47 protein-coding genes (1 of these 47 running past the window's edge) are annotated in these 57,671 nt (G+C 45.3%); 24 read left to right on the top strand and 23 right to left on the bottom strand.

Annotated features, from left to right (window positions below; translation table 11 throughout):
- Positions 1-16: 16 nt before the first annotated feature.
- Positions 17-490 (bottom strand): hypothetical protein, encoded by a 474-nt coding sequence (locus tag ACVBIL_RS10200; RefSeq protein WP_447166876.1) that lies wholly within the window; start codon positions 488-490, stop codon positions 17-19.
- A gap of 784 nt (positions 491-1,274) precedes the next feature.
- Here ACVBIL_RS10200 and norR point away from each other — a divergent pair.
- The 5 genes from norR to ACVBIL_RS10225 all read left to right on the top strand — a co-directional run bounded on the left by norR (position 1,275) and on the right by ACVBIL_RS10225 (position 8,018).
- Positions 1,275-2,855 carry a nitric oxide reductase transcriptional regulator NorR gene (gene norR / locus ACVBIL_RS10205; protein WP_447166877.1) on the top strand — a complete coding sequence of 527 codons (1,581 nt, stop codon included), beginning with the start codon at positions 1,275-1,277 and terminating at the stop codon, positions 2,853-2,855.
- 51 nt (positions 2,856-2,906) lie between these two features.
- Positions 2,907-4,385: a M16 family metallopeptidase gene (locus ACVBIL_RS10210; RefSeq protein WP_447166878.1), complete on the top strand. Its 1,479-nt coding sequence runs from the start codon at positions 2,907-2,909 to the stop codon at positions 4,383-4,385.
- Positions 4,385-6,016, top strand: a complete 1,632-nt coding sequence (locus tag ACVBIL_RS10215) for a M16 family metallopeptidase (protein ID WP_447166935.1) — start codon at positions 4,385-4,387, stop codon at positions 6,014-6,016. Before ACVBIL_RS10210 ends, ACVBIL_RS10215 begins: the two co-directional genes overlap by 1 nt.
- Before the next feature lie 297 nt (positions 6,017-6,313).
- On the top strand, positions 6,314-7,327 hold the full coding sequence (gene parM / locus ACVBIL_RS10220) for a plasmid segregation protein ParM domain-containing protein (RefSeq protein ID WP_447166879.1): 1,014 nt from the start codon (positions 6,314-6,316) through the stop codon (positions 7,325-7,327).
- 10 nt (positions 7,328-7,337) lie between these two features.
- Positions 7,338-8,018 carry a hypothetical protein gene (locus ACVBIL_RS10225; RefSeq protein ID WP_447166880.1) on the top strand — a complete coding sequence of 227 codons (681 nt, stop codon included), beginning with the start codon at positions 7,338-7,340 and terminating at the stop codon, positions 8,016-8,018.
- 320 nt (positions 8,019-8,338) lie between these two features.
- On the opposite strand, the gene ACVBIL_RS10230 is transcribed toward ACVBIL_RS10225, so the two are convergent.
- Together ACVBIL_RS10230 and dsdX are read right to left on the bottom strand one after the other, a co-directional pair.
- On the bottom strand, positions 8,339-9,658 hold the full coding sequence (locus ACVBIL_RS10230; RefSeq protein ID WP_447166881.1) for a D-serine ammonia-lyase: 1,320 nt from the start codon (positions 9,656-9,658) through the stop codon (positions 8,339-8,341).
- Between the two features lie 21 nt (positions 9,659-9,679).
- Positions 9,680-11,017 carry a D-serine transporter DsdX gene (gene dsdX, locus ACVBIL_RS10235; RefSeq protein ID WP_447166882.1) on the bottom strand — a complete coding sequence of 446 codons (1,338 nt, stop codon included), beginning with the start codon at positions 11,015-11,017 and terminating at the stop codon, positions 9,680-9,682.
- A gap of 212 nt (positions 11,018-11,229) precedes the next feature.
- On the opposite strand from dsdX, the gene dsdC reads away from it, so the two are divergent.
- From dsdC to ACVBIL_RS10255, 4 genes are all read left to right on the top strand, one after another.
- On the top strand, positions 11,230-12,201 hold the full coding sequence (dsdC, locus tag ACVBIL_RS10240) for a DNA-binding transcriptional regulator DsdC (protein WP_447166883.1): 972 nt from the start codon (positions 11,230-11,232) through the stop codon (positions 12,199-12,201).
- A gap of 154 nt (positions 12,202-12,355) precedes the next feature.
- Entirely contained in the window at positions 12,356-13,759 is a 1,404-nt protein-coding gene (gene zapE / locus ACVBIL_RS10245; protein WP_447166884.1) for a cell division protein ZapE, read from the top strand.
- A 317-nt stretch (positions 13,760-14,076) separates the two neighbouring features.
- A complete protein-coding gene (locus ACVBIL_RS10250; RefSeq protein WP_447159409.1) occupies positions 14,077-14,346 on the top strand; it encodes a hypothetical protein in 270 nt (89 codons plus the stop codon).
- A gap of 61 nt (positions 14,347-14,407) precedes the next feature.
- Entirely contained in the window at positions 14,408-15,307 is a 900-nt protein-coding gene (locus ACVBIL_RS10255; protein WP_447166885.1) for a leucine-rich repeat domain-containing protein, read from the top strand.
- A 255-nt stretch (positions 15,308-15,562) separates the two neighbouring features.
- On the opposite strand, the gene rsgA is transcribed toward ACVBIL_RS10255, so the two are convergent.
- From rsgA to glnE, 13 genes are all read right to left on the bottom strand, one after another.
- Positions 15,563-16,609 carry a ribosome small subunit-dependent GTPase A gene (gene rsgA / locus ACVBIL_RS10260; RefSeq protein ID WP_447166886.1) on the bottom strand — a complete coding sequence of 349 codons (1,047 nt, stop codon included), beginning with the start codon at positions 16,607-16,609 and terminating at the stop codon, positions 15,563-15,565.
- 106 nt (positions 16,610-16,715) lie between these two features.
- Complete coding sequence (locus ACVBIL_RS10265; RefSeq protein WP_447166887.1) at positions 16,716-17,117, bottom strand: helix-turn-helix domain-containing protein; 402 nt, start codon at positions 17,115-17,117, stop codon at positions 16,716-16,718.
- A gap of 157 nt (positions 17,118-17,274) precedes the next feature.
- Positions 17,275-18,252, bottom strand: a complete 978-nt coding sequence (locus tag ACVBIL_RS10270) for a transposase (protein WP_447166888.1) — start codon at positions 18,250-18,252, stop codon at positions 17,275-17,277.
- 329 nt (positions 18,253-18,581) lie between these two features.
- Positions 18,582-18,947 (bottom strand): helix-turn-helix domain-containing protein, encoded by a 366-nt coding sequence (locus ACVBIL_RS10275; RefSeq protein ID WP_447166936.1) that lies wholly within the window; start codon positions 18,945-18,947, stop codon positions 18,582-18,584.
- A 220-nt stretch (positions 18,948-19,167) separates the two neighbouring features.
- Positions 19,168-19,680, bottom strand: a complete 513-nt coding sequence (locus ACVBIL_RS10280) for a DUF3592 domain-containing protein (RefSeq protein ID WP_447166889.1) — start codon at positions 19,678-19,680, stop codon at positions 19,168-19,170.
- Complete coding sequence (locus ACVBIL_RS10285; protein ID WP_447166890.1) at positions 19,667-20,122, bottom strand: hypothetical protein; 456 nt, start codon at positions 20,120-20,122, stop codon at positions 19,667-19,669. Before ACVBIL_RS10285 ends, ACVBIL_RS10280 begins: the two co-directional genes overlap by 14 nt.
- 278 nt (positions 20,123-20,400) lie before the next feature.
- Positions 20,401-21,099 carry a hypothetical protein gene (locus ACVBIL_RS10290; RefSeq protein ID WP_447166891.1) on the bottom strand — a complete coding sequence of 233 codons (699 nt, stop codon included), beginning with the start codon at positions 21,097-21,099 and terminating at the stop codon, positions 20,401-20,403.
- 240 nt (positions 21,100-21,339) lie between these two features.
- Entirely contained in the window at positions 21,340-21,585 is a 246-nt protein-coding gene (locus ACVBIL_RS10295) for a hypothetical protein (RefSeq protein WP_447166892.1), read from the bottom strand.
- A 143-nt stretch (positions 21,586-21,728) separates the two neighbouring features.
- A complete protein-coding gene (locus ACVBIL_RS10300) occupies positions 21,729-22,112 on the bottom strand; it encodes a hypothetical protein (RefSeq protein ID WP_447166893.1) in 384 nt (127 codons plus the stop codon).
- A gap of 107 nt (positions 22,113-22,219) precedes the next feature.
- Positions 22,220-23,116 (bottom strand): hypothetical protein, encoded by an 897-nt coding sequence (locus ACVBIL_RS10305; protein ID WP_447166894.1) that lies wholly within the window; start codon positions 23,114-23,116, stop codon positions 22,220-22,222.
- A gap of 408 nt (positions 23,117-23,524) precedes the next feature.
- Positions 23,525-23,965, bottom strand: a complete 441-nt coding sequence (locus ACVBIL_RS10310; RefSeq protein ID WP_447166895.1) for a hypothetical protein — start codon at positions 23,963-23,965, stop codon at positions 23,525-23,527.
- A gap of 197 nt (positions 23,966-24,162) precedes the next feature.
- Positions 24,163-24,855 (bottom strand): DUF4347 domain-containing protein, encoded by a 693-nt coding sequence (locus ACVBIL_RS10315; RefSeq protein WP_447166896.1) that lies wholly within the window; start codon positions 24,853-24,855, stop codon positions 24,163-24,165.
- A gap of 179 nt (positions 24,856-25,034) precedes the next feature.
- A complete protein-coding gene (gene glnE / locus ACVBIL_RS10320; protein WP_447166897.1) occupies positions 25,035-27,899 on the bottom strand; it encodes a bifunctional [glutamate--ammonia ligase]-adenylyl-L-tyrosine phosphorylase/[glutamate--ammonia-ligase] adenylyltransferase in 2,865 nt (954 codons plus the stop codon).
- A gap of 365 nt (positions 27,900-28,264) precedes the next feature.
- Here glnE and ACVBIL_RS10325 point away from each other — a divergent pair, with 365 nt between their 5' ends.
- The 8 genes from ACVBIL_RS10325 to ACVBIL_RS10360 all read left to right on the top strand — a co-directional run bounded on the left by ACVBIL_RS10325 (position 28,265) and on the right by ACVBIL_RS10360 (position 35,193).
- On the top strand, positions 28,265-29,224 hold the full coding sequence (locus ACVBIL_RS10325) for a hypothetical protein (RefSeq protein ID WP_447166898.1): 960 nt from the start codon (positions 28,265-28,267) through the stop codon (positions 29,222-29,224).
- A gap of 13 nt (positions 29,225-29,237) precedes the next feature.
- Positions 29,238-30,137: a DUF350 domain-containing protein gene (locus ACVBIL_RS10330; RefSeq protein WP_447166899.1), complete on the top strand. Its 900-nt coding sequence runs from the start codon at positions 29,238-29,240 to the stop codon at positions 30,135-30,137.
- A 157-nt stretch (positions 30,138-30,294) separates the two neighbouring features.
- Positions 30,295-32,022, top strand: a complete 1,728-nt coding sequence (locus ACVBIL_RS10335) for a polyamine aminopropyltransferase (RefSeq protein WP_447166900.1) — start codon at positions 30,295-30,297, stop codon at positions 32,020-32,022.
- 91 nt (positions 32,023-32,113) lie between these two features.
- A complete protein-coding gene (locus ACVBIL_RS10340; protein ID WP_447159392.1) occupies positions 32,114-32,527 on the top strand; it encodes a YjfI family protein in 414 nt (137 codons plus the stop codon).
- A 12-nt stretch (positions 32,528-32,539) separates the two neighbouring features.
- Positions 32,540-33,229 carry a PspA/IM30 family protein gene (locus tag ACVBIL_RS10345; RefSeq protein ID WP_447166901.1) on the top strand — a complete coding sequence of 230 codons (690 nt, stop codon included), beginning with the start codon at positions 32,540-32,542 and terminating at the stop codon, positions 33,227-33,229.
- A gap of 11 nt (positions 33,230-33,240) precedes the next feature.
- Positions 33,241-33,891: a hypothetical protein gene (locus tag ACVBIL_RS10350; protein ID WP_447166902.1), complete on the top strand. Its 651-nt coding sequence runs from the start codon at positions 33,241-33,243 to the stop codon at positions 33,889-33,891.
- Between the two features lie 116 nt (positions 33,892-34,007).
- The gene (locus tag ACVBIL_RS10355) at positions 34,008-34,337 is read left to right on the top strand and encodes a hypothetical protein (RefSeq protein WP_447166903.1); all 330 of its coding nucleotides are present in this window, start codon (positions 34,008-34,010) and stop codon (positions 34,335-34,337) included.
- Between the two features lie 58 nt (positions 34,338-34,395).
- Positions 34,396-35,193, top strand: coding sequence for a potassium channel family protein (locus ACVBIL_RS10360; RefSeq protein ID WP_447166904.1), 798 nt, complete (start codon positions 34,396-34,398; stop codon positions 35,191-35,193).
- A gap of 109 nt (positions 35,194-35,302) precedes the next feature.
- Here the strand turns inward: ACVBIL_RS10360 and ACVBIL_RS10365 are convergent, their stop codons facing one another.
- Complete coding sequence (locus tag ACVBIL_RS10365) at positions 35,303-36,790, bottom strand: CYTH domain-containing protein (protein WP_447166905.1); 1,488 nt, start codon at positions 36,788-36,790, stop codon at positions 35,303-35,305.
- Positions 36,791-37,022: 232 nt separating this feature from the next.
- Between ACVBIL_RS10365 and ACVBIL_RS10370 the strand changes: the two genes are divergently transcribed.
- The 6 genes from ACVBIL_RS10370 (at position 37,023) to ACVBIL_RS10395 (ending at position 48,577) form a co-directional block, all read left to right on the top strand.
- Positions 37,023-37,703 carry a TIGR00153 family protein gene (locus tag ACVBIL_RS10370; protein ID WP_447166906.1) on the top strand — a complete coding sequence of 227 codons (681 nt, stop codon included), beginning with the start codon at positions 37,023-37,025 and terminating at the stop codon, positions 37,701-37,703.
- A 24-nt stretch (positions 37,704-37,727) separates the two neighbouring features.
- Complete coding sequence (locus ACVBIL_RS10375) at positions 37,728-38,996, top strand: inorganic phosphate transporter (RefSeq protein WP_447166907.1); 1,269 nt, start codon at positions 37,728-37,730, stop codon at positions 38,994-38,996.
- Positions 38,997-39,158: 162 nt separating this feature from the next.
- Positions 39,159-39,734, top strand: a complete 576-nt coding sequence (locus ACVBIL_RS10380) for a TIGR04211 family SH3 domain-containing protein (protein ID WP_447166908.1) — start codon at positions 39,159-39,161, stop codon at positions 39,732-39,734.
- Positions 39,735-40,648: 914 nt separating this feature from the next.
- Complete coding sequence (gene putA, locus ACVBIL_RS10385) at positions 40,649-43,843, top strand: bifunctional proline dehydrogenase/L-glutamate gamma-semialdehyde dehydrogenase PutA (RefSeq protein ID WP_447166909.1); 3,195 nt, start codon at positions 40,649-40,651, stop codon at positions 43,841-43,843.
- Between the two features lie 366 nt (positions 43,844-44,209).
- Positions 44,210-46,090, top strand: coding sequence for a methyl-accepting chemotaxis protein (locus ACVBIL_RS10390; protein WP_447166910.1), 1,881 nt, complete (start codon positions 44,210-44,212; stop codon positions 46,088-46,090).
- A gap of 606 nt (positions 46,091-46,696) precedes the next feature.
- Entirely contained in the window at positions 46,697-48,577 is a 1,881-nt protein-coding gene (locus ACVBIL_RS10395; RefSeq protein ID WP_447166911.1) for a methyl-accepting chemotaxis protein, read from the top strand.
- A 69-nt stretch (positions 48,578-48,646) separates the two neighbouring features.
- Here ACVBIL_RS10395 and cydC read toward each other — a convergent pair whose 3' ends face one another.
- From cydC to ACVBIL_RS10415, 4 genes are all read right to left on the bottom strand, one after another.
- Positions 48,647-50,386: a heme ABC transporter ATP-binding protein/permease CydC gene (cydC, locus tag ACVBIL_RS10400; protein WP_447166912.1), complete on the bottom strand. Its 1,740-nt coding sequence runs from the start codon at positions 50,384-50,386 to the stop codon at positions 48,647-48,649.
- Positions 50,386-52,209 (bottom strand): heme ABC transporter permease/ATP-binding protein CydD, encoded by a 1,824-nt coding sequence (cydD, locus tag ACVBIL_RS10405; protein WP_447166913.1) that lies wholly within the window; start codon positions 52,207-52,209, stop codon positions 50,386-50,388. The genes cydC and cydD overlap by 1 nt, the downstream gene beginning before the upstream one ends.
- 688 nt (positions 52,210-52,897) lie before the next feature.
- A complete protein-coding gene (locus ACVBIL_RS10410) occupies positions 52,898-53,245 on the bottom strand; it encodes a DUF3622 domain-containing protein (RefSeq protein ID WP_447166914.1) in 348 nt (115 codons plus the stop codon).
- 217 nt (positions 53,246-53,462) lie between these two features.
- Positions 53,463-53,663, bottom strand: coding sequence for a DUF3565 domain-containing protein (locus ACVBIL_RS10415; RefSeq protein WP_447166915.1), 201 nt, complete (start codon positions 53,661-53,663; stop codon positions 53,463-53,465).
- Between the two features lie 390 nt (positions 53,664-54,053).
- On the opposite strand from ACVBIL_RS10415, the gene ACVBIL_RS10420 reads away from it, so the two are divergent.
- Positions 54,054-55,568 carry a DEAD/DEAH box helicase gene (locus ACVBIL_RS10420; RefSeq protein ID WP_447166916.1) on the top strand — a complete coding sequence of 505 codons (1,515 nt, stop codon included), beginning with the start codon at positions 54,054-54,056 and terminating at the stop codon, positions 55,566-55,568.
- Between the two features lie 199 nt (positions 55,569-55,767).
- Here ACVBIL_RS10420 and dbpA read toward each other — a convergent pair whose 3' ends face one another.
- Both dbpA and ACVBIL_RS10430 read right to left on the bottom strand, forming a co-directional pair.
- Positions 55,768-57,177 carry an ATP-dependent RNA helicase DbpA gene (dbpA, locus tag ACVBIL_RS10425; protein WP_447166917.1) on the bottom strand — a complete coding sequence of 470 codons (1,410 nt, stop codon included), beginning with the start codon at positions 57,175-57,177 and terminating at the stop codon, positions 55,768-55,770.
- A 454-nt stretch (positions 57,178-57,631) separates the two neighbouring features.
- On the bottom strand, positions 57,632-57,671 hold the final stretch of the coding sequence (locus ACVBIL_RS10430; protein WP_447166918.1) for a DUF3313 domain-containing protein. The gene runs 671 nt beyond the window's last position; the window shows 40 of its 711 coding nt (coding positions 672-711); its start codon lies beyond the right edge, outside the window; its stop codon occupies positions 57,632-57,634.

Below are 57,671 nucleotides of genomic sequence, written 5' to 3' on the forward strand. Positions count from 1 at the left end.
ATAATAACCTCCTACTTCAGTATTCACTAAAGTTTAGTCGGAGGAAGTAGATCTTGTCATTTATGTTGGGTGTCAGTTTTTGATTCCCTTCGTCGACTAAATTCTGAATAGATTTGGCTGGGTTCTTACCCTTAACTTCTTTGAATTCATGAGTTAGATCTTCCTCAAATGAGCACTCTTCTCCTTCAATAAAGTTATATTCACAAATATCTTCAACTTTTTCCAAATCATCAGGCAACGATTCAAAGAACAACTTAAGATTTTTGATTGTACTTGGACTCATGCGAACCGCTTTAGACACCTGGTTTGCAGAACCGTAAGCCATAATCAATGACTCTAATTCCGCAAGCGCTTTAGTTTTACCAACCAATTGCCCCCAAGTTTCAATTTGTCTATTACGTTGAGGACCACTTTGCAAGCCACCTGGATAGTAAGCATTGTTTATCGCGTCAAAAGCACACTGCAAATTCCAGTTCTTATTTATGATCAATTCTGAATCCTTCTTCCATAAACCTGAGAGACAACAAACAACTTATTGGGCAGACGCAGTGATAACATTGTTATTATTAATACGTCATGACAATGTTTACTAACTGTTTGTAAGCCTTTGTTTTAAAACATAACAAAAAGAAAGGTGACATCATATAAATAATTACGTTTGTCTTTGAGCTTATCCTTTAGACCATTATGGGCAAAAGTGATTCGAAAACTCACAGGAAACACCATTTCCCCATCGGAGTTGCCGAAGTACGTTGAAGAAATAACCGTAATGCCCACACGGATGTGGGCATAGCTTTCGCGGGGCAGGATGCCCCATCGGAAGCGTTAGGTTATTTCGAATAAGTACGAGGTAAACAACTTCGTCGGGGCGGCAGGGGTGATCCAAGAGGGGATTGCTGTTGATCCCCTCTTGGCCGTGTGTGAGCTGGAAGCTCACGACTCTGGTCAGGCGCAGCCTGATGCATTAAAAGGTCAAACGAAGTTTGATTGAGATATTGGTCAGCCGTAGCCTGATTTATTGCCAATATGTGGCAAAGCCACGACCCTTTATCAAGTGGAGCTTGATTACCAACAGTTGTTAGACAAGGTCTAACTCCCCGACTTTAGTCAAAGTGTAAAATTGACATCGACAGCCCATAGCTAAATACTGTTAAAAAGACACACCCAAGTGACCTAGGCTGATCCTAGTATCGGCAACTAGTATCAGCACACTGGAATGTGCATGCTAAAACACTCGTCCAAGGTTAACGAATTAACCTGAAATTGGAGCGCCAATGTCACTGAGTCAAAGCGACCTTACCCGTATAGCACTGGATATCACATCTGGGCTGTCAGATCACGACAGATACTCAAGACTTCTTGATACCATACGTCAAACTCTGCACTGTGACGCCGCCGCGCTGCTGCAATTTAGCGGTAAACATTTTACCCCACTGGCTATCGATGGTTTGAGTCCCGATGTACTTGGCAGGCGCTTTATATTGAGCGAGCACCCAAGACTTGAGGCCATCGCTCGCGCGGGTGATGTGGTAAGATTTCCAGCCGACAGTAAACTGCCCGACCCTTACGATGGTTTAATTCCCCATCAAGAAGACCATTTAATGGTACACGCCTGTATTGGCCTGCCTTTAGTCGCTAACGGCGCACTTATCGGTGCGGTCACTATCGATGGTTTTAACCCTGAGCAGTTCAATGGTTTTAGCGATAAAGAACTCCGCACCTTAAGTGCCATCGCCTCGGCATCACTTAACAATGCCCTGCTTATCGAGAAGCTAGAAAAGCAGGCGCTGCAGTCGCAAGAGCCGTCATCGTTTAATCATAGCAGTGACAGTGAAGTTGAAATTATTGGCCAGTCACTTGCCATGCAAGCGATGCAAAATGAGCTTAATGTGGTGGCGAGTACCGACCTTAATGTGTTGATTTTAGGTGATACCGGAACCGGTAAAGAGCTGGTTGCTAAAGCTATCCACCAGCACTCTCTTCGCGCCAATAAGCCGCTGATTTATTTAAACTGCGCCGCGCTGCCTGAGTCCGTCGCAGAAAGTGAGTTATTTGGTCATGTAAAAGGCGCCTTTACTGGCGCGATTAGCCACCGCAGCGGAAAGTTTGAGACGGCCGATAAAGGCACGCTATTTTTAGATGAAATCGGTGAATTACCACTGTCACTGCAGTCTAAATTATTGCGAGTATTACAGTATGGCGATTTACAAAAAGTCGGCTCAGATAAAAGCCTGAAAGTGGATGTGCGCATTATTGCCGCCACCAATAAAGATCTGAAGCAAGAGGTCTTAGCCGGGCGCTTTAGGGCCGATCTTTATCATCGATTAAGCGTATTTCCTATCATAGTGCCTGCGCTAAACGAGCGTCAGGGCGACGTGATTTTATTAAGCGGTTTCTTTGTTGAACGCAGCAGAGAACAGTTAGGCCTAAAGAGCCTAAGCTTGAGCACCGACAGTATTAGCCTGTTAAATAATTATGATTGGCCCGGTAACGTACGCGAACTCGAACATGTGCCGCGCCGCGCCGCGGTATTATCAAGAGCCCAATCTCAGTCTGATACCGCGGTGATCACCCCGCTGCACTTTGACTTACAGGGGCAAGCTAAGCTGCCACTTGATACGCCATTTAGCACGATAATAAAAGCCAACCAAAGCGTGGTGACTCAACCAAGTCACAATCTTAACCTTAACCAAAGCCTTAACCAAACTCTTAAGCAAGCTACTGAGTCGTTTCAGGCGCAATATATCCGTCAAGTTTTAGCCACTAACAGTAATAATTGGGCGGCTACCGCCAGAGCGCTAGATGTGGACTCTGGTAACCTGCACCGCCTTGCCAAGCGTATCGGCATAAAATAAATCGGCTCTTAAATAGCGTTAAAAGGAATTAAGACTAAATTGAAGCGATTAATGATAAGTGACATAGCGACACCTTATAGCGCCGCAGCAACGATTACCGTAACCGCCGCTGTAACGGTAACAGCCCTATTAACACTCGCCTTGCCTGTTAGCGCTCATGGCTCACTCGAGCCTAGCGCCTGCATGCTGAGCACGCTTGCTCAGCCGCTATTTGATGCAGAACAGAAAATTCAATATCGCCAGCTTGCTAATGGCCTGCAACTGCGCACTCTCGCGATTAACGGTACTCAGGCTGTCTCTATCGCCAGCCAGTTTGATGTGGGATCGCGCAATGAGATACAAGGCCAAACTGGTTACGCGCATCTGTTCGAGCATATGCTATTTAAGGGCAGCGAGCATGCCCCGGGTGATAGCTATACCCAGACCATGAGCGCCTTAAGCGGCCAGTTTAATGCCAGCACCTTTTTTGATTTTACCAACTACTACTTAACCATTCCCTCGCAAGCTCTTGAGCTGAGCTTATGGCTGGAGGCCGACCGATTTCGCTACCCAAGTTTGAATGACACCACGGTAAAAAATCAGCAAGCTGCGGTGCTCGAAGAGATGGCCACCAGCATAGATAACCAGCCTTATGTGCGCAAAGCGATGGAGTTTTTACTGTCACAGGTTGAGGGCACGCCCTATGGTCATGCGGTGATTGGCAGTATCAAAGATGTCAAAGCGGCCACACCCGAGAGCTTAAACGCCTTTCATCAACGCTATTATCGCCCCGATGCCATGCAGTTAAGCTTGGTGGGCGATATTCCAGCTCAAACCCAGTTTTGGGTAGATGAGCAGTTTGGTGACTGGCAAGCACCAAAAATTGAACAGGCTCAACTTGACGATCTTCAGCTAACCCCGCAGCCTGTGCATGGTGAGATTATCGATGAGAGAGGCCCTTGGCCTGCGGTGCTATTAGCTTGGCACACGGCAGGGCGTGACTCGCCAGATGCAGCCGGACTAGCCTTACTTGAGGCGTATCTGTTTCAAAACAAGAGCAGCCTCATTCAAGGCACTAGCCTTAACGACCCCGACCAGCTGTTAAGTTACTCTATCCCGTTAACGATGACCCATCACGGCGTAACTAACTTAGTATTAGTGCCACGCGCGCGCACTTCGCTCGATACGCTCACTGAAAATGTGCAGGGCTTAATCGACACAGTGACAGACAAGCCGATATCAGCTGCCAAACTGTGTCAGCTAAAACAAATTTGGCTTAATAAAGCGCTAGCGCGTTTAGACTCACCATCACAACTAGCAAAAGCCCTTTCAGCCACAGCCCCGCAAGATAAGCGGCATCCACTGACCGGGCCTTGGCAAAGAATAAACGCCGTAACACCTGCACAACTGCAGGCTATTGCCCAAGGCTATTTTAGCCAAAATGGCGTTCGTCTCGACCTGCTTCCGCCTTGGTATATTCGAGCGACTAAGTCCATTTTAGAGGTCTTGCCTAAGGGAATGACTGACAGCCTTGAAGAGAGCGTCATGTGATGAAGCCATATATTGAAAAGCCGCTGAAGCAACAACTTAAGCCACTAACCTGTGGCACGCTACTGCTAAGCGTAATATTAAGTCTATTGGGCTGCCAGCAAACCCAGATAACATTTACCCCAACCGCTGAGCCGCAGCTGCCAGTATTTGATAAGTTGCAGGGCGCACCAGAGATTGCCGCACTAATCTATCAAGCCGCCACTCCCATTGAGCGTGTAGTGCTGCCGATTGAAATTGAAGCCGAACCTGATGCTGTACTTGAGCCTAGGTTAAAACCAGCGCTTGAACTGTACCTATTTGACGATACGCCCTCTGGGTTAAATCATCTGTCGCTAGTGGCTTATAGCCAAACTCCGATGGCAAACCTTGATGTGCTGGTGAATGCTTTTCGCGAAAAAACCCTCTACTTAGCGCAGCAATCAAACTTAGCCTGCGCTGAGAGTCTGCGTATTCGCCCAAGCATGCACAGCCTGACGATTAGCATCGATTGCCCCGACTCCCCCGCCCTTGCTAGTGAGTTGTTAATGCAGTTTTGGCAAGCCGCTAGTGTTAACCAAATGGGCAGTTTTGATGAAATAGGCAGTTTTAACGAAATAGACATCGCCAATGTGCGCCGCCAACTCAAGTTGGCTAAACATATCAATGCCTACAGTGGCGCCGAAATTGATGATGTGTGGGCTAAAAAAATCCTCGGTGAGCAACATGTTTATAATCAAGTGCTCAATGACAAAACCCTTGCTGATGAGCTTGACTTAACCAAGCTTAACCAAGTCAGAGACACGATTTTCACCCAATCTAACTGGGCGCTGTTTGCCAATCTAAGCCTTGGACAAGACAAGCAGTTTACTTCTGCGGTGACAAAGCAATTTAGCTCGTTAATCTCTACTGCCCAGCTCGCAAACTCAGCGGCGAGCAGCAAATTGACAACGCGTTCTAGTGCCGTGATGGACTCTAGCCCTGCTGTCAATCCAGCTATCAGTCCTGCAGTCGATATCAGTAATGATAACAAGACACTGTTTATCATCGATGCCCCTGGTAGCGTACAAACACAGGTACGTATCGGCTACCCACTGGATGCCAGTGATACAAGCAAGGATAGCATTCAAGATTGTAAACTACTGGCCAGCTGGCTTGGGCGCAGTTTTTCAGGCCGGCTTTATTACGATCTACGCGAAGTGCGCGGCCTAACCTACGGCATCTATGGCCGCTGCTTTGATAATCCATTATCACGCACACTTAAGTTTTACGGCAGCACTAAGCTTGAGCACTCAGGTGCCTTTATCAGCGGCGTGTTAGATCATTTAGCATTAGCAAGCCAAACGCCAGCATCAACGGCAGAGGTCAGTACCTTAAAGAACTACCTCACTAGTCAGCAGATGCTACGCCAAGCCAACTACCGCGCCGTCGAGTTCGATAGCATAAAGCAGTTAGTGCGCGGCTATGAACCTGAGCGCGAGCAAAAAGAGGCTGCAAGGTTGGCAGGCTTAACCCCTGCACAGCTACAACAGATTGCCAGCTCGGTATTTAACAATACGCCCTATATCGTGATTAGAGGTGATGGCGACAAAATACGCGAAGATATTAAGCAAAAATTGCCCGAGTGGAACATTGTTAACGCCAGTGTCGATTAGCCTACATGACTCGCCGTGGCGACAATAACGCTCTGCTCATCTGCCGACATTCAGGCTATGCCATCCCTATGACAATTCCTATCACATAACAGTGATGACATAGGGGTTGCATAGCGGTGATGGCATACCACTGACCCGCCAATTCACACCGCCGATTATTGATGCTTTTTCAGGCGCTAAACTATCGAGTTTGCGACTGAGATATCAGCCTTAAAAAATAAATCACATTTAGATTTCAGTTCTTCAACCTTGCGGTCGCATTCACTTGCAAAATTGGGTTTATTTTAAGGAACTGTAATGCATTCGAGCATGACCAAATTTGCTATCGATGATGGCTCTACCAATGTAAAAATTAGCTGGATTGACAACGGTCAAGTGCGTAGCGTTACCTCACCTAACTCTTTTCGTAAAGACTGGAAGAGTGCGGCTTTGCTTAACGATCGCAAAGTGTTTAATTACCAAATTGCATCGACTAAATATACCTACGATGCCACATCTGACAAGGCGCTTTCGACCACTCATGTCGCCTTTCAATATGATGACTTAAACCTATTATCTGTTCACCACGCCCTACTGCAAACGGGTGTTAAGCCTGGCCCTGTCAGTATTTTGGTGACTTTACCCATCACCGAGTACTACAAAGCTGACGATTGTCAGAAAAACGAAGAAAATATCGCGCGTAAAAAAGCTAACTTGATGCGCGAAATTACGCTTAACAAGGGCGAGCTATTTACCATTGTTGACGTTGAAGTGCTGCCAGAAAGCCTACCGGCCGTGTTGACCACACTGATGGACTCAGGCGTTAACGAGTTCGCTAAATCTTTGGTGATTGATTGCGGTGGTACAACCTTAGATATGGGCGTGATTGTCGGTGAATTTGACGATGTATCGGCTGTTTATGGCAATGCCGAGATTGGCGTATCTATGGTCACCAACGCAGCGAGAAAAGCCTTATCGGCGGCAGACAGCGACGCGAGTTACTTAGTGGCTAACGAGCTCATTAAGCGCCGCCATAACCGCGAATTTGTTGAAGAAGTCATTAACGATATCAGCAAGGTAGACTGGGTACTTGAGCGTATCGAAGACAAGATTGCCGAGCTCGGTGCGGCTGTTGCCTATGAAGCAAAAACCTTTACCCGTAATCCAAACCGCATCTACTTAGTGGGTGGCGGCGCGATGCTGATTGAAAGCGCGATCCGCGATGCGTATCCGTCGCTGGGCGAAAAGATTGTGATGGTGAAAGATCCGCAAGAAGCGCTATCACGCGAGATCTGCTGCTACCACGCGGCAGAGCCAAGCGACGCGGCTTAAAGGGACCCTTATGCGCATTCGATTCAATGTAGGTCTAGAGCCAGAAATCTATGACAGCCACAGCTACGCCATAAAAACCCTAAGGGGTTGGCAGCAGCAGGAAAAAGCGCGTAATGATGAGACGGATATCGTGCTACAGCGCCGTATTCAGTTTCATCGCGATCTCTATCTATCGGGATTATTCCTGCATGAATTGGCGCCGCAGTTGCCGTCTATGCTCACTCAGACTCTGCTACAAGATAAGGTGAACTGCCAAACCTTAGTGTGCCAGATCCGCTCAGCGGGCCTGTCTTTAGAATCGAGTGAAGATAACGGTTTATCTGAGCAGCAGTGGCTAAAGTTAACCTCTATGCTTGAGGGCGCTAGCTTACCTAATCAGCAAAGCGAGCCATTGAACCTAAGCTCAATTGAGCAGCAACTTGAGCAGTTACAACAAGGGCAGGAGCAGTTAAGTAAACTGTTCAATAACTTGCCCGCCGTAGCTGACACTGTGCAGCCTCATGCAGAACTTGATTTAGCCGCGCAATTTAGTCAGCTTAAACAGGGGCAGGACAAGTTAATGGCACAGATAAAAAGCCTATCTAGCCAATTAGCCCAAACACCTGCCAGCGCGCCAGCGAACGATGAGACTCCTAACTTAGAGACTCAACTGGAGCGAGCGCGACGAGTAAAATCCAAAGGCCTGTGGTAATTTTTTACAGTACTTTATTTTCAGTGCTATTAATTTTCAGTGCTTTATTTACAGTGCTATAAAACAGTTACAATAAAAAAATCCACCTTGTTAAGGGTGGATTTTTTTTGGCTTTAATTCTAGCTGTGCATTTTTGAGCAAAATTGAACGCTAGAAACAAAAAAGCAGAGCCAAGACTCAATGTCTCAGCTCTGCCCTTCTTCCAACTCGATACATTAATAAGAACGAGCCAGCCACTACATTAGTATTAGCAGCTACATTAGCACTAACTACTATACAAGGTGTTAGCTATTATATAAGTATTAGCTTTTATATAAGTATTAGCTAGCTTGCGCTAGGTACTTTGCCATCTCAACCGCAGGCACCATTCCGCCGCCCGTCGCCCACACCACGTGTGTCGCGTTGCTCATCATCTCAGGTGTTAGCCCCATACGCGCTTGATACTGTGTATCGCCGCTCACTCTAAGTGCGCCCGGCATACCCGCAAGAGCTGACGGCTCAAGCTCAATCTCCTCACTCTTAGCCAGTAAACCAAGTAGGTCATACATGTGCTGATCGCTTAATGTGTAGTAGCCATCAAGCATACGCTCCATGGCGCGGCCGACAAAACCTGATGCACGGCCTACTGCTAAACCATCGGCTGCCGTGACGTTATCGATACCTAAGTCCTGTACCGCAATTTCATCATGCAGACCCGTGTGTACGCCAAGTAGCATACAAGGAGAATGTGTCGGCTCAGCAAAGAAGCAATGTACGTTATCACCAAACGCTAACTTAAGACCAAACGCCACACCACCAGGGCCACCGCCTACACCACAAGGTAGGTAAACAAACAGCGGGTGCTCGCTATCAACCTTGATATCAGCGCCGTCAAACTGCGCTTTTAAGCGCTCACCAGCCACTGAATAACCAAGGAACAACGTGCGCGAGTTTTCATCGTCGATGAAGAAGCAGTTAGCATCAGACTCAGATGCTTTACGGCCTTGCTCCACCGCAACGCCATAGTCTTGTTCATATTCAAATACATTCACGCCGTGGCTACGTAGCTTATCTTTCTTCCACTGACGGGCGTCAGCAGACATATGCACGCTAACGTTAAAGCCAAGCTTAGCGCTCATAATGCCGATAGACATACCTAGGTTACCGGTCGACCCCACCGCAATGCTATAACCGCTAAAGAAGCTCTTCATCTCTTCGGTGAACAGCATTTGATAGTCGTCAGACTCTTTCAATTTACCTGCTGCAATCGCCAATTTTTCGGCGTGGGTTAGCACTTCATAAATCCCGCCGCGCGCCTTGATAGAGCCAGAAATCGGTAAGTGGCTGTCTTTTTTCAGCATCAGTTTACCGGCAATCTTTTGGCCGTATTTGGCTTCTAGCGCCTGCTTCATCTTTGGAATCGCCACCACTTCTGACTCAATAATGCCGTTCGTTGCAGCCGTTTCTGGGAATGCCAGCGCAAGGTAAGGTGCAAAGCGTTGTAAGCGTGCACTTGCATCAGCCACATCAGTGCTGTCTAAGCCTACATAGGGTAGTGATTCCGCTAAGTGGGTCGCCTTGGTTTCAAACCAGCTGACTTCTTCTAGATTGATAAGCTTAGTCAGCAAAGGGAAGTCATTTATCAGTTGTTGAGTATTCATGGTTTCAGGTTCCCTTTAGGATTAAATAACATAAGAAAGAGCAAAGGTCGCAGCCAGTGCCACAAGTGAGGCGATAAAGGTTGCGGTGGTGTAATACATAAATGTTTGTTTCATCGTGGCGCCGGTGTACTGCTTAACGAGCCAGAACAGTGAGTCGGTAACGATAGTGCAGCCGATTGCGCCAGAACCGATAGCTAAGGTCACGATAACGGGGTTCAAGTCTGGGTAAAGCACTAATAACGGCGACACAATCGCAGTTGCGCCCATCATGGCCACAGTTGCTGAGCCAACGGCTGCGTGCAGGACAATGGCCACTAACCAAGCCAGTAGCACAGGGTGCATATCAAGGTTTGCGAGAATTTGCGCCAGGCTATCGCCCATGCCGCTGCCACTTAATACACCGTTAAACGCGCCGCCCGCACCGATAATCAGCAAGATATTAGCAATTGAGGCGAAGCTGTCTTCGGTTTTAGTCAGCAAGGTGCCCATAGTCATCTTGTTGCGTAGACCTAGCAGGTAATAAGCCACAAACGCTGCGATAAACATCGCGGTGATTGGGTTACCGATAAATTCAAGCGTGGTGTAAAGCGCAGTACCCGGCTCCATATACAGCTCGGCCACGGTTTTAACCAACATCAAGATAATTGGCAAAAGGATAGTGAACAAGGTGGTGCCAAGTGATGGTAACTCGCTCTCTTTACGAGCAGTGACTTCACTAAACTCAGCGGGCACAGGTAGGTGCGGCAATTTATCGCCAAACAGCTTAAGGAACAGTGGGCCACCAATTAACGAAGCCAGTAGACCGATTAACAGACCCCAGATAATGACTGAGCCAACATCAGCGCCTAGTGCGTTAGTCACAAACAATGCAGCAGGGTGTGGCGGCACGATGCAGTGCACGGCCATCAATGCAGTACATAACGGAATGGCGAGCTTTAACAGTGAAGTATTCGTTTTGCGCGCTATAGAGAATGCCAGTGGGATCAGCAATACCACGCCAACTTCAACGAACAGGGTGATACCACAAATAAGGCCGACTAATACCATAATGACATCGGGGCTTAAGTAGCGAGACTTTAGCAAGGTGATGCCAATACGCTCGGCTGCACCTGAGATCTCCATCATCTTGCCTAAAATGGTGCCAAGTCCGATTACAATCGCCAAGAAGCCTAAGGTGCCACCAATGCCAGACTCCATCGCCTTGATCATTTCAAGTGGTGCCATGCCCATCATGCCACCCACAAAGAAACTGGCAAGTAGCAGAGCAAGGAAAGGATGCAACTTGAACTTAACGATGCTAATGACAATCAACAAGATACTGCTAAGCAGCGTACCGATAATCCACAGCTGTGATTCCATTGTATTTCTCTATTGGTTAAAAGGAGTTCAAAAGGTATTGAAACGTGGCGCTATTAAATCCAAACAATGGAATGCTGACAAAAGATATAAATCAGCGTTCGCTTGAGCCAGATTGTAGCAACCAGTACTTAGGCGTCACAAAAGTGCTTTTAACATGACCCAAGCATCAAGTGTGTTGATAAAATCGGTGCTTAAAGGCGGCTTAGAGTAAAATGTGCCCATCAAAATTTGAGATGTTAGTCATGTACTCCCAACAAGATGTATTCAGCAGAAACCGTTTACTCAGCAGTTATCAGCTTGCAAAGCTGCATACCTTCGAAGTAGTGGCTCGTCACCAATCTTTTTCGCTCGCCGCAGAAGAGTTATGCGTTAGCCCCTCAGCCGTGAGTCATAGAATTACCGCGCTGGAGACTGAATTAGGCTTCAAGCTGTTTTCTCGCTTTCATCGCAGAATTGAGTTAACAGAAGATGGCAAGCGACTGTTTTCAAAGTTGAAGGACAGCTTAAAAAGCCTGAATCAGGAAGTGTTTGAGATTAAAAACCAAGAGGTGTCGGGTAAGTTGACCATCTATTCTCGCCCCTCTATCGCCCAGTGTTGGCTGGTGCCTAAAATTGCTAATTTTAGCCGTCAGTACCCGGCTATTTCGGTCAACATTTTGACCGGCAATGAAAACGTTAACTTCAACAGTTGTCATATCGATCTGGCCATCTATTACGACAATCGCCCGCGCAGTAAACTGTTTTGTCAGCACTTGATGGATGAGACCATTATGCCGGTCTGCAGCCCAGAATACGCCGCCGAGCACGACCTGATTGGCAAGCCAGAGCACCTGAGTCGCTGCACCCTGCTGCACGACAACCAAGCCTGGGAATATGACTCAGATTGCGATGAATGGAAGTACTGGGGCGAAAAGCTTGGAGTCAATATTGATGACAGCCGCTCAATCGGTTTTGACCGCTCAGACTTAGCTGTTATTGCTGCCATGAATCATGCTGGCATCGCCATGGGACGTGGGCAACTGGTGAGTAAGCGCATTGTGCGAGGGGAGCTCATCGCGCCTTTTGCAGGCCTGCAGGTAAAATGCGAACAGACCTATTATGTCGCTTCACATGATAAAGAGCTCAACCCCAAAGCTAAGCTATTTGTAGACTGGCTAAAGCAGCAAGCCCTCCCCGCTCAATAATTCATTAATTAGGCATTTAAACTACAGAGCTTGTTTAGAGGGCTAAACAACTCTCAACTTACAGTGCGATTAAATTTACTCATATAGACAGATGCCCAATAGGTGAGCGTGAGCTGATATAATCCCGTCATATCAAAGTCGGTAATGGAATGTTATGACCCGCCAAGCTGCTAATCGATTGAGCCAACACGCCCCATTTAATGCCAGCGCCGCTGACACTGATACGAGTGCCAATATCAGTGCTTCAGCTAATGGCCCGCTAGCGCGCTATTTAGAACAGATAGTACAGCAACAGATTATCGATGACAGCGCGCAGTACCAAGCCATAGAAGAGCTAGAGCGATTGCATCAGCGGCTAACTCAAATACCTCAAATGCCCCAAATCAATGGCCATGCGAATCCAATCTGTCAGGGTCTCTATATGTGGGGGGATGTTGGCCGCGGTAAAACCTACTTGATGGATCTGTTTTATCAAAGCCTTGATAGTGAGACAGAAACTAATGATTACAAAGCAAGAGTCCCCAAGCTTAGATTGCACTTTCACCGTTTTATGGCACGTATTCATAAAGAGTTGATTAGTGAGGCGGGTAACCGTGACCCACTTGAGCGCATTGCCAAACGGGTCGCAAATGAGTGCCGCGTACTGTGTTTCGATGAGTTTTTTGTCAGTGACATTGGCGATGCCATGATTTTAGCCAAGCTGTTTGAAGCGCTATTTGAGCAGGGTATTACCTTAGTCGCCACCTCCAATATCCCGATTAATGAGCTATATAAAAATGGCTTACAGCGACAACGTTTTTTACCCACTATCGACCTGCTAAACCGCTTTACCCAAGAGATCCATTTAAGCGGCGAGCAAGACCACCGCTTACATCCATCAGCGGCGACAAGCCTGAGCCCACGCTACTTTGTTAACGCGCCCGCCCAAGAACAGGCTGCCGAAAATAACGACATGACAGAGCAGTTTGAGCGTATTTTTAGCGCTTGCTCTAATGCTGATACCGATACTAATGCAGGTGCAGGTGCATTAATTTCAGCGCCGCTGTTAATTCATGGCCGCATAATCGACACCGTAAAATACACCTCCAAAGTGGCCTGGTTTGAGTTCGACGCCCTGTGTGACGGCCCACGTTCGCAGCTCGATTACATCGACATCGCCAGCCGCTTCAGCACAGTACTGCTGACTCAAGTGCCTGTACTAGGCGGCGAGCCCCGCAGTTGGATTAGAGCCCGCGGCACCGAAGATGGCGCCCAGCACTTTACAACCACTGCAATTGAAAGCGCCAATACAACTGCCGCTATTGAAACGGCTGCTTTTGAGACAGCTGCATTTAACACTGCGGCTTTTGAAACGGGCAATAGACAACTGTCTTACGCGGTGAGTGATGACCCCGCGCGGCGTTTTATCAGCTTAGTAGATGAGTTATATGACCAAGGGGTGGAGCTCTATATTCAAGCCGCTGTGCCTATGGATGAGCTGTATATTGGCGGCGCGCTTAGCTTTGAGTTCAGACGTACATTGAGCCGCCTGACCCAGATGCAGAGTTTGCAATATTGATTGCCCTAAGAATACTCTCACCATCAGTGGTTGCAATGACCTGCGGCCTTAGCATGTGCCGATGCTCACATCGAGTATATCCTTGTGAGCTCAACGAAAACATCTGATGTGAATGGATTCACACATGCCGCGGTGACATGAACGTCATAGAGCGGCCTTACCACCAAAGCCTCAGCCTTATCGACACTGAGTTAGAACAGCGGACTATCCAAGCTTATGCGGCTAACGTCAGAATGCTCAACAAATTCGATATCACATCTATTGCTCATCTCATGGTTACGGCATAATAGCGCCAATTACATTACAGAGTCGTAAATATGGACAACCAGCAAGAAAGTTACATGACTGAAGAAACCCTTATTGAAACAGTCGAAAATCAGATCGCCGACGGCGAACCGAAAAAGGTCAAAGAGACCTTGATGCGTTTGGTGATGACAGGAACGCCGCGTGAAGAAGCGATTCAATGGATGGCATGTGCGCTAGCGATTGAAGTCAGTGATGTGATGCTAAATGGTGCTTCGTTTAACGAAAAACGTTACAACCAGCATTTAGATGCCATGCCAAATTTAGATTGGATGGAAGACTGATATTCACCTATGTCATATCGAGCTCTTTAATATCAAGCTCCTTGGCATCAACTTATCTCGCATGTTAAGTGGTGTTCTCGTTGCTATGCTGTTTGGGCTTTCTATACAAGAAAGCCCCGCGCATCAAGCCGAGTTAACACCAAGCCCTACACCTCAAGCAAATGCACCTCAAGCAAATGATCCTAAAGCAAAGAGAGAATTCACCGTGAGCCAGCCACATACTCTGACATTAGATGACGTATCGTTTAATAAAAAAACAGGCCGAATTGATGTGTATCATGGTGATTATCAACACATCATTATCCCCGATAATTTTGATGGTATCTCCGTTACTAAGATCTGGGACTATGCTTTTTCAGAGGCTGAGGAGTTAAGCGAAGAATTCGAAGAGTTCCCAAAGAACCCAATCGCCAGCATCGTTATTCCTAATACAGTAACAGAAATCGGCGAAAGTGCGTTTCGACGCAATGCCCTAACTCAGATTGATATTCCGACTTCGGTCACTCGAATCGGCTATTATGCCTTTGCAGAAAACACATTAACTCATGTCGATATTCCAGACTCTGTGACAGAAATCGTAGAGGGTGCATTCGCCAAGAATGCCTTAACCCACCTGACTCTGCCAAATTCACTGACTGAAATTAATGATCGAGTGTTTCAATTTAATGCGTTAACCAGCATCACTATTCCTGATTCCGTGACTGAAATCGGTTTAGGCGCATTTAGGGGGAATGAATTTCAAAGCATCACAATTCCTGACTCGGTAACTGACATAGGTTCAGAAGCGTTTGCAGATAATGCCATAACCAGTGTATTAATTCCGACTTCGGTCACTTACATGGGTGATGACGCTTTTACCGATAACCCATTAAGGGGCAGGATTATCAAAGGCTTTGGCAAGAAAAAGCCGCGCAGAGAACTCACTGACGAAGAGTGGCTCGAAGCCTTTGGTGACTTATAAGCTTAAGTCACCCTCAAAGTTTGGGGTAGGTATCAAGCAGCGCTTGACCATTTCTTTCATAAAGAGTCCGAGCCGCCCCGACGAAGTTGTTGATCCTCATACTCCAATAAAAATTGACTAACGGCTCAGATGGGGAACAGTGTTTTCTGTAAGCTATTCCAACCAATTAGCGATTGATTTATGGTTCAAGATAGAAGAACAGAGTATTAAGATTCGAATAGTTTACTCTGACCCCACATTTCACTTTCGAAAATATCAATAACCTTTTTTGAAACGCTTGGCTGCACTTTGAGCGCTATTAATGAGTTTGCCTAAGGCTCTGTCTTTAGTTCGTTTCTCTGCCAGCGTTGCACCATTGAGTGCTTGCTCTTTGAGTAACTTCTGAAAACTATGTAAACGCCTTTCTGTTAAATCACCATTTTTGATGGCTCTTTGCACAGCACAACCCGGTTCAGAATCATGTGAGCAATCAGAGAAGCGACATTGCTGCGCAAGCTCTGTAATTTCAGCAAATGTTTCACTCACACCATGCTCACTGCTAGCAAGCTGTAATTCACGCATTCCTGGGGTATCCATTAGAACGCCACCGCTTGCTAATACCTTGAGTGCCCGGTGTGTTGTGGTGTGGCGCCCCTTACTGTCATCCTCGCGAATGCCGCCTATTTGCTGAGATTCAAAGCCCAGTAAGCTATTAACTAGGGTTGATTTACCCACGCCAGATGAGCCCATAAAGGCAATGGTTCTACCATTACGACAGTACGCTTCAAGCAGTTTAATATCTTGGCTATCAAGCGCATTGAGAGTATGCACCTGCAACATAGAATCTAACTGCTGTACTTGCTCTCGCTTAGCATCGGCATCTTCACACAGATCAGATTTAGTTAACAGGATCACCGGCTCAACCATCGCTTCGCGGGCGAGGGTGAGGTAGCGCTCAATTCGGCTCAAACTAAAGTCATGATTCAGAGAAGAGACAATCATGACAATATCGATATTGGCTGCAATCAGCTGAGTCGCCACCTTAGACCCGGGCGCTTTACGCTCGAATAGTGACTGACGTTCAAGACTTCGATGCAATCTTAGTTGGTCATCAAATAACACCCAGTCACCAACACAAATTTTCTCATCAATCACAGTAAAAGTGAGACTTTGCAGCCCTTGCTCCGACATCACCACGATACGGTCACGATGCTGTTCCATTACTCGACCGATAGCAAAATCAGTTAGGTCTTCTAAGCTCTGCTGTTGCTGAAAAAAAGGTTTCCATCCAAGTTGTTGAAGTGTTGGATTTTGGCTATTCACGTACTGTTTTCTCACATCTAATGGTTGTATTCATCTTAGAGGCATTTAGCCAGAGACGATTGAATATTTCCGACAGTTTAAATTCAAAAACTTAAATTCGACAAGCTTAAAGAGAATTAGATCTGACACCGCCATAAGCATCAATGGTCAGCCCACGCTCTTTTTCATAGGTTTTGGGGGTAAAGCCTAGCTGTTTCTTTAGGTAGCGGATCAAATGAGGTTGCTCGCTAAAGCCGAACTTCAAGGCGACATCCACCCAATCAAGTTCTGCTGAATCTCGTTGATACACATATTCTAGCATCTTTTCCAAGCGGTTCATTGATTGGCATTGTTTAAGGGGTAGCGCAGTAACCCGCTGAAAACTTCTTTCGAGTGTGCGTTGTGAACAATAAAACTTGCCACAATAGACACTTCCAATATCCCTATAGAATAAAACATAAGCCAATAAAACATAAGCCACCCATGCTAAATCAACAAGATAGTACCACTTGCCGGTTTTAGCTTCCAAGCCACATTAAACTATCAATTCATATTTTCAGATAGGCGGTTCAAGATGAGCAAATACCGATGAGCGATGCTTTAAGCTGGAAAGTGATAGATTTTAAACGAAGGGAATCGGCTCATAGAATGGTTCTATAAACTAAATAAGAGGATTGTTTGAATGCTTAACCTGCCTGGAGATACTCACAGCAGTGTGCGAAATGCCGTCGTCGCTTCTCTAGATGCTCACAATAATGAGTTAGCTCTTGTAAACTGCCTACTGGCCCATGAAACAACGTACCAAATTCTGAGGTGAGTTTTATCCAATTGTCACTCGGAATATTGAGTCTATCCAGTATGTTTTCTGCATTAGCAGAAATGGCTCCTCGTTTGTCATCCCGAATGATTCGACCCGTTTCATCAACAAGCGTTAAATAATCTTCAAGCGAGAAGTTAATCCCTTTTGATTGATGCTTTTTCTCATTACCGACAAAAGGCAGTAACTTGGCAGGTTGCCTGCCACTTATGGCAGCCTTCACTCTTAGTTGCAAGCTGGTATAGTCTGATTTTTCAGGCGTTTTTGCCACCTTGGCTCGAATAGGATTTAGCTCAACATAGGTCATACAGGCCAGTACTGCTGCTTCATCGAGCAATGCTTGTGACTTAAAGCGTCCCTCCCAAAAGTGCCCTGTGCAGTTGTCTTCATAATTAGCTTGCCTTGCGATAGGTTCATTAAGGCAACGCATGAACCAACTGATATCACTAAGGCGGGAACGATAAGTTGCTATCAAGTGTTTTAGGATTGCAACCATACACTCTTCAATCACCTCACCGTTGGCAAATTTCTGAGTTATATCAGTACCATTAAACAGCTTATGCCATTGCTCGATGACTTCCCTATCTGACCAGCTATTCACCGTTTCTAGGTCTATATACAGCACCACATGCAGATGATTACTCATCACTGCATAGGCAGCGACATCTATCGCAAACACCTCTGTTAGCTTGAGTATTTGCGCTTCAACCCAACCACGGCGATGGTCATAGTTCTTGCCTGTGAATTTATCATCACCACACAAATAGGCGCGTCGAACGACACGGCTACAACAGTGATAGTAAGGCGTATCTTCAAGGCTTATTAGCGTACTTCTTGCACGGGGCATAGCAACCTCCCACTTCAGTATTCACTAAAGTTTAGTAGGAGGGCCAAAAACATGCTATTAACTATGGGTGTCAATACTGGAATCCGTCAATACTGGAATCCGATTAACTATGGGTGTCAATACTGGAATCCATAGCAAAATCAGTTAGGTCTTCTAAGCTCAGCTGTTGCTGAAAAAAAGGTTTCCATCCAAGTTGTTGAAGTGTTGGATTTTGGCTATTCACGTACTGTTTTCTCACATCTAATGGTTGTATTCATCTTAGAGGCATTTAGCCAGAGACGATTGAATATTTCCGACAGTTTAAATTCAAAAACTTAAATTCGACAAGCTTAAAGAGAATTAGATCTGACACCGCCATAAGCATCAATGGTCAGCCCACGCTCTTTTTCATAGGTTTTGGGGGTAAAGCCTAGCTGTTTCTTTAGGTAGCGGATCAAATGAGGTTGATCGCTAAAGCCGAACTTCAAGGCGACATCCACCCAATCAAGTTCTGCTGAATCTCGTTGATACACATATTCTAGCATCTTTTCCAAGCGGTTCATTGATTGGCATTGTTTAAGGGGTAGCGCAGTAACCCGCTGAAAACTTCTTTCGAGTGTGCGTTGTGAACAATAAAACTTGCCACAATAGACACTTCCAATATCCCTATAGGTCAGATGCCAAGGAGCGGCCTGCCCCAAGAAAGCTATGCCCACATCCCTGTTGGCATCATGACACTTTTTTAGATAAGCAGTCTTCAACCTACTTCGGCAGTTTCGATAGGGAATAGATGTTTTCTGGGAACTAAATAATCTTATTTAGTTTTGAATTATGGCTAAAACAAACAGATTCAGTTTGCACCACATTAACTCTTAAATTAACTCTTACTCTGACCCAACGTTCCTTGACCCAACTATCCTAAAAAGGGATCAGAGTTTACACATTGCGAACGATAAAGCTGTCAGCGGCTGAGGTCATTTGCAGATACATCACATAACAGACGGGTATTAATATCAAAGAGAACACCGCCAAAATCACAATTATAAACAGATGCATTGTTGGCTTGATAACAGCTGTATTGGGGTTGCTGGGGTTGTAGTGCACTTGGATCTTTTTGCCACGAGGAAACTCTGCCACCAAGGTTTCGGCCTCCTCCAAAGAATAACCAGGGATGGCACCTGTGATGTCGGTCTTATTACTCTTGTGGTAAATTTTACCGTCAACAGCATAGAAATACTCGATAGCAACCTCGTAATGAGAATCGGCGCTGCTTCTTTCATGATAGCGCTCAATGCTCCAACAATTCACCACCACTCCTTTAGCCGTAGGCCAATTAAAAGATGCATGAAACTGATGCACGACATACGTTGCCAGACCCACAGCAAAAGAGAACAGAATAAACATAAACCACATTAAATTTGAAACCTGCGACAACTTAAACCGCTTCACTATTATTCACCTCAATATCCTCACGACTACTCTTATAAATAGCCATAAAAACTCGATAGCCTTTCACTAGTCTAATCAATGGCCATAGCGTGCCAATAATCAGCAATAGCGCCCCCAGAAAACCAAAGCCAAGCAGGTAGCCAAACTCTTCAGCTCCGGTTCCAGAAAACAGCCCTCCATAATTAAATCTACTGGCCACCACAAACGAGGCTAAGGCCGCTAAATGCAGTCCAAGGTAAATCCCTATCGACTGTAATAGATTCAAATAGCCTTGCTTTAAAATGGGGGAGGTAACGCGGTGCCAGCAAAATCCAGCCCAGCTAAGCAAGACGACCCACAGAGTCGCGGCAGGCAGCCAAATCCAGCAGAGCAGATAAATTATAGCCACTGCAAGGTAGCTGCTGCGCAACTGTGTTAGTGCGGAGCACTTTGATAAGTCCATTAGAAATCCTTATTTACAGCGACTTTAGCCAATAAAGGTTTAAGACTAAAACGACTCTAGACAGTCGTACTGTAATACATCTTGGTTTTTTCTCTGATATTAGGCCTTGCTCTCTAAGGTATCCCTAAGGCAATACAATCAAGCTTCGCTTGATAAAGGTCGTGAGCTTCCAGCTCACACTCGGGCATGCTAAAACATAAGCCACCCATGCTAAATCAACAAGGGAGGGTAAAAAATATGCCATCAACGTTAGGTGTCACGACAGGACGACATTATTGCTAAATGTCACAGGCTTTTGATTCGTAGGTTAAGGGGGGAAACTCACTGTGTTGTAATAGATAGACGACTTCCCACGGAGTTTTATCGGTTTGCCTGAATGTTTCGGCATAGTACATATGACTTTCAGCCAGCGCCTTGGGGGCCGGTGGTGTGTCTATCCATTTTGACCCAGTGATGTTATTGAATTGATAATTGAAAGGCAAGTGCAACGGACTACGCAATGAAAATTTGGCGCTGTAGCCGGCATCGCGGTGTTTTTCTGTTATCCAGACGCGCACGTAAAAGCCCGGCGCGGTATCCCAGGTTCCCTGAATAGGGTATTCCCAATCCCGGTCTTGTGTTACCTCCACTGACGCGATTTGTGGATGGTCCTGCAATACATCATTAAGACTGGTGTGTGGGTCAATACCGAATGCAGACAGTTCCTCTATAATCATTTGATAGTGTGCCTGCCCACCGCCCTCTTCTATTTGTTGGCTTGAGAGTTGATGACTGTTGTAGATCATGTCCGCCATACTCATGTTCATTACGACTCTGGCCGGTGAGTTAATGTAATAGAGGGCAGCATAGGCCAGTGCAGCCAGAAGCGTGATTGAGCTGAAGCGTTTCCAGTTTATCCTGCCCAGAGCGCGTTTGAGTTTGCTTTTAAACAGGTTTTGGGTTTTGCGCTTAGAGAAGGGTGTGGGTTTTCGCAACATTCAGGATACCGACATTAGGCGTTTTGGCTTATTCAGCCGAATGTCACGCAGCGTAAAGGGATATTGGAGCTGGAGCAAGTCAAATGTTTGATCAGGATACACTTTTGCTTATACTGACTCACCCAAGGCGTGGTTAAAACATAAGCTAAAACATAAGCTAAAACATAAGCCACCCATGCTAAATCAACAATAAGTGGCGGGCCAAAAACATGCTATTAACAATGGATGTCATTTTTGGGGCTAACTTATAACAGCCTTTATCCCCCAGCCCAAGCCAAACAGCACAGACATAAAAATGCCTTGAATAGGAAGGGATGAGAAAAGTACCTTCCAATAGATCCCTCTAGACTTTGCCATATCAGCCTTCCCCGCAGGGAAATGCAAACCTATAAAAGCAGCGGCTATAGAAGCAGGGATAAGCATCCAGAAGGTAACTTGTATGTAACCACAAACAATAACCGCAATAATTAGAAATGTTCCAAGCATATAATCGTCCCCTCACTGTTCGATAAATTTACTTTGACTGATTATCCAAAAAAGTAGAGACCATATTAATCATTTGATTTTTAATGGGTAAACCTCCCTACCTTCCAGTTACAAAGTGCTATTTGTTGATAACGAATATTGCATCAATATTTGCTAGTCCAGTACTTGAGTCGCTTTTCAGGGCTTTCTAACAACTCTACGCACAAGTCAGAATATTTCTCGATTAAAATTGCCGAGTTTGACCAGTTACCATCTAACTCCTTATGCATTTCTTTGTAAGCTAATTTGACTCTTGCTTCTGATACTTTTTCATTTGAAAGTTCAGAAGCAAATCGAAAGGAATTGATACTAGATTGCTTATATAAACTTCCATCTTGCCCACTAGAAACCAAGGCTTGAGACATCAATAAAAAATAAGAAGAGCAGCTAGAAAAATCTGAAGCTAGATTAGTCTGAACTCTTTCCATGTCAGAGCTAAGCGAGCTAAAACTAAAAAAAGGTAAAATCAAAAAAAGTAAATACTTCATTACATTCCTTATTAATATAACGCCAGCCCAACTCTCAAAGCTTCTCGTGACTTATTTCTGCGAAACGCAGAATGGGGGCATAATCGGAGGTAAAATCCAGGTATTTGTTAAGCATTTATTGCTAATTTATCTTGTAAATCAGAGCTATTACTACTCATAAGCTCCTGCTTAGTTATCACCCTAACTAGATCTTTACCTTTTCTACCTAAAACCTCATCCTTCAACCTCTGAAGTATTTGATTATATGTATCTTCTTCATGTGCATCAGAATCAATTACTATGAGTAATAATGTATTCGGTAGTCTATTCGTAATTTGGGAATAAACGCTTTTGGCATAGATATTTTTCAAGTATGCCTCTCGGACCCAACCAAAGTTGAATCCTTTCCTTATATATTTCACTTCCACTATGTAGTCTTTAGTTAGCATATGTTTCCCAGTAAGTAGAATATCTAATTCCACACCTGCAATCATTTTATTATGGCTAACTTCATACTTATTCTTGTACACATCCAAGAATTTTGAATAAACAAGATCTTCAACTTTTGAATACTCTCGTCTAAAAGAATTGATGAGGTGGCCCCCTGAATATGACGCCTCACTAGCTTTTAGCTCTTCATACTCTACAGTTTCTTTCTCTTCAATTTCATCTATTGTTGCATCACGAAGAGACTGTTTCTTTATTTCAACATCGAGTCTTGTTTGCTCATCGATATGAACTTGATTCCTATGCCAATTTTTTAGTCCGATCCAGATAAAAGTAAAGCCTGCAATAGACCCAATTAAAGAAAACCATGGAATAAAGTCAATTATGTATGAGACAGTATTTTGCCTTTTCGTAACAACAGCCTTAGCAATCTCAGAAAGTGCATTTATTTCAGTAGCTGGTCTGAATAGATCAAAGGGCTCCTTTAAAAATAGCCAGGGCGCCATTATCGATATAGTGATTAATACCACGCCCATAGAGACTGTAAATTTATATAAGTCTCCAAATTCAAATTTCATTCTCGAACCTTCTAATACATAACATTTAATATGCGGTAAGCGCCTTTTGTGGAAGATCAACTCTAAACGCGTACATAGCATTATTTATTAAAAATCGATTAATAACAATGCATTATATTACCCTGTTAAAATTCACAGAAAACACCGATTCCCCATCGGAGTTGCCGAAGTCATTGAAGACAAATCGCGTGAGCGAGTCATGGATGACGAGATAGCCTTAGGTAAGCCAGGGATGGCGAATATGAGGCGATAGCTATTTTCGAAAATGAGTGAGGATCAACAACTTCGTCGGGGCGGCTCGGGAGATGCAAGAGGGGGTAGCTGTTGACCCCTTCTTGCCCGTGTGTGGGATGGAATCCCACGACGTTTATCAAGCGCAGCTTGGTAAAAACCAGTTTTAGACAACGTCTAAATAAACATGGCAATCATGCCACCAACCGTAGCAGCCGCCTTAACATATTGGCCTGCCGAATATGATGGGTCACCGTTCTCATCAATCTCTTCTGGGTGATCGAGACCTAACGCGCCAAATACAAATGACTCAAAATCTCCATCTTCATCAGCTTCGGCTTTTACAGCGTTAGCATCAGCGGCAGAACTATTCGCTTTGGCAACGCCTTGCTCTGTGGTGAGCTTATCTTGCGCAGCCGTTGATAATACCACTGTGGTGCTGGCGCCTGTATTTGGGAGCGGCTTAGCTAAGGCGCTAGCAGAAGCTGCATTGGCAGCGATATCTGGCACGTGACTGGCTGTGGCTTGCTGAGTAGCCGAATCAGCTGCAACGTTGGAGGTGATTTTAGCCCCTACATTGATACTTGTACTATTGACTACACCACTGATAGAACTCATCAAACCATCCTCTAATTAGTCCCTTATACTACATAGGGACATACTTGAGCTGATAGTAAGCAGTATTTCTATATCCGCAAAGCAGTATCTGCTCAAAATATGATACAAAACGTATCAAGACTAACTGCTTCATTAAACACTACATTAGGGCATAGGTTTTATTGAGAAACCCCGATGTCAATTCCGGCTGTTAAGCGCTAAAAGTCAAACTCGGCTCGTTGTACCCAAAGGGGCTCATAATGCTGGCCTTGCATATAAATTACGTCCACATTCAGCTGAGTCAGATTTTCAAATAAACCAATAAACTCGCCGCCACCATGGCTAACCGTCAAGTTAGTGGTGTACAAAGATAGCTGACTATCGTTAGCAAACTGCTTGGAAAAAGTGGCTAATGTTTGTTGATGTTCGAGTAAATAGTGTTGATCAATCCAGCGACCTCCCAAATAAATAGCCGAACTTGAAGCTTTGGCAATAATCGTCACATTGGAATAAAGCGGTTCACCGTATAACGCTTGGTTTATCTGCTCGAATGGCTCTTGGGATTCTTCAACAATTAGCAGATGCAACTCACCTCTAAAGTCCGCAAGCAATCTATCAACTTGCTCGACTGAGCGATCGAGAATAATTAAGCTTATCCTCTGCTCTGGCTCTATCGCTGCGATTACGTCATTAACAAATAAAAGCAAACACAGAAGCAATACCCAATACCAAGGCAGCTCACGAACAAAGCCCTGATTTGGCTTATTGTGTTTTCGACTGAGCTTTTGGATGTGTTTTCGACTGAGCTTTTGGCTGAGCTTGCGGCTGGAATGAATACCTTTGACGATATCCATTCCAGTAAGCTTGTCGATAAGACGACTATAACGGCTTGTTTGATTATGTGAGTTCATGGTGAGATCCTAACAATCGACTCAATAATCTAGTCAATGCATAGAACAAACCAAGTTAGTGATTCAGCATTAACTCAATCACTTACATTATCACTAACATTATTGCTAAATCCAATCAGGATTTTGTATGCAACTGAATCTTATTGTGCAACGCAATTTGCCTGCTGATTTGCGCTAAATCACAATACCGGCTCGCCTAGGATCTGCTGATAAATCGCTTCCACTCGCTCGATATGCGGCTGTAACGCTTCTACTGGCAGAACCGATTTTTTCTGTTGTAGTGTCAGCCTATGGCTTTCATCACGCAGGTAACAATACGCCTGAGTTAGCGCCTGTGCACTTGCAAAAGGCAGGAGTTCGAGCTCTGCTAGATCAGAGAAAATTCGCACGTTATCAGACCAAAAACATAAGCGCTTATGCTCACTGCTATCGGCTAACACCAGATACTGGGCGATAAACTCAATATCGGCGATACCACCACTACTCTGTTTAAGATCGAACATACCAGGCTCAACCTTGAGCAAGTGATCGCGCATCTTAAGGCGCATCTCTCGCACATCCTTAGCAAGCGATATTTTATCTCGCTTGCTTTGCAACACTTCGGCTCTTAGCGTGTTAAAGCGCATCGACAATGCATTATCACCAAACATAAAGCGCGCCCGCACCAGTGCTTGATGCTCCCATGTCCAGGCTTCGTGACGCTGATATTCACCAAAGTGTTCAATCTCGCTCACCAGTAAGCCTGACGCCCCTGACGGCCTAAGGCGCATATCTACCTCATAGAGTTCACCTGAGATAGTGCGAGTAGAGAACATGTGCAATATGCGTTGGGCAAGCTTTAGATAAAAATGACCAATATCAATCGGTCTATCGCCATTGGTTTGCCCTGCTTGGCTGCCGTTGTGTAAAAAGACCAGATCGAGATCGGAGCCATAACCTAGCTCAATACCACCGGCCTTACCATATCCGACAACCGCAAAGCCCATCTCATTGTCTTTTAGGTTATCCGGCACACCATGACGACTGCTAATTTGGCCCCATGCCTGATGTACCACTTGCTCGATAATCGCTTCCGCTAAGAAGGTTAAGTGATCGCTCACCTCCATCACTGGCAGCACGCCTGTCACGTCGGCGGCGGCTATCTTTAGCTGCTGCGATAACTTAAATTGGCGCAGTGCTTCCATCTGCTGCTCTAAATCATCTTCTGGCACTCGTAGTAAATATTGGCGCAACTCACTGCCATAATCATCTAATGATGTGGTGTCATACAGCTGGGCAGGATCAATCAGCTCATCGAGCAGCATTGGGAATTTAGCCAGCTGCTGTGCAATCCATGGGCTGGCACAACAAAGACTCACCAACTGCTGCCTTGCACCTGGATTTTCACATAAAAGCTCAAGATAAGTCGTGCGAGTTAAAATTTGATCGAGCACTTTTGACACAGGATCAAATGCCTTAGAAGGTTGCGCTAGATTAGTAAACTCACACAATAGCTTAGGCATGAGTTTATCTAAGGTTTCGCGCCCTCTTGGACCGATGGTGCGGCGCACCACGGTTTCGTGCCAGCGGTTAAGCAGCGGCCAGAGCTTTTCATCATCAATCCCCTGTTCTTCTAGAATAGACAGCGCATGTTCATCTTCATATGCGTTCCATAACTGCTGAGTCCAGGTCTCGTTTTGGTCCTCATGAAGATTCCCCCCCACCGTTTCTTGGAAGTGGCTGTGGATCTGTCTCATCGCCGTTTCAATCTGTTCCCGCAGATCCATTTCTGTATCGGCATTGAGGGCATAACATAAACGTTGCCAATCAAGGACTTCACTTGGCAATGTCTGGGTCTGCTCATCGTTTATTGCTTGCAATAGGTTTTCAACTCGGCGCAGTAACACATAGCTATTTTTAAGCTCATCAACCGCCAAATATTCCAACTGTCCTAATTGGTACAGGGTCTCAATGGCTGCAAATAAGCTTTGCTGGCGCAATGAGGGTTCGCGGCCACCGCGAATAAGCTGAAAGCTCTGCACCACGAATTCGACCTCTCGAATGCCACCAGCACCGAGCTTAATATTGTCGGTGAGCTTACGGCGACGGACCTCTTGGGTAATTAACCCCTTCATCTTGCGCAGCGACTCTATCGCTGAAAAATCTAAGTAACGGCGGTAAACAAATGGTCTGAGCAGATCATGTAACTCATCAGAATCAGCGGTCCATGGCCCAAGTGCACGCGCCTTAACCATGGCATAACGCTCCCAATCTCGACCCTGTTCTTGATAGTAATCTTCAAGGCCGCTAAAGCTCACCACTAAGGGGCCGCTTTCACCATAAGGGCGAAGGCGCATATCAACGCGATACACAAAACCATCAACGGTAACTTGGTGCAGCAAGTTGACTAAACGCTGCCCCATGCGAATAAAGAATTGCTGATTTTCGAGCGAGCGTCTGCCGCCAATGGTTTCGCCGTGCTCGGCAAAGGTAAAGATAAGGTCGATGTCAGAAGAGAAGTTAAGCTCACGACCACCGAGCTTTCCCATACCTAAGATGAGCAGTTTTTGCGGTTGACCTTGGCTATCGCTTGGGGTGCCCAGTTGCGTGCACATCTCGCGATATAGCCAGTCCCGCCCTGCAATCACTAGCGCCTCAGCAAGTGCTGACAGATCTAATAACGACTCTTGTAATTCACTGTAACCAAGAAAGTCTCGCCAGGCGATTCGCACCATCTGTCGGTTACGATATTGACGTAAAATACGTTTGGCTTGCTCTTCATCGGTAATAGGCTCAAGCAAGCTTGCCAATTCACCGTCGAATGTTTGACGCTCAATATTATGCAGTTCGCGCTCAAATAATACCGGGATCCAGTGCGAGTGGCGGCATAGCTGAGTTGCAATAAAGTCACTTAAGCCAAAAACCAGTTTTAGCTCTTGTTGTTGCTCATTGGTCAATGACGCCACTAACTCAGCGGCGTTATCTGTTAGTCTTTGCCAATATCGCTCTGCGGTCTCTGCCATTTGAGTGCTGACAAGCTTATTACTCTGTGTCGCCGTGCGCATAATAATCCCTAACAATTTTGAACATCGACATATTATGTCGATAATGATATAGATAGAGCGTAAACAAATGTGAGCAGTTTTGGTCGTGGATGTTGGTCAGTTGAGTAAATTTAATTACTCAAGGCCATGAAAGCAGGATCCGTGGTATTTTTATGCTCTAATAGGCAATACTATACTCAAGCGCTGATAATTACAGTAAGAGCAAATTATTTCTCTTGCGAATTCAATGTTTCAGCAACTGAAATATCTGTATGCTGGGTAATTATTAATCGCTATAAAGTATCATTAAGCATTATGGCAATGTGTCTTTGTTACCGTACGGCATTTGGCCACTAAAAAGTAACATATTAGAATTTGGAGAAACTATGGCAGGAATGCTAACCCGCGTTCTCACCGTCATACTGGCTCTCGCCCTCGTAGGATGTGGCGATGATAGACCAGAGCAAATTGCAAAGTATCAGCAGCTGACTCAGCAACGCCTCGATACTCTAAGCACTATGCTGAGCGACGGTCAGGTACGTAATGCTAATTTGCTAAAACAATACACTCAAGTATTGGAAAGGCAAAAGCCAGACTTAAGCCCTCTGCTCAATGAGCTTGCGATGGATGCCACTAACCGCGGCCCGATGTTTACCTCACTGACGCGGCGATTGACTGACGCGCAAAATCCGGCCAACTTTGTCGATCTCGATCAACAGCTTGCAGAAGTCGAGAACCTCTATCAAGCCGCGGACCCTAGCCTTTATAACGATATGCTATCCGATCCACTTAACGTGGTCGCTGATATGTCGGGCGGCACGCTCGCTCGAGTGAATTCCATTAGCCGCGAAGCCGCTGCGCTTGCCAATGGCGCCGAAGACTTTGGTGCAGGTAGCCAGCTAGTGGGCAACCCTTCCTACGGTAACTGGCAAACGGGCTCTAATGGCATGTCATTTTGGGCTTGGTATGGCATGTACTCTATGTTCTCCAACTTAACTCGCGGTCCAATAGGTTACGATCGTTGGTCAAGTCGCCGTAACTACAGCTATTACAATGATGTAGGACGCTACCGCTATACATCACCTAAACAAGCTCGCGCACAGACTCAAACTTATGAGCGTACAAAGAAGCAGTTTAGCTCTCAAGGCAAAAAGTTTGATAGCCCATATGCTAAATCGCGTACAGGCTCAACCAGTCTTTCGAGACAAAGTAGCAGTACCCCAAAAGCCAGTTCAACAGGACGCACTGCGAGCAGTAAGAGCAAGTTCCGCTCTAACTACTCTAAGGACAGCAGCTTCCGTAATTCCAGCAGTCGTACCACTCGCGGTGTTCGCCGAGGCAAATAATTAAGGAACTTTTATGACATTTTTAGAAAACTACGGCCTCACTCTCGATCTGATGATTATTCTATTCATCGATATCACTATCGCGGTGCTCCTATTAACATTAATGCGTTACCTGCAAGGCTGGACAGTTAAGGTAAATAGTCGCCACGAACTGGCTGAAAACGATAACTTTGCCTTTGGCATTAGTACCGCAGGTGCTGTGATGGCGCTGGGTATTGTGCTTACCGGTGCGATTACTGGTGAAGCCGCCGAGTCGTATTTAGTTGAAGCCATTGGCATGAGTGCTTATGGTTTATTTGGCTTAGTACTGATTAAACTCGGTCGTTTTTTGCATGACAAGATTGCACTCAATGATATAGATAAAAACGCCTTGATCCTCAAAGGTAATGTCTCAGTTGCGATTGTGGATGCAACCGCAGCTATTGCCACTGCGATTATTATTCGCTCGGTATTAATGTGGGCTGAAGACCTTACCATTTACACCTTTATTGCCATCTTTAGTGCCTTTGCGATTTCACAGCTAATGTTAGTGCTACTGACTCGTGGCCGTGAAAACCGCTACGCTAAGCGTAACCAAGGTGCATCGATGCAAAAAGCGATCGCCGAAGGGCATGTGGCATTGGCGATTCGTCATAGCGGCTATATGCTTGCCATGGCATTTAGTTTTAATGCTGCTAGCCACTTTATTATTTTTGACCCACATGCTTACGTGACAAACTTAATCGGCTGGCTGGTCTTCTCGGTAGTGATGCTACTGTCTCTATCACTGCTGATCACCTTGATTAAAAAGTTAGTGCTGGCCAACATAAATTTATGCGATGAAGTTGAAAAACAGCATAACATCGGCCTCGCTTTCGTCGAGATGGCCATTAGCGTTTCTATCGCGATTATCCTCGCTGCCTTGATGGCATAAGGGAGAGAAAGGGAGCGGTCGATACGCTCCCTTTTTATTAATGCCATTAACTTATATCCGATTGATGCAACTTCGAATGACCACCTCTAATATTCGTCATTTCAACTATATGCAGCCTCGAATAAACTATCTCTTATAAATAGCCAATAGACACCCAATGCAAACCGACTCAAGCAGCGCAACAACTTCAACACATAATCAAACTATAGAATCAGGCAAACTTGGCTGGTTCGACGATATCTTACTGCTCGGCATTATGGCCGTGCTTGCGGGCTGCGGCCTGATTTATGAATACCTATTATCACATTATGCCGGACGCATTCTAGGCGCGCTCGAAGCCGCTATTTACACCATGATTGGCCTAATGATTGTTTCTATGGGAGTCGGCGCTTTTGCCGCCCGTAAAATTCGCTGTGCCTTTACCGGTTTTGCCGTATTAGAACTGTGTGTTGCCCTGTGTGGCTCACTGGCGATTTTAATCACTGCTGCCGTTATCGGCTTTGGCCAGCAATTACCCTTAATCATTGCAGATACCTTAGGTCTACCGGCCGATCAGCTGCCCAACGGTGGCTTTATTGGCACTTTGCAAAAGCTCAGTGAATACTTGCCTTATGTGTGGGGGGTGTTACTCGGCCTGATGATCGGTATGGAGATCCCACTGATCGCTCGAGTACGCCAAGCCCTGTCTGAAGCGCACCTAATGCATAATGCAGGCACCATTTATGGTGCAGACTATGTGGGCGCCGGTATTGGTGCGGCTATCTGGGTTGGCTTTATGCTGGCTATCGATATCCAACTTGCCGCGGCCTTAACGGCAAGCTTTAATCTGCTAGCCGGTTTTATCTTTATCTGGCGCTTCTGGCATCAAATACGTCATGTAAAACTACTATTAGTGGGTCACTTTATCGCGACCGGCATTTTGGTATTGCTAGCCCTACACGGCCCTCAATGGGAACAGAACTTTAATAACCTGCTATACAAAGACAAGGTGGTTTATGCCAAGGCGACGCGCTTTCAACAACTGACCTTTACCGAGCGCTTACGTGGCAATGGCCTAGCACCGGTACATTCGCTTTATATCAATGGTCGACTACAGTTTTCGAGCAGCGATGAACATATCTACCACTCGTTTTTAGTCCACCCAACCATGGCTGCCAGCGCACGCCACGACAAGGTGTTAATTATCGGTGGCGGTGATGGCCTTGGTTTAACTCAAGTGCTGCAGTGGCAACCTCAGCAAGTCACCTTGATGGATCTAGACCACGAGTTGGTCAACCTTTTTAAACAACCATCGAGTGATATGCCTGATAATTTGAGTAAGGCATTATTGGCACTTAACCAGAATGCGCTTAACGATCCACGGGTAAGAATTATGTTTGAAGATGCTTTTAATGGTGTCGATAAGCTACTGGCGAAAGAGGAAAAGTTCGACGTCATTATTGTCGATCTGCCCGATCCTAGTCATCCGGATCTCAATAAGCTGTATTCCGATGCTTTCTATCTTAAGCTCAAGGAACTAATGAGCAATGACGCTGCCTTAACCATACAGTCAACGTCACCTTATCATGCGCCTAATGCCTTTATTTCTGTGGCTAATACCTTGGAGTTGGCGGGGTTTAATGTCGATCAGTATCATCATAACGTGCCCAGTTTTGGCGAATGGGGCTGGAGCATTGCCACCTTAGGCGGCAAAAGTGCCCGAGATAGACTAGAAGACGTACAGCAGTTACCGGTTAATGATCCTTGGTTAACCCCAGGTTTGATCCATGCGGCATTTGAGTTCCCTGGAAACTTTTACCAAAATAAGTCGCAAATTAAGCCCAATGTTTTAGGTTCAAGTCAGCTGTATCAATACCATCAGCAGGCTTGGTTAGAAAATCAGTAGAGTTTATTTTTGAATCGTAAAGATAGCGCTTGACATATTATGTCGTAATGCTATCTTTAATCACAGACATAATATGTCAATAAGGACAAATATGAATATCCACACCATTGCCAACCACCTAAATGAACTTGGCGACAATAGCCAAACTGGCTTTCAATTTGATTGTTACCCAATTGATGGCGACGTGGAAGTGTTACAAGTTAATGTTGTTGGCCGTGAAGAGATCCCGGTATTCGTATCGGTAACGGACAACCAAATCCTCTGCATCAGTTATTTATGGGGCGAGGATGAAGTGAATCAAGAGCGTCGTAGCGAAATGTTTGAGACCATGTTAGAGCTCAACATCCCAATGCCACTGTCATCGTTTGCTAAAATCGACGATAAGTATGTGGTTTACGGCGCGCTATCAGTACATTCAAGCATGCAAGAAATCGAGCAGGAACTCTCTGTTCTATCTGACAACTGTCTTGAAGTTATCGACGAACTCGTCGACTACCTTAAATAAAGGAGCCACATTATGGGCATTCTAAACAAAATTCTTACAGCCTTCCGTGGCGGTGCTACTGAAGTTGGCCAAGGCATCGTTGATGCAAACTCAACACGTATTTTTGAACAAGAAATTCGTGATGCCGAAAAACACCTAACTAAAGCTAAGCGCGACTTAACTGAAGTGATGGCAAAAGAGATGCAAGCAAGCCGTGAAGTTGACCGTCTAAAGCGCTCTGTTGCTGAACATGAAGGTTACGTGACTCAAGCACTTGAAAAAGGTAACGAGTCGCTAGCACTTGAAGTAGCAGAGAAAATTGCTGAGCTTGACCAAGAGCTTAACGATCAGCAAGCTGCGAATGCAAGCTTTAGCGCGCATGCTGCTCGCTTAAAAGAGCTTGTACGTAAGACTGAACGCCAATTAGCTGATTACCAACGTCAATTGACTATGGTTAAGACCACTGAAAGCGTACAAAAAGCCACAGCATCTATTACTGACTCATTTGCGGGTAGCAACTCAAAACTGCTTAACGCTAAAGATTCGCTAGAACGTATCAAGGCTCGTCAACAGTCATTTGATGACCGCCTAAAAGCGTCTGAGACTCTCGCTGAAGAAAACAGCGACAAAGCATTGCACGACAAACTAGCTGAGGCCGGTATTGGCGAGCAAAAGTCTAATGCTAACGCGGTACTTGATCGCATTAAAGCCCGTAAAGGCTAAAGGAGACTGACGTGGGATTTCTAAGCAGCCTATTTGGCAAGAAAGAGGAACCTAAACGTCAACTCGATCACCCATCAAAACTTAACAAGGGAGATATGATCTCCCTTGATGACAGTTTTGCCTTGCCACCACAGTTACGTGGTCAGCAACTGCGAGTTGAAGCGGTCAATACTTACGAGTATCAGCGCAAACAACAAACGGAATGGGTGCTAAAGGGCCATAGTGGCGACGCTATTTTTCTCAGTCTTGATGAAGATGATGAAACGTACCTCGCCCTCTCGATTAAGATAAATCGAGGCCTAGTTGAACAGCTTTTCGATCTCGAGCAATTTAGTGAAATTTTCGAAGAAGCTGGTAAAGCCGAGCTAGATACGCAAACGCTGTCAGCTGACTTAAATGATTATGAACAGTGGTTATCACCGCATTATCATCAGGTTACGTCAGCGAGTTTTGGCTATTTCCATCGCCAAGATTATCGCGGATTAAGACCACCTCAAGATGCCGATGGCTCTACTGGTGATCCGTTTGAGGCTTACCAACTGCTAGATGACGATGAAGACAAAGCTGTAGATATCGAAGTCTATGAAGGCGGCGAAACAGATATAATGTTAACTCTATATCGTCCCCTGACTGATATTCGAGAATATTGGCCAGGCGCATAATTAAATGGTTCTAAAGTATTTTGCTTTAGAACCATTTTTGTTTCAGCTGCAATCAGTGTTAGCATTGAAGTAATTCCGCACGTTCTTTTACGGATGAAAATTTAGGTACCGCAGGCATGACCAAACAAAAAAATCCCCTCCCCGAGCAATGGCTACAAAACCAAAAAGCCGCCAAAGCGACACAAATAGCCTTCGATATGGACGAAAAGTTCCAGTATGCCATACGAAAAGCGGCACTCGATGCTGGGGTGAGTCCCTCAGATCAGATCAGAGAAATATTAGGATTGAGCGTCACTAAACGCCCTAAACGTCCTCGCCTTACCGTATCCCTAAGCCTTAGTGATTATGAGATTTTAGCTGAAAAATATAACCTTTCAGCAGAACAACAACTTGAAATTAAAAAGCATGTATTAGATGATTTAATCCAATTTAGCGCTGAACCTTAGGCGCAAATCAAGGCGCCCTATAGGTAATTTCTGGCACCTCAATAGATGGATCTAAGCGATGGCAAATAAAAAGCGCTGGCTGCTACAGCCCGATACACCTCCCACACCGATTCAGCTCGCGATGATGCTGCTATCGCTGCTGTCAGTAATTGTGGTGCTCGTGCTGACCTTTGGGCGAGTCGATGGCGAGACAAAACGCTTACTGTTTATGATAGATACCAGTATCTGTCTTATCTTCATGTCTAATTTCTTTTTTGAGCTGTTCAAGGCAGAAGGTAAGAGCGACTACCTAAAAAATCACTGGATTGATTTTGTCGCCAGCATTCCGGCCATTGAAGTACTAAGAATGGCGCGACTATTCCAGATCTTAAGAGTTGTGCGCCTTATTCGTATGACCCGCTCGCTTATCATCCCCATGCTTAAACAGCGCAGACAAGCAACCATTGCTAGCCTGTTAGTCGCACTTGTGACCATATTAACCTTCTCATCGGTGTTAATGCTTATCGTAGAGAGCGGCGTTGAAGGGGCTAATATCGATACTGCCGAAAGTGCGGTCTGGTGGGCCTTAGTCACTATCTCGACTGTAGGTTATGGTGATTATTATCCAGTGACAACCGCAGGTCATATTATCGGTGCCATCGTTATTGTCTGTGGCGTGAGTTTTTTTGGTGTTATTTCAGGTTATATGGCGTCGGTTTTTGTCTCGCCAGATGAAGCAGAAAAACTCGATAGTCACACTGAAGAGCTCCGCTCGGAGCTCAATACTAGCTTGATACGGATGGAGCAAAACCAGCAAAAGTTACTTGCCGAAATCGATGAGTTAAAACAGGCTATTCAAGATAACAAGTCTGACTAAAAAGAGCTGTGGCCAAGACTGACCTTCTCAACGGGGATCGATAAAAACGCTTCAAACACTAAAAAGCCCACATCGATGTGGGCTTTTTTGCAGAGTAACGATATACAGCTTAGCGCCAATACGGCTCATTTTGCATCGCGCTACGACGAGAAAACTCCATCGCTTGCACCAAACTTTGCTCTTTATTGTTTAACCACTCGGAAATATCTAAATAAGCGAGCTCACTAACGAGCTTTAGCTCGCGATAAGCCGCTAGCGTGCGGATCCCCAGCGCAAGATCTTGCCAAGGTGCTCTAAATTGGTCTCGATATTTTTCGGAATAAAGACCGCCATAGGCTACGCCGACAAAAATACTGTCATCGAGCGCCTTAGCTACAGACAGGTAATCAGAGCTGCTAAGGTTGTTATCTAATGGCATGACATCTAAAATCCGTTGCCAGGAGTTTTCCTGCATTTTATTGGCAAAGTGTCGTAGCTCTAGATCTCGATGAATAACGGTTCGGCCATCATTAATTTGCATCATTAAGTCGACTAAATGCACCTGCAACTTGCCATAATTGGTCAGACTCAGCAGCGACTCGACTTGGCCGATAATGTCTAACTGTTGCAACTTGACTAATGCGACGTCGGCTAATGCCTTATGCTGCGGCAACTTAGCCACTAAAGCTGCGTCATTATCAATGATGCGATATAAACTTAATGCTTCTTCAATAAAGTTTAAGTGAGCCTCGATACAATCAAAATCGGCTTGAAAATCGTCTTCAAGTAACTCGAATTGCTTAAGTGTACTCTTAAGTAAACGGATACAGGCTCGCAAACGGTAACTCAAGATGGGCAGTGCCAATAGATGCTGCTCAGGATCTAGCATCATCGACTCAATTGTTTGCCAACGATCTAATCCCACAGCTAATAGATTGACCGCAACTTGCTTTAAACTTTGTTGTGGGTCTATTTCAATAAACTCAAGTGCTGCAACCGTCTCGGGGTTAGATTCTCCCGCTAAACGGTAACCACGCTGCGCTTTACTCGCTTTGCCTAAACGCACGGGAATGTCTCGACTCACGATGCCAGCGAGGGTTAATAAGGCACTGGTATCGCCCGCCAATAGCTCAAATTCTAACTCACAAATCGGCTCAACGGCTTGACCAACACGGATTTCACCTATGTCTAAAGCCACTTCAACTAAGCTGTCATCAACAAAAACATGCCAGCGCTGACGTTCAAAATCAGTATTAAACAAGCAGTAAAGTGCTGACTGAGTTTGTGCAATATTCGCCCCTTCAGGCCAAATATCACTGGGGAATAAATTTAATTGCGGAAAATTTTGATCTATATCAACATTATACTCAGGTCGAGAATGGATCCCGCCAACAACCTGACCTTTTGTTTTAATTGTTTGTTCTAAATGTTGATTTATTCCCCGGATCCGCAGACCCATGTCCCATTTTCTTAAGGTAAGCTCATTTGTATCAAAGTAGCCATTAGTCAGCTTCTCGACCCCCTTTGCATCGCAACTAGGTAAGCTATCTAATAGTTTTATAAGGCTTTTCTTTTGTTCTTCATTAAAGAAAAGTTTGAGTTCAATCTCAGCTTCCATCGATGTACCATTCACCTTGTCATCAAAATTTAATCAATCTGCCATTAAAGTTACACATTGTAATATTTCTGCAATAATATCGCCGTAGGATCCGCTTTGCAGTTAGAATATATCTAGCTAGAATAAAAAACTGTCTATTAAAATAGAAAAACACAGTTTTATTACGCGGCCGCTTGAGTTAACATGCGCCCGCTTTTTCCAATAGTGGAATAACCAAAATAGGTACACGGCAATGCCAGTAAACTCTATTTTAGGCGTGTTTGCAAAATCGCCAATTAAGCCTCTTCAAGAGCATATCGACAAAGTATACGATTGTGCGTTAATACTTGTCCCATTTTTTGAAGCAACTGTCGCAGGAGACTGGGACAAAGCAGTTCTATTGCGTAAGCAAATTAGCTCTGCAGAGCAAGAAGCTGACTCACTAAAGCGTGAGATCCGTTTAACTCTGCCTGGCGGTCTGTTTATGCCTGTAGAACGCACTGACTTACTGGAGCTACTTACCCAGCAAGATAAAATTGCTAACAAAGCAAAAGACATTTCCGGCCGCGTCATTGGCCGACAATTAGAGTTACCTCAAGTAATTCAAGAGCCATTCATTGCTTATTTACAGCGCTGCCTTGATGCAGTTTCGTTGTCAAAAGAAGCAATTAACGAACTCGACGACCTGTTAGAAACGGGTTTTAGAGGCCGTGAAGTGGATCTTGTCGCTAAAATGATCGCAGAACTAGATTCTATCGAAGAAGATACAGATGATTTACAGATTAAGATCCGTAGACAACTATACTCCATCGAATCAGAATTAAACCCTGTCGATGTAATGTTCCTCTACAAGATAATTGAGTGGGTTGGTGACTTGGCAGATCTTGCTGAACGAGTCGGTTCTCGCTTAGAGCTAATGTTAGCTCGCGTCTAATCAAAAGAGTATCAAGGTAACAACATGGTTGATGTATTAGTCACCAACGGCCCAGTGCTTATTGGCATTGCGGCTCTATTTGGTTTTTTAATGGCATGGGGTATTGGCGCCAATGACGTAGCCAATGCAATGGGAACCTCTGTAGGTTCAAATGCAATTACAATTAAGCAAGCGATCATTATTGCAATGATCTTTGAGTTTGCTGGTGCGTATCTAGCTGGTGGCGAAGTAACCAGTACGATCCGTAAAGGTATTATTGACTCAGCTTATTTTGTCAACTCACCTGAACTACTTGTATACGGCATGATCTCTGCGCTGCTTGCAGCAGGTATCTGGCTAATTGCCGCATCTGCGTTAGGCTGGCCAGTATCGACCACTCACTCTATTGTTGGCGCGATTGTCGGTTTCGCCGCTGTTGGTGTTGGTAGCGATGCGGTGGCATGGGGCAAAGTGGGCGGTATCGTTGGCTCCTGGGTTGTCACTCCGGCAATATCGGGCTTTATCGCCTTTATGATATTCCAGAGTGTACAAAAGCTGATTTTCAACACCGATAACCCATTAGAAAACGCTAAACGTTACGTACCTTTCTACATGGCACTAGCGGGCTTTATGATGTCACTCGTGACAATCACTAAAGGTCTTAAGCATGTTGGTATAAACTTCAGCACTGTCGAGGCGTATGGCTTAGCAGCATTGATTGCAATTACAGTTGGTTTTGGTGGCATGATTGCGATTAAACGTCTTAAAATGGACACTAAAGCAGACCGTCAAACACAGTTTGGTAACGTTGAGAAAGTATTCGCTATCTTAATGGTTGTCACGGCATGTTGTATGGCATTTGCTCACGGTTCTAACGACGTAGCTAACGCGATTGGTCCATTGGCAGCTGTTGTTTCAGTTGTTGAAAGCGGTGGTGAAATCAACAGCACTGCACCACTTGTTTGGTGGATTCTACCTTTAGGTGCTGTGGGTATCGTTCTAGGTCTTGCCATCTTTGGTAAGCGTGTAATGCAAACCATTGGTAAAAACATTACTCACCTAACACCAAGCCGTGGTTTTGCCGCAGAACTTGCTGCAGCCTCAACAGTCGTTATTGCATCAGGCACAGGTCTACCAATCTCAACCACACAAACACTAGTGGGTGCGGTTTTGGGTGTCGGTATGGCTCGTGGTATCGCCGCAATCAATTTGGGCGTAGTGCGTAACATTGTTGTATCTTGGGTTGTCACCCTTCCTGCGGGTGCAGGTCTTTCAATTATATTCTTCTATATCATTAAGAGTATTTTCGAATAACCTTGAGCAACATTCGTTTTACAAAAACGACGTAATCTAAAGGGGAGTTTGATAATTTTTGTATCAAACTTCCCTTTTGCGTTTTATCACTCTTTTGCCACTTGCATTACCCCCTTTAAATCCCTAGCATGTGGGCTAAATTTCGTAGATGAGAATAGATTGGTGTTAAGAATTCTAATTATTGCGGGAATGATGCTACTTTCCCCTTCTTTGCTTGCAGCAAACCAAACGCGCTACATCTCAGATGATGTTTATATCTACCTTCATGGTGGGCCTGGAACACAATTCCGTATTTTAGGCAGCATCGAAGCTGGCCAACCAGTCACTTCGCTTAATGAGACTCAAGGTGATTACAGCAAGGTTATTGACGGTAAAGACCGTGAAGGCTGGGTGCAAACAAAAATGCTCAGCGCAAAGACAAGCCTGCGTGTAAAGCTACCTGCGATTCAGGCAGAGCTTAAGCAGACTAAAGCCGATCTCGAAGCAGCATTAAGCAGCAGCGATAACAATGCTCAAGAGCTTAACCAGGTAAAATCTCAACTTGCGACAGCGCAAAGAGCATTGGATAGCGCCAGCATGGAACGAGATAACGCCAAAGCGAAACTGGCGAGTATCCAAAAAAATGAGCGTTTTGAAATGTGGCAGCAAGGTGGTTATATTGCTGCTGGTGGCCTACTGCTTGGTATCATCTTAGTTTACCTTCCAAGGCCGCAACGTAAGCCTAAAAGTCACTGGTAATCATCTCAGCTAGAAATTGAGTTATTGCTTAGCGACAATCCTATTTAAAGCCTGTGTTATCCATACACGGGCTTTTTTATTAGTGCTAAGCAATCCGTTTCTAGATGTCATCTCTGTTTACCTATCTAAACAACACCGCAACGTAAGCCTAAAAGCCACTGGTAAGAATACCAAACAGTATTATTCACCAAAACCGCCTATAAAGCCTGTGTTATCCATACACGGGCTTTTTTATTAGTGCTAAGCAATCCGTTTCTAGATGTCATCTCAGTTTACCTCTCTAAACAACACCGCAACGTAAGCCTAAAAGCCACTGGTAATCATCTCAGCTAGAAATTGAGTTATTGCTTAGCTACAATCCTATTTAAAGCCTGTGTTATCCATACACGGGCTTTTTATTGCAGCTAAGCAATCGGTTGCTAGATGTCATCTCAGTTTACCTATCTAAACAACACCGCAATGTAAGCCTAAAAGTCACTGGTAACTATCTTAGGTCAAAAGCCATAGACTTAGCGGGATGTGACGTATCCGACAGCCTAAATAAGCAACGCTTTAAAACCTGTAAGCAAGTTTTCCGCATTGCTGCTGGAGATTAGCGGATTGATTTCATATTAATTTACTTGCTAAAACTAGAATCCAAGCCCTAAAACCACGAGTAATAATTCAGTAAAACCGCATATAAAGCTAATATAATTAAAACGCGGGCTTTTTTATGACTTATCTCTAGCCCCTACAACATAAGGGCTAGCGCACCTTCCCATCAACAACATTCAAACGTAAATCACACTAAATATGACAATATTGTCATGCGTCACATTTTATGGTTATAATCTGCCGCGAGACTGCCTTAGATTGTATACAAAAGAAAAACAATCAAGGTTTATCGCCACAATTATTCAAGCAGCATGCCCTAGATGGAAGCGATTACTATGTTCAAAGCGAGTGAAGTACTTACTGGTCATTACGACTCAGCCGACCTCAACGAACTGTTCCAAGCGATCAGCGATAACTATATTGTCGATGAAGAACAATATTTATCAGACTTGATCAAGCTGGTTCCTTCGAGTAATGAAGAGCTCAACCGTGTGACGAATCGTGCACATGAGCTGGTTAATAAAGTCCGCCAATACGACAAGAAAGGCCTGATGGTCGGTGTTGACGCTTTTTTGCAGCAATATAGCTTAGAAACCCAAGAAGGCATTATTTTGATGTGTCTTGCCGAAGCTCTGCTGCGGATCCCTGATTCAGATACGGCCGATGCCCTGATCGAAGACAAATTGTCGGGTGCCAAGTGGGATGAACATTTAAAAAAGAGTAATTCCATTTTGGTCAACGCCTCAACTTGGGGCCTAATGCTCACGGGTAAAGTCGTTAAGCTAGACCACAGTATTGACGGTAAGCCGAGTAGCCTGCTTAATCGCTTAATCAACAAAGTGGGTGAGCCGGTTATTAGACAGTCTATGCTCGCCGCAATGAAAATCATGGGTAAGCAATTTGTACTGGGTCGCACCGTTAAAGAGGCGCTGAAAAACAGTGTCGATAAACGCAAGCTAGGTTATAGCCACAGCTACGACATGCTAGGTGAAGCCGCTCTCACTAAAAAAGATGCCCTCAAGTACTTTGACGATTACTCTAGTGCCATCGCCGCTCTTGGCGCGCAAGAATATGATACTAGCCAAGCCTCTCGCCCTACGATCTCAATTAAGCTTTCGGCGCTGCATCCTCGCTATGAAGTGGCTAACGAAGATAGAACGCTAACAGAGCTTTATGACACACTTATCTTGCTTATCAAGCAAGCTCGTAGCCTCAATGTCGGCATCTCTATCGATGCTGAAGAGATGGACAGACTTGAGTTATCTCTTAAATTATTCCAAAAGCTATACAACTCAGATGCAGCCAAAGGCTGGGGACTGTTAGGTATTGTCGTTCAGGCCTACTCCAAACGCGCGCTGCCAGTACTTTGTTGGCTAACCCGTTTATCAAAAGAGCAGGGGGACGAAATTCCACTGCGATTAGTGAAAGGCGCTTACTGGGATAGCGAGCTTAAATGGTCACAAGAAAATGGCGAAGCCGGTTACCCTCTTTATACTCGTAAAGCGGCAACCGATGTGTCTTATCTTGCGTGTGCTCGATACTTATTATCAGATGCCACTCGCGGCGCTATCTACCCACAATTTGCCAGTCATAACGCGCAAACCATTGCCAGCATTACCGACATGGCTAGCGATCGTGATTATGAGTTCCAGCGCCTACACGGCATGGGAGAAGAGCTTTACGATACGCTTTTAGCCGAAAGTGGTGTTAAAAACGTACGTATTTATGCGCCTGTTGGCGCCCATAGAGATCTGCTACCTTACTTGGTACGACGCCTACTTGAAAATGGCGCCAACACCTCGTTTGTGCACAAACTCGTTGATCTCAAAACGCCGATAGAGTCGTTAGTGGTTCACCCGCTTAGAACACTGAAAGATTATAAAACGCTGGCAAACAATAAAATTGTATTACCAGAAGATATATTCGGCCCAGAGCGTAAAAACTCTAAGGGACTCAATTTAAATATTCTTTCAGAGTCGACGCCGTTTTTTGCCGCGCTCGACAAATTTAAAGACACAAGCTGGTCAGCGGGTCCTTTGGTGAATGGAGAAACCTTAACGGGTGAAACCAAAGACGTAGTAAGCCCATTTAATACCGATTTAGTTGTCGGAAAAATCGCCTTTGCTAACAATCAGGCCATTGAGCAAGCGCTATCAAGCGCAGAAGCTGCATTCCCAAGCTGGTGCAACACCCCAGTTGAAGTGCGCGCAAGTGCGCTACTTAAACTTGCCGACTTACTGGAAGAAAACCGTGAAGAGCTAATCGCACTTTGCACCCGTGAAGCGGGTAAGAGTATTCAAGATGGTATTGATGAAGTCCGTGAAGCCGTGGATTTTTGCCGCTACTATGCGGTAAACGCCAAAAAGATGATGGCCAAGCCAGAATTGCTCCCAGGCCCTACAGGTGAGCTCAACGAGCTATATCTGGAAGGTCGCGGCATCTTTGTGTGTATCAGCCCATGGAACTTCCCGCTCGCTATCTTCTTAGGCCAAGTCACAGCGGCGCTAGCAGTCGGTAACACCGTAGTGGCAAAACCTGCCGAGCAAACATCGATTGTTGGTTACAGGGCGACTCAGCTCGCACATGAAGCCGGTATTCCAAAAGACGTACTGCAGTTCCTTCCTGGTACTGGTGCCACTGTTGGCGCAGCAATTACCTCTGATGAACGTATCGCGGGCGTGTGCTTTACTGGCTCAACAGCGACGGCAAAACTGATTAACCGTACCCTTGCCATGCGCGAAGGGCCGATTATTCCGCTTATTGCCGAAACTGGCGGCCAAAATGCCATGGTGGTGGACTCAACCTCACAACCAGAGCAAGTGGTCAATGATGTTGTTTCTTCGTCATTTACCAGTGCTGGCCAGCGCTGTTCTGCACTTCGAGTGCTGTTCCTGCAAGAAGATATTGCCGAGCGCGTACTTGACCTGATGAAAGGCGCGATGGAAGAGCTAACCATTGGTAACCCACACTTTGTCAAAACCGATGTAGGGCCAGTGATTGATGCAACGGCAGCTGCAGATTTAAATGCTCACATCGAGCATATCAAGCAAGTCGGTACCTTACTCAAGCAAGTGGAACTGCCTGAAGGCACAGATAAGGGCTATTATGTCGCGCCTACCGCGGTAGAGATCGATTCAATTAGGGTGCTAGAGAAAGAGCACTTTGGTCCTATTTTGCATGTGATCCGCTATAAGTCTTCTGAGCTGGATAAAGTGATTGCTGAGATCAACTCAACCAACTTCGGTTTGACCTTAGGTATTCACAGCCGCAACGAAGGCCATGCATTAAAACTCGCAGCTAAAATTAGAGCGGGTAACGTTTATATTAACCGTAATCAGATTGGTGCTGTGGTTGGTGTGCAACCTTTTGGTGGGCAGGGCCTATCAGGCACAGGTCCAAAGGCCGGCGGCCCACACTACTTGACGCGCTTTATTACTGAAAAAACCCACACCAATAATATTACCGCTATCGGTGGTAACGCGACCTTGTTGTCTCTAGGCGACAGTGACGACTAATCGCTGAACCTTTGCTTAACTTAATATTTACTTAACATAGGCAAGAGTACTCGCGAACATTAGAGCCGATTGCAGCGCAATCGGCTCTATCATTTAAAGCGAACAAAGAGTGGATGCTAAACGTCCTAATATAAAAGTGCTAATACAAAAGCACGCAGACCAGCTGAGTACACAGATGTATAAGCTCATACTTTAAAAATTGTATATTATTTGAGACAAGACTCTCAATTATGACAATATTGATATACCTAATTAAAACACTTGCTCTATAATCCAGCTGTTTTTCAAGTTCCCTTTTACTCTACACTTTTATGATTTATTAGCCTAACTGGCTAGTTTTGCATAATTTTATTAGCGATAAATAAAATGAATCTAACAATAAAGCACAAAATTCAGCTTGCAGTGTTATTAACGATACTTGCCATCAGTACCACATTGGCCACTTTGTCCACTCGTCAGCTCACTCATGATACTGAAATGGCGATTTCGACCCGTTTCGCGCTACAAGCAGAATCCGTGAGTAACAATATCTTCAGCTGGTTAGAAGATAAGAAGCGCATTGTTAAGGCTAATGAATCGCGTATAAAGCAAGGCTTAGACAGTGACAGGGAACTTTTACTATCCATCAATAGTGGTGGTTTTATCGACGTATACGCAGGTTTTGATACTGGCGACATTATCTCTGGAGATAAATCTCAGCCGTGGCCTGAAGATTATGATCCACGAACTCGCCCTTGGTATAAATTGGCCTATAACAGCCATGAAATAATCACCACGCCGCCGTACATTGACATAACGGGTGCTGCTGTTGTCACCTTAGCCCAACGCTTCAACGGTGTAATGAACGGCGTAATCGCCGCAGACTTAAGCATTGGCTATATTACTGAGCAGATTAATAATCTGCAGATAGATAATGCGGGCTTTGCTTTCCTACTGGATGAGCACAATAAAATTCTCGCCTTTAGAGATAATAGCTATGCCCAAAAAGATGCCAATCGCCTTGCTCAAACGTTAACACCATCGAACATTGAGACCATTCGTAACAATGGTGAAATCAATACTATCGACTGGCAGGACGGTAAAGAGAAGTTGATCCGCATGACTCATCTCAAGGGCACTAACTGGACTCTGGGCTTGGTTGAAGACAAGACGCTTGCTTATCAAATGATTGAACAACAAGTTATTAATAAGCTAATAGTGGTTGTAGTGCTTGCGTTCATCATCTTAATTATTGCGTCTTTCATCGTTAACCACATGTTTAAGCCGCTGCAGCAATTAACCAATGCGATTGAAACGTTATCAAAAGGTGATGGCGATCTAACCCAACGTTTTGCTGCTAAAAAACAAGATGAAATAGGCTTACTTGAAGCGCACATGAACCGTTTTCTAGAGAGCTTACAGCAGATGGTTAAGGCGATTTCCTGCGATACCGAACAGCTCATTAAGCAGATAAACGAATCATCAGACATTGCCGCAAAGGCAAGCGAAGGCGTTAACGGCCAGCATCAAGATGTCGATCAGATTGCGACCGCGATTCATGAGATGTCAGCAACCGCAAACGAGGTTGCTAACCATGCTGAAATGACCGCCAATGCAGCGCAAGTGTCGACTCAGGCCTGCATCGAAGGCAACCGAGTTATTGTTAAAAACAGTGATTCGATTGAACTGCTATCAGAGCAACTCGGTGATGCCTCTAAGGTGGTGTCTGCACTAGAAGAAAACGCCACCGAGATCAACCAGATCCTGTCAACCATTCAGGCCATTGCAGAGCAAACGAATCTACTTGCCCTAAACGCGGCAATTGAAGCTGCTCGAGCTGGTGAGCAAGGCCGAGGCTTTGCCGTGGTCGCTGATGAAGTGCGAGTACTGAGTCACCGCACTCAAGATTCAACCGAAGAAATTAGAGCCATGATCGCCACTTTGCAGCAAAACAGCCAGCACGCAGTATCCTCTATGGCGTCTAGCACCGATATTGCAAAGTCGAGTGTTGCCTTTGCTAATCAAGCAAAAGATAGCTTAGAGCGCATTACGGACTCGATTACAGAAATCAATGATATGGCGACTCAAATTGCCAGCGCAGCTGAAGAGCAGCGTGCGGTATCTGAAGACATCAGTCGTAATACCCAAGCGATTAGCGACACCTCAAATGAGTTGTCGCAGCAAACTCAAGAAGTCAACGACAATGCCCAGCTAATGCTAAAAACATCTGCTGAATTGAGCGATCGCGTTTCACGCTTTAAGATCTAATCATCAAATATTACCACCTAAAAGCCCTGTTAACATCAGGGCTTTATACACTGACCCACTCAATACTATACCCAAACGACTTGAACATGCTCATTTCAGAGGCCTTGCGCGAGTTCAATTCTAGGCGTATTAGCGTAGGAATGGTAACTCCCTTTTAAGCTAGTGCAACAACGAAGTGGGCTTGCGCAAAGCCTTCTTCGATGGGGTTTAATGCACTTTCTGCTGCGTTATTGATCTTGCTAAGGGAACAACCATTAACTGCAATCAACGCCTTGCTTAAAGCGCATTAAATTCCCACTGAACCCTGCATCTTCAGCTGGCTTGGGTATATAACTCCTCGATACAAGAAACTGACTGACCCTTTCCAACTTCGCAGCTCCCCTCCAAACTCTCACCCCATAATCGAGTTATGTTATTACGTTATGTCATTGCTAAAAATACTCGTGTGACTTATTAATAATTTGAGACAAACTTCTCATCACTGACACATTTAAAATGCTCATTTAAATGACATCGCCTATAATCCGTTCACTTTCAACAGGATCTTGGGTTGCCATAAATTTTCGCCCCTGAAAATAAAATGCCTTGTCCGTCAATATTATCAAAATGAACCTTACCATTAAGCACAAAATTCAACTTGCCGTGTTAGCCGTGATCGTGACAATAACAACGACTCTTGCCCTTATCGCGAGTAAGCAACTCAAGCTACAAACAGAACAAGCCATCTCGACCCGTTTTACGCTACAAGCCGAAGCGCTCAACAATAATATTTTTAGTTGGTTAGAAGATAAAAAGCGCATCATTAGTGCTAATGAAACCCGTTTAAGCCAAGGACTGAGCGATGAAGGGGAGCTAGCGTTAAGCATCCAAGCTGGCGGCTTTATCAACTTGTATATGGGGTTAGAAAGTGGCTTAGTCATCTCTGGCGATAAATCCGTTAATATTCCTGCAGACTTTGATGGCCGCACTCGCCCTTGGTATCAAGATGCCTATAACAGCCATGAAATAATTACCACTCAGCCTTATGTGGATATTTCTGGCGATACGGTTGTCACCTTAGCGCAGCGTTTTAGTGGTGAAGTCAATGGTGTACTGGCTGCCGATTTAAGCATCGCTTACATCACCCAGCAGATCGCTAACCTCAATATTGCCAATGCGGGTTTTGCTTTCTTGCTCGATGAAAATAACAAGATCCTCGCCTTTAGAGATAACAGCTACGCCCAACAAGATGCCAGCCGCTTTTCCCGAGACTTAGCTCAATCCCATATTCCGGCTCTGCTTAACAGCGGCGCAATAAGCCCCATTGAGTGGCTAGATGGCAATGACAAACTGTTGCGACTAACTAAGTTACAGGGAACCAACTGGACATTAGGTATAGTCGAAGACAAGCAGCTTGCCTATCAAGCAATCACGGAGCAAATCCAACAATCTCTTATCGCTGTAGTCTTACTCGCCATGGTGATTTTGATTATCGCCTCAGTGATAGTTAATCATATGTTTAAGCCACTACAGCAACTCACTAAGGCCATTGAAACCCTATCTAATGGTGATGGTGACTTAACTCAGCGTTTCCCAGCCCATAGCAAGGATGAAATAGGCCTGCTTGAGCGGCATATGAACCGCTTCTTAGAAAGTCTTCAACAAATGGTTAAGGCTATCTCTTATGATACAGAGCAGTTAATCAAGCAGATCCATGAGTCATCTGATATCGCCGCTCAAGCCAGTAATGGCGTCAATGCTCAGCATCAAGATGTGGATCAAATTGCCACGGCAATTCATGAAATGTCAGCCACTGCGAGTGAAGTCGCTAACCATGCAGAGATGACCGCTAACGCGGCGCAAGTATCGACCCAAGCCTGTTTCGAAGGCAGTGAAGTGATTAGCCAAAATAGCGAGTCGATTGAGCAACTATCACAGCAACTTGTCGATGCGTCGCAAGTGGTATCAGAGCTTGAGGCTAATGCGACCGAGATTAATAAAATCCTCTCGACCATTCAAGCGATTGCAGAACAAACTAACCTACTGGCACTTAATGCGGCAATTGAAGCTGCGCGCGCCGGTGAGCAAGGCCGAGGCTTTGCCGTGGTTGCCGATGAAGTTAGAGTGTTAAGCCATCGCACCCAAGACTCAACTGAAGAGATTAGAGCGATGATCGCCACCTTGCAGCAAAACAGCCAGCAAGCAGTGCAATCAATGGCTTCAAGTACTGGCATTGCCGATGCCAGCGTTGAATTTGCTAACCAAGCGAAGCACAGCTTAATGAAGATCACTGACTCAATTACTGAGATCAGCGATATGGCGACCCAAATTGCCAGCGCAGCCGAAGAGCAACGCGCTGTTTCCGACGATATCAGCCGTAATACCCAAGCCATTAGCGACACTTCGCATCTGTTGTCGTCGCAAACTCAGGAAGTCAGTCACAACGCCAAGCTCATGTTAAATACCTCCAGCAGCCTTAACGAGCGAGTCAGTCGCTTTAAGATTTAAATCAGCGTTTAAGCCAATAAAATGCCCGGTCAGAGCCGGGCTTTTTACTCGTATAAAATCGATCCAGCTTTAGCTTAAACGATGATACAGACTTGCATAATAAGCGTCGCTCGTGAGTAATTCGCTATGGCTGCCGCTAGCACGAATTGTTCCCTGTTCCATCACATGGATACAGTCCATCTTGCTCATCGCTGTCAGGCGATGGCTAATCATCAGCATGGTTTTGTCCGCGGCAAATTCAAATAACAAGCGTAAAATTTCACGCTCGGTACGCTTATCCAAGCCCTCGGTTGGTTCATCTAGCAATAAGATAGGCGCATCACGCAGTAAGGCTCTGGCGACACCAATACGGCGCTGCTCACCACCTGACAACTGACGTCCGCCCTCTCCTAACCAAGTATCAAGCGGCTTTTCGCCTTGTAATAAATTCTCTAAGCCAACTTGATGCAATACGGCAATCAGCTTGTCATCGTCTTTTCGTGTCGCACCAACAATGGCTAAGGCGAGGTTGTCACGTAAGCTGCCGCTAAACAGATAAATACGCTGACTTACCACTGACATAGATTGACGCAATTGCAGCTCGGTATAGTGGCTGACCTCTAGGCCATCAATACACACTTGACCTTTATTAGGCTGCCATTCACGAGTCAATAAGGCCAATAAACTTGATTTGCCACAACCTGTTTGACCAAGTAGCGCCACCTTCTTGCCAGCTTCGATTTCAAGATTAAGCCCTTGCAGCACCTTTTGATTATCGACATAGCCAAATTCAATATTATTAAACGCAATATTACCCGCAGAGATCTCAGCACGCGATTTTTCCGCAAAGGTCACACTAGGCGCCTGCTCAACCACTTCATTGAGTCGCTTAGCTGCGGCGCTACAAGCAGACAGATGCTGAAACGCACCTGCTAGTGGCATCATCATCTCAATCGTTGCCATCGTTAAAAACACCACCATGGCGAGCCTTGGTCCCGGTGGCACGGCTGTGCCGACACCCGATGCGGCCAAATACAGCATCAGCAACACCGCAAAACCGTGGCATAAGATCAAACAGGCTTGGCTTAATGCTGTCACCCGATTCATCGCATTTTGGCTATTGATCATGGCGCTTTGTGCTTGTTCAAGCCTATCTCTATAAGCCTTCTGCGCGCCAAACAGGGTTAACTCTGCTTGTCCCTGCAGATACTCAAGTAAGTGTACTCGTAGCACTCGCTTAGTTTCTAACTGCGCAACCCCAGGTTTTCTTCCTAAGAAGTAAAACGTCATCGGCAGTAATAGCCAAACCGCCAGCAACACGCTGCACAAGGTACGCGCGAGCTCTAAATCGAAGTGACCCACGAAAAAGTACAAAGCCAGCAGCATCAATAACGAGGCGGCCAACGGGGTGATTAAACGTAGGTATAGATGATCTAAGGTATCGATATCGGCAACCAAACGATTAAGCAAATCGCCTTGGCGCACCCCTTGTAGATTTTTAGCGCTTAAGGGCAGCACTTTGTTCCAGACCCAGCAGCGCAAATCAGTCAGTAGACTAAAGGTGGCTTCATGGGTGGCAAGGCGCTCACCATAGCGGCTTGCTGTGCGCACAATCGATAAAAAGCGCACCCCGCCTGCGGGGGTAAAATAGTTAAAGGTTTGCGCCGCCAGCACAGTTAAGCCTGCAACGGCTGTCGCCGACAAGAACCAGCCTGATAGTGACAGCAGGCCAATACCTGCCATTAAGGTTGTCACGCTTAAAAATAGGCCTATGAACATCATAAACCACTGGCTTTTAAAGCGCTTAATGTAGGGGAATAGTGCTCTCATTACTTATCACCCCTTGCTTTAGACTCTGTTGTAAGTTGAGCATCAATATCAAATTCGCTGATGCTGCTAGCCTCATCTAACATCTGCTTAAAGGTGCCAGCTTGCACAACAAGCTCGTCATAATTACCTTGCTGCACAATAATGCCTTTGTCGATCACCAAGATTTTGTCCATCTCGCTCAAGTTTTCTAATCTGTGAGTAACCATGATGCACGCCACACCCGCCATCGCTTGTGTCAATGTGGCTTGCACCGCTTGCTCACTTAAACTATCTAAACTGGCGGTAGGTTCATCAAGAATAAACAATTGCGCTTGTTGACCCAAGGCTCGAGCAAGGGCTATGCGCTGCGCCTGCCCCACCGACAAACCTGCAGTTTGCTCTTGAACCGGATGTTCGAGCCCTAGAGGTTGCTGCTGCACAAAATCCAAAATCTGCGCCTTGGCTAATAATGCCCAGATAGTGTCATCAGATAAGTGACGCCCCATGTTGATATTTTCACGCAAAGTACCATGAAACAGCTGCGGCTCTTGCCCCAGCCATGCCAAATGCTTACGCCAATCACTCAGGGATAATTCTCTCAACTCAGTGCCTGAAACCTTTAGCTGCCCCTTATAAGGTAAAAAACCCAGCAGTGCATTGAGTAAACTGGTTTTTCCAGCGCCGCTTGGTCCGACAATAGCAAGATGTTCACCTGTGTTGATTTGAAAACTGACGGGTCCGAGTAACAAGCTACCATCTAGGCTATAAACACAGAGCTCTGTTGCGATTATTTCTATGCCGGCGGCCTCAATGCTATCGCTAACTTGCTTATCACCTTCATGCTGGCCTGTTGGGTGGTCAAGTAGCGCCATTAACTCTTCAGCTGCGCCAATTGCCTGTGCTTTCGCGTGATAATGAGTGCCCATGTCTCTTAATGGCTGATAAAATTCTGGTGCTAAAATCAGTACAAACAAGCCAGTGAACAAGCTGATTGAAACACCATAATGGCCAAAATCCAAATGGTGCAAGTAGCTAAAACCAAAGTAAACCGCCATTACGGCAATCGACACTGCGGCAAAAAACTCAAGCACCGCAGAGCTTAAAAATGCCATTCGCAGCACGGCCATAGTGCGCTCTCGAAACTCTTCCGAGGCCTTTCTAATCACACGAGCCTCTTTCTCAGCTTGGTTAAATAACTTCAGCGTGGATAGGCCTTTTAACCTATCCATAAAATGACCACTTAAACGTGCTAGGGCACTGAAGTTTTTACGGTTAGCATCCGCAGCGCCCATGCCAACGAGGATCATAAACATAGGAATAAGTGGCGCAGTGGCCAATAAAATCAGACCCGCAGCCCAATTGATAGGGAAAACAGCAACCAGAATAATCAGCGGAATAAACCCAGCTAACACGATTTGTGGTAGATAGCGGGCGTAAAAATCTTGTAGATCTTCAACTTGTTCCAGCACTATGCTGGCCCAACTCCCTGCCGGTTTGCCCTTAATAAAAGCGGGGCCAAGTAGCGCTAACTTATCGAGCACCGCCGCGCGCATCTGTATTCGAAGTCGCGCCCCTGCTTGAAAGCTTGCTCGCTCTCGAGCAAATGCCAGCACACCTCTTAACACCGTGAGTAATAATAATGCCCAAAAGTGATTGATAAAGTCGGACTTTGGCAGTTCGTCAATAATAATCCCTTGCAATACGGTTGCGATAAGCCATGCCTGACACATTAAGCTTAAGCCGGTCAACACACCAAATAAAACGGACAGATTCAAATAAAAACCACAGGATTTTTTCTGTAACTTGAGCCATTTAGTGAGCTGTTTTTCTACTGTTTTATCCATGTGATTCCAGGCTGACAACGTGGGAATGAGATAATGCTTTGGCATCTTGGCTGATTGAAGCTCAATACGACAACAAGCGCTAGGTGTAACGAACTAACATTAATAGGGTTGTTAAGAGAGACTTTGCTGCAAGGCTTAAGTTCAATAGCACTAAAGCTAAAAAACGAGCATGCATCTTATACCAATCAGTATAAGAAGTTGATCTACTCAGAGCGTTTTTTGGCAAACTAATCCAAGGCGAATAGATAAAAGAATGGTTATTCCCTTGTGAAGCTGTTCAACGCAGAAGTAGGCAGCCAAAAATGCTCCAGAATGGCGAGTTTTAGCGTTTCTGATGCTGTGACTCTTAAGGAACAAGAGGGAGCTTAACCGTAGAACAACTATGATCTTCACTCGTTGCCTTGCCTCATAATCGCTAAACTCTCGCTGAGCGACCAAATCTTTATACTGATTGGTATTAATATTGCCAGAGTATCGCAGGCATCAATCGCAGAAGAAACCGCCATTGATATAATTGTTATCGAACTCACAAAAATTGAGCTAGATCAATAAATGGAAGGCTAAGCGATACACGTAACGCTAATTTTAAACATAAAAAAACCGCATTAAGCTAGGCCTATTGCGGTTTATAGTTAAATTTAGACTCAGCTAAATCTAATGACGAGTAAAGTCACTTTAAACAACCAGATTAACGCTCTGCGTCAGACTCGTAATCTGAGTTATCGTCATCATAATCACTTTTAGGTGCAGCAGCTTCGCGCGCACTGCGCCATACCTCTGCAGCTTGCTCTTTAGCATCAGCCGCTTCATTACGCTCGTCACGTGCCTTAGCTTTACGTTCGTTACGCTTAATCAAGTTCTCTAAGAATGATTTAAGCTCAGTCTCACCCCAAGCTTGCGCTTCAGCTTCAGTAGCAAAACCCTTCTTAGTCTTAGAAACAACAATCTTTCTTGCTGTTTGACGACGAGTGATTTGGCCTGTCCAAGTTGCGCCATCTGCTACTACGCGAAAATCATACTTCTTAGTTTGTGTCATGTTACTTTTTATCCTAACAATAATTCTAATACTTGAGCCAAACACACGATTTGTTTGCAATGCTCTATTTACAATAAATATATGTGCAATAAAAGCATACGCCCACAAGTAGGTGGCTCAATCAATACGCAAGACCAACACTCGAAGCATCATTCTCACGTTCATAATTCTGTTTCTAAACCGCACTGCCAATGATCACCTTAGATTGGCATACGCTTTATTTTATTCCCGAGCCGACTTCACACAGCTTACAATACAGTTTATAACCAAGCATAGCGTCTCTGCCAGCTTGATGAGTCACCCAATCTCGTCGCTCCCAAGGAGGACGATGGCGAACATGCTGCGTATGACCGCAAGACAAATTGGCAACCCAATGATCTTCATCATCTTTATGATAACTCACAATAGATTGCTGCATGACAAACCGTCGAATTAGGTAATATTAGTACCTAGATTTTACTGATGAAAATCGGTAGATGAACTTTCAGGGGCGCGAGATTAACACATGCGGCGCCGATACAACATCTTTTAACCGACCAAAAATCACACAATCGACATTTTTTTTCAAAATAGATGGATTTCAGCGCGTAACAATTATCAATTAATGCCCATCGCGCCAGCTTAATACTCATTTAGTGCCATACTCAATACAAACTAAAGCCCTTGACTACTTAGCCTGTGATTGCTTTTAATTAGCGCTTTTTAAGCAGATCCTGTAAGCTGCACGGCCGCCAGCATCAGCAGGCCCCTTTAAACCGCTGCCAGTCGCACTTTAACGCCTATTTCGCAGCCGAAATGAGACCTATCTATGAGTTTTGCCTCACTGGGATTATCAGCCCAAATTTTGAAAGCCGTTGCCAACAAAGGTTATGACACTCCTTCACCAATCCAGGCACAAGCTATCCCAGCCGTTCTGGAAGGTAAAGATGTGATGGCCGCTGCGCAGACCGGTACAGGTAAAACAGCAGGCTTTACCCTGCCACTGCTAGAGTTACTTTCAAAAGGGACTAAAGCGCCTGCAAAGCAAGTGCGCGCATTAGTATTAACGCCAACACGTGAGTTAGCCGCTCAGATTGGCGAAAGTGTTGAAGCCTATGGTCAGTTTTTACCGCTGAAATCTGCGGTAATATTTGGTGGCGTTGGCATTGGCCCACAAATTACTAAACTTAACCGCGGTGTTGATATCCTGGTTGCTACACCGGGCCGTTTACTCGACTTATACAATCAACGTGCAGTGAGTTTTAGCCAGCTTGAAGTGTTAGTGCTCGATGAAGCTGACCGCATGCTAGACATGGGCTTTATTCACGACATCAAGAAAATCTTAGCGGTACTGCCAGCTAAGCGTCAGAACTTAATGTTCTCAGCCACTTTCTCTGATGACATTCGTCAACTAGCCAAAGGCTTAGTAAACAATCCTGTTGAGATTTCAGTCACACCACGTAATGCAACAGCAAACACGGTACAACAGTGGATTTGCCCGGTCGATCATGGTTCGAAAGTAGCCGTTTTAATTAAACTAATTCAACAGAACAACTGGCAGCAAGTATTGGTATTTAGCCGTACTAAGCACGGTGCAAACCGTCTTGCCAAAAACCTTGAAGCGAAAGATATTACTGCTGCTGCAATTCACGGCAACAAGAGCCAAGGCGCTAGAACCAAAGCGTTGGCTGACTTTAAGAGTGGCGCCGTTCGAGTACTTGTGGCAACTGATATTGCAGCTCGTGGTCTGGATATTGACCAACTTCCTCAAGTGGTTAACTTTGATTTACCCAATGTTCCAGAAGATTACGTACATCGTATCGGCCGTACCGGTCGTGCAGGTTCTTCTGGTCATGCGGTATCGTTAGTTAGCAGTGAAGAGATTAAGCTACTGCGTGATATTGAGTTACTGATCAAACAGAACTTAGAGCGACGCCCTGTAGAAGGTTTTGAGCCAACTCACAGCTTGCCAGAAACCGATCTAACCGCTAAATCTCATGGCCAGAATAAAGGTCCACGTAACAGTGGTAATCAAGCTCGTAGTAATGGACGTGCTCGTAGCCCTAATTCTGGTGGAGCAGGTAACAAACCTCCTCAACGCCGTCAAAGCAATGGTCAGAGTAATAGCCAAAACAGCAACGACGCCGCTAAAACTGAACATAGAGACGGTCAACGTAGTGGTGAAATGGCTCGCGGCCACCAACCTAGCGAAAACAAGCCTCGCCGTCAGCGCAGACCTAGCAACAGTGCTAGTTCGGCAAATGGCAGCCCAAGCAATGGCGCTTCAGAGCGCGGCCAACGCCGTAGCTATAACAATAGCAACAAGCCGAGCCAAAATAGCTAAGCGCTAAACCAGCCAGCAACAGATACAACTGCCAAGACTACCCATCCATGGGTCTTGGCATAAGTGCTCCAGGCACAAAAAAAGCAGCGCCTAAGCGCTGCTTTTTTGTGCCTATACCAATCATATCAATCGGTATCGCAATGGTAGCCGTTAGGATAAGTCATCAAATTCTGACTCATCCCAATGGCAATATATGCGTTTAACGCATTTCCCATGCACGGTATGAACGACCTTTAAGCTTGCCGTTGGTAATTTTATGCAGGGCTTTTTTAGCCACTTTACGGTTAACCGCTACATAAGCGCGCATATCGGTAATTTTGATCTTACCCACTTCGCTGCCTTCAATACCATTCTCGCCAGTCAATGCACCCAAAATATCACCTGGGCGTAGCTTTTGCTTTTTGCCACCATCGATCTGCAAGGTGATCATCACTGGCTGTACCGGGAAAGTATCGAGTAAATGTTCAGACGGCAGAGCTTCGTTCACGATCTCACGCTCTAAATAATCTTCTAGCAATGCAATCTTGTAGCCGTCTTCGTCATTATAAAAAGTGTGCGCAGAACCTTTGCTACCCGCACGACCTGTACGGCCAATACGATGAATGTGTACTTCAGTGTCGTAAGCCACGTGATAGTTAATCACAGCGTCCAATGCGTCGATATCTAGACCACGGGCCGCAACATCGGTTGCCACCATGATAGACACACTCTTATTGGCAAACTGCAGTAACGTTTGGTCACGATCGCGCTGCTCTAAATCACCATGTAGTGCAACAACGCTAAAGCCGTCATTCTTCAATTGCGCAGCAACATCTTTGGTTTCACGTTTGGTATTACAAAATACCACCGCACTATCTGGGCGGTATTCAAGTAACAATAACTTAAGCGCACGCATGCGATCGTTATTATTGCCAACTTCATAAAAATGCTGGTCGATAGTACTGGTTGCGTGAGTCGAATCCACTTTGACTAGCACTGGCTTGAACATGATCTTGTCAGCAATTGACTGGATCTGCTCAGGGAACGTAGCACTAAACAGTAGCGTCTGGCGCTCTATTGGCATGCGGTCCATGATGCCTTCAAGTTCAATCTGAAAGCCCATTTCTAGCATACGGTCGGCTTCATCGAGCACTAAGGTATGCACATTGTCGAGATCTAAACGACCACGATCTAAGTGATCGATAATACGCCCTGGCGTACCCACAATAATGTGAGCGCCGTGCTCTAGTGAGCCAATTTGTGGCCCCATTGGCACACCGCCACACAGGGTCAGTACTTTAATGTTATGGATACCACGAGCAAGAGTACGGATCTCTTTTGCCACTTGGTCGGCAAGTTCGCGTGTTGGGCATAGAACCAAACACTGAATGCGGAAACGTTTAACGTCTAATTTGTGCAGTAAGCCCAAACCGAACGCTGCTGTTTTGCCTGAGCCTGTCTTACCTTGACCAATGACATCTTCGCCATTAAGGATTGCTGGTAAGCTTTTCGCTTGAATCGGGGTCATAGAGTCATAACCCATGGTTTTCAAGTTTTCTAGCAGCTCAGTCTTCAGGTTAAGGCTTGAGAATGGCGCTTGGCCTTCGGTATTCGGGACTGTTTGAGTCAAAGTATCTTTCCTAAGTATTCACTGCTGTTTAGGGCGGTTACCCTCTAGGACTCGGCACCTTATCAAGGTCCATCAAATCGTCTTTTGCAGTGATAAAATCATGGTGACAAGACTCCAAATAATCAGGAGCAAAAGTTGTCGTTTGCTATCGCTATAAATTATAGCGCGCTATTGTAGCAGTTATTCTTTTAGTTGCAGCATGTCGAATATAGGATAACTGATAAATATATCGCTATCGCAGCCTTTTACGGCCTTTAGCGCCGAGTTTGGTTAACTTGGTGTCTCTATTACCTCGGCCGCAATAGCCCTGATGTAAATGAGCAAGCTCCTAACGACAAAATCCTAGCCACAAAAGAGCTGGCTATGTTTGCCAGCTTAATATTAGTCGTATCGAGGATGATTGCCGCATCAAATTTGCCAAGAGTGCATAGATAGTGCAAACAACTCATGTCAGTTACAGATCCTCGCCGCGTAGTGTTGCGCCTAATCTATCA

The sequence above is a fragment of the Shewanella sp. 125m-7 genome (assembly GCF_052977045.1).

What these genes read in the sequence shown, in the direction of transcription:
- ACVBIL_RS10340 (WP_447159392.1), top strand. Translation starts at nt 32,114, where the DNA reads ATGAATATCCACACCATTGCCAACCACCTAAATGAACTTGGCGACAAT.
- ACVBIL_RS10360 (WP_447166904.1), top strand. Translation starts at nt 34,396, where the DNA reads ATGGCAAATAAAAAGCGCTGGCTGCTACAGCCCGATACACCTCCCACA.
- ACVBIL_RS10255 (WP_447166885.1), top strand. Translation starts at nt 14,408, where the DNA reads ATGTTAAGTGGTGTTCTCGTTGCTATGCTGTTTGGGCTTTCTATACAA.
- ACVBIL_RS10345 (WP_447166901.1), top strand. Translation starts at nt 32,540, where the DNA reads ATGGGCATTCTAAACAAAATTCTTACAGCCTTCCGTGGCGGTGCTACT.
- ACVBIL_RS10225 (WP_447166880.1), top strand. Translation starts at nt 7,338, where the DNA reads ATGCGCATTCGATTCAATGTAGGTCTAGAGCCAGAAATCTATGACAGC.
- ACVBIL_RS10375 (WP_447166907.1), top strand. Translation starts at nt 37,728, where the DNA reads ATGGTTGATGTATTAGTCACCAACGGCCCAGTGCTTATTGGCATTGCG.
- norR (WP_447166877.1), top strand. Translation starts at nt 1,275, where the DNA reads ATGTCACTGAGTCAAAGCGACCTTACCCGTATAGCACTGGATATCACA.
- ACVBIL_RS10290 (WP_447166891.1), bottom strand. Translation starts at nt 21,099, where the DNA reads ATGTTGCGAAAACCCACACCCTTCTCTAAGCGCAAAACCCAAAACCTG.
- ACVBIL_RS10250 (WP_447159409.1), top strand. Translation starts at nt 14,077, where the DNA reads ATGGACAACCAGCAAGAAAGTTACATGACTGAAGAAACCCTTATTGAA.
- ACVBIL_RS10335 (WP_447166900.1), top strand. Translation starts at nt 30,295, where the DNA reads ATGCAAACCGACTCAAGCAGCGCAACAACTTCAACACATAATCAAACT.
- ACVBIL_RS10370 (WP_447166906.1), top strand. Translation starts at nt 37,023, where the DNA reads ATGCCAGTAAACTCTATTTTAGGCGTGTTTGCAAAATCGCCAATTAAG.
- zapE (WP_447166884.1), top strand. Translation starts at nt 12,356, where the DNA reads ATGACCCGCCAAGCTGCTAATCGATTGAGCCAACACGCCCCATTTAAT.
- ACVBIL_RS10210 (WP_447166878.1), top strand. Translation starts at nt 2,907, where the DNA reads ATGATAAGTGACATAGCGACACCTTATAGCGCCGCAGCAACGATTACC.
- ACVBIL_RS10355 (WP_447166903.1), top strand. Translation starts at nt 34,008, where the DNA reads ATGACCAAACAAAAAAATCCCCTCCCCGAGCAATGGCTACAAAACCAA.
- cydD (WP_447166913.1), bottom strand. Translation starts at nt 52,209, where the DNA reads ATGGATAAAACAGTAGAAAAACAGCTCACTAAATGGCTCAAGTTACAG.
- parM (WP_447166879.1), top strand. Translation starts at nt 6,314, where the DNA reads ATGCATTCGAGCATGACCAAATTTGCTATCGATGATGGCTCTACCAAT.
- ACVBIL_RS10365 (WP_447166905.1), bottom strand. Translation starts at nt 36,790, where the DNA reads ATGGAAGCTGAGATTGAACTCAAACTTTTCTTTAATGAAGAACAAAAG.
- ACVBIL_RS10325 (WP_447166898.1), top strand. Translation starts at nt 28,265, where the DNA reads ATGGCAGGAATGCTAACCCGCGTTCTCACCGTCATACTGGCTCTCGCC.
- putA (WP_447166909.1), top strand. Translation starts at nt 40,649, where the DNA reads ATGGAAGCGATTACTATGTTCAAAGCGAGTGAAGTACTTACTGGTCAT.
- ACVBIL_RS10395 (WP_447166911.1), top strand. Translation starts at nt 46,697, where the DNA reads ATGAACCTTACCATTAAGCACAAAATTCAACTTGCCGTGTTAGCCGTG.
- ACVBIL_RS10230 (WP_447166881.1), bottom strand. Translation starts at nt 9,658, where the DNA reads ATGAATACTCAACAACTGATAAATGACTTCCCTTTGCTGACTAAGCTT.
- ACVBIL_RS10310 (WP_447166895.1), bottom strand. Translation starts at nt 23,965, where the DNA reads ATGAGTTCTATCAGTGGTGTAGTCAATAGTACAAGTATCAATGTAGGG.
- cydC (WP_447166912.1), bottom strand. Translation starts at nt 50,386, where the DNA reads ATGAGAGCACTATTCCCCTACATTAAGCGCTTTAAAAGCCAGTGGTTT.
- ACVBIL_RS10300 (WP_447166893.1), bottom strand. Translation starts at nt 22,112, where the DNA reads ATGAAGTATTTACTTTTTTTGATTTTACCTTTTTTTAGTTTTAGCTCG.
- ACVBIL_RS10295 (WP_447166892.1), bottom strand. Translation starts at nt 21,585, where the DNA reads ATGCTTGGAACATTTCTAATTATTGCGGTTATTGTTTGTGGTTACATA.
- ACVBIL_RS10270 (WP_447166888.1), bottom strand. Translation starts at nt 18,252, where the DNA reads ATGCCCCGTGCAAGAAGTACGCTAATAAGCCTTGAAGATACGCCTTAC.
- ACVBIL_RS10215 (WP_447166935.1), top strand. Translation starts at nt 4,385, where the DNA reads ATGAAGCCATATATTGAAAAGCCGCTGAAGCAACAACTTAAGCCACTA.
- ACVBIL_RS10415 (WP_447166915.1), bottom strand. Translation starts at nt 53,663, where the DNA reads ATGCAGCAATCTATTGTGAGTTATCATAAAGATGATGAAGATCATTGG.
- ACVBIL_RS10410 (WP_447166914.1), bottom strand. Translation starts at nt 53,245, where the DNA reads ATGACACAAACTAAGAAGTATGATTTTCGCGTAGTAGCAGATGGCGCA.
- ACVBIL_RS10420 (WP_447166916.1), top strand. Translation starts at nt 54,054, where the DNA reads ATGAGTTTTGCCTCACTGGGATTATCAGCCCAAATTTTGAAAGCCGTT.
- ACVBIL_RS10305 (WP_447166894.1), bottom strand. Translation starts at nt 23,116, where the DNA reads ATGAAATTTGAATTTGGAGACTTATATAAATTTACAGTCTCTATGGGC.
- dsdC (WP_447166883.1), top strand. Translation starts at nt 11,230, where the DNA reads ATGTGCCCATCAAAATTTGAGATGTTAGTCATGTACTCCCAACAAGAT.
- ACVBIL_RS10315 (WP_447166896.1), bottom strand. Translation starts at nt 24,855, where the DNA reads ATGAACTCACATAATCAAACAAGCCGTTATAGTCGTCTTATCGACAAG.
- ACVBIL_RS10285 (WP_447166890.1), bottom strand. Translation starts at nt 20,122, where the DNA reads ATGGACTTATCAAAGTGCTCCGCACTAACACAGTTGCGCAGCAGCTAC.
- ACVBIL_RS10390 (WP_447166910.1), top strand. Translation starts at nt 44,210, where the DNA reads ATGAATCTAACAATAAAGCACAAAATTCAGCTTGCAGTGTTATTAACG.
- ACVBIL_RS10330 (WP_447166899.1), top strand. Translation starts at nt 29,238, where the DNA reads ATGACATTTTTAGAAAACTACGGCCTCACTCTCGATCTGATGATTATT.
- glnE (WP_447166897.1), bottom strand. Translation starts at nt 27,899, where the DNA reads ATGCGCACGGCGACACAGAGTAATAAGCTTGTCAGCACTCAAATGGCA.
- dsdX (WP_447166882.1), bottom strand. Translation starts at nt 11,017, where the DNA reads ATGGAATCACAGCTGTGGATTATCGGTACGCTGCTTAGCAGTATCTTG.